47 protein-coding genes and 1 pseudogene are annotated in these 57,671 nt (G+C 56.9%); 27 read left to right on the forward strand and 21 right to left on the reverse strand.

Translation table 11 applies throughout. The features are described from left to right. Positions 1 to 173 precede the first annotated feature (173 nt). Positions 174 to 905, reverse strand: coding sequence for an aquaporin Z (aqpZ, locus tag VN577_00005; protein HWR13179.1), 732 nt, complete (start codon positions 903 to 905; stop codon positions 174 to 176). A gap of 600 nt (positions 906 to 1,505) precedes the next feature. On the opposite strand from aqpZ, the gene VN577_00010 reads away from it, so the two are divergent. Further along, the gene (locus VN577_00010; GenBank protein ID HWR13180.1) at positions 1,506 to 4,961 is read left to right on the forward strand and encodes a carboxypeptidase regulatory-like domain-containing protein; all 3,456 of its coding nucleotides are present in this window, start codon (positions 1,506 to 1,508) and stop codon (positions 4,959 to 4,961) included. Between the two features lie 88 nt (positions 4,962 to 5,049). Here VN577_00010 and tsaA read toward each other — a convergent pair whose 3' ends face one another. After that, on the reverse strand, positions 5,050 to 5,445 hold the full coding sequence (gene tsaA / locus VN577_00015) for a tRNA (N6-threonylcarbamoyladenosine(37)-N6)-methyltransferase TrmO (protein HWR13181.1): 396 nt from the start codon (positions 5,443 to 5,445) through the stop codon (positions 5,050 to 5,052). Positions 5,446 to 5,478: 33 nt separating this feature from the next. On the opposite strand from tsaA, the gene VN577_00020 reads away from it, so the two are divergent. Together VN577_00020 and VN577_00025 are read left to right on the forward strand one after the other, a co-directional pair. Continuing rightward, on the forward strand, positions 5,479 to 6,069 hold the full coding sequence (locus VN577_00020) for a dCMP deaminase family protein (protein ID HWR13182.1): 591 nt from the start codon (positions 5,479 to 5,481) through the stop codon (positions 6,067 to 6,069). A 19-nt stretch (positions 6,070 to 6,088) separates the two neighbouring features. After that, a complete protein-coding gene (locus VN577_00025) occupies positions 6,089 to 7,006 on the forward strand; it encodes a hypothetical protein (GenBank protein ID HWR13183.1) in 918 nt (305 codons plus the stop codon). Between the two features lie 23 nt (positions 7,007 to 7,029). Here the strand turns inward: VN577_00025 and VN577_00030 are convergent, their stop codons facing one another. Together VN577_00030 and VN577_00035 are read right to left on the reverse strand one after the other, a co-directional pair. Then, complete coding sequence (locus tag VN577_00030) at positions 7,030 to 7,326, reverse strand: DUF4242 domain-containing protein (protein HWR13184.1); 297 nt, start codon at positions 7,324 to 7,326, stop codon at positions 7,030 to 7,032. Between the two features lie 107 nt (positions 7,327 to 7,433). Next, on the reverse strand, positions 7,434 to 9,701 hold the full coding sequence (locus VN577_00035) for a hypothetical protein (protein HWR13185.1): 2,268 nt from the start codon (positions 9,699 to 9,701) through the stop codon (positions 7,434 to 7,436). A gap of 227 nt (positions 9,702 to 9,928) precedes the next feature. Here VN577_00035 and VN577_00040 point away from each other — a divergent pair, with 227 nt between their 5' ends. Together VN577_00040 and VN577_00045 are read left to right on the forward strand one after the other, a co-directional pair. Further along, positions 9,929 to 11,137: an ATP-dependent 6-phosphofructokinase gene (locus VN577_00040; protein HWR13186.1), complete on the forward strand. Its 1,209-nt coding sequence runs from the start codon at positions 9,929 to 9,931 to the stop codon at positions 11,135 to 11,137. A 54-nt stretch (positions 11,138 to 11,191) separates the two neighbouring features. Beyond that, positions 11,192 to 12,619, forward strand: coding sequence for a glycosyltransferase family 39 protein (locus VN577_00045; GenBank protein ID HWR13187.1), 1,428 nt, complete (start codon positions 11,192 to 11,194; stop codon positions 12,617 to 12,619). A gap of 3 nt (positions 12,620 to 12,622) precedes the next feature. Here VN577_00045 and VN577_00050 read toward each other — a convergent pair whose 3' ends face one another. Beyond that, a complete protein-coding gene (locus VN577_00050; protein ID HWR13188.1) occupies positions 12,623 to 14,308 on the reverse strand; it encodes a M28 family peptidase in 1,686 nt (561 codons plus the stop codon). 182 nt (positions 14,309 to 14,490) lie between these two features. Between VN577_00050 and VN577_00055 the strand changes: the two genes are divergently transcribed. Both VN577_00055 and VN577_00060 read left to right on the forward strand, forming a co-directional pair. Next, the gene (locus VN577_00055; GenBank protein ID HWR13189.1) at positions 14,491 to 15,351 is read left to right on the forward strand and encodes a YihY/virulence factor BrkB family protein; all 861 of its coding nucleotides are present in this window, start codon (positions 14,491 to 14,493) and stop codon (positions 15,349 to 15,351) included. A gap of 1,784 nt (positions 15,352 to 17,135) precedes the next feature. Next, positions 17,136 to 17,600, forward strand: a pseudogene (locus VN577_00060) (IPT/TIG domain-containing protein). Positions 17,601 to 19,143: 1,543 nt separating this feature from the next. Here VN577_00060 and VN577_00065 read toward each other — a convergent pair. After that, positions 19,144 to 21,189, reverse strand: coding sequence for a S9 family peptidase (locus VN577_00065; protein ID HWR13190.1), 2,046 nt, complete (start codon positions 21,187 to 21,189; stop codon positions 19,144 to 19,146). Between the two features lie 81 nt (positions 21,190 to 21,270). Further along, positions 21,271 to 23,304 carry an ATP-binding protein gene (locus VN577_00070; protein ID HWR13191.1) on the reverse strand — a complete coding sequence of 678 codons (2,034 nt, stop codon included), beginning with the start codon at positions 23,302 to 23,304 and terminating at the stop codon, positions 21,271 to 21,273. A 135-nt stretch (positions 23,305 to 23,439) separates the two neighbouring features. On the opposite strand from VN577_00070, the gene VN577_00075 reads away from it, so the two are divergent. Continuing rightward, positions 23,440 to 24,312, forward strand: a complete 873-nt coding sequence (locus VN577_00075) for a hypothetical protein (protein HWR13192.1) — start codon at positions 23,440 to 23,442, stop codon at positions 24,310 to 24,312. Between the two features lie 108 nt (positions 24,313 to 24,420). Here VN577_00075 and VN577_00080 read toward each other — a convergent pair whose 3' ends face one another. Next, the gene (locus VN577_00080) at positions 24,421 to 25,422 is read right to left on the reverse strand and encodes a hypothetical protein (GenBank protein ID HWR13193.1); all 1,002 of its coding nucleotides are present in this window, start codon (positions 25,420 to 25,422) and stop codon (positions 24,421 to 24,423) included. 380 nt (positions 25,423 to 25,802) lie between these two features. Between VN577_00080 and VN577_00085 the strand changes: the two genes are divergently transcribed. Continuing rightward, positions 25,803 to 26,525 (forward strand): FAD-dependent oxidoreductase, encoded by a 723-nt coding sequence (locus VN577_00085; protein HWR13194.1) that lies wholly within the window; start codon positions 25,803 to 25,805, stop codon positions 26,523 to 26,525. A 301-nt stretch (positions 26,526 to 26,826) separates the two neighbouring features. On the opposite strand, the gene VN577_00090 is transcribed toward VN577_00085, so the two are convergent. The 7 genes from VN577_00090 to VN577_00120 all read right to left on the reverse strand — a co-directional run bounded on the left by VN577_00090 (position 26,827) and on the right by VN577_00120 (position 33,698). Next, positions 26,827 to 27,774 (reverse strand): UDP-glucuronic acid decarboxylase family protein, encoded by a 948-nt coding sequence (locus VN577_00090; protein ID HWR13195.1) that lies wholly within the window; start codon positions 27,772 to 27,774, stop codon positions 26,827 to 26,829. Beyond that, positions 27,774 to 29,201 (reverse strand): UDP-glucose/GDP-mannose dehydrogenase family protein, encoded by a 1,428-nt coding sequence (locus VN577_00095; protein HWR13196.1) that lies wholly within the window; start codon positions 29,199 to 29,201, stop codon positions 27,774 to 27,776. Before VN577_00095 ends, VN577_00090 begins: the two co-directional genes overlap by 1 nt. A 28-nt stretch (positions 29,202 to 29,229) precedes the next feature. Continuing rightward, complete coding sequence (locus tag VN577_00100) at positions 29,230 to 30,714, reverse strand: glycosyltransferase (GenBank protein HWR13197.1); 1,485 nt, start codon at positions 30,712 to 30,714, stop codon at positions 29,230 to 29,232. Positions 30,715 to 30,837: 123 nt separating this feature from the next. Further along, positions 30,838 to 32,397: an MraY family glycosyltransferase gene (locus VN577_00105; GenBank protein HWR13198.1), complete on the reverse strand. Its 1,560-nt coding sequence runs from the start codon at positions 32,395 to 32,397 to the stop codon at positions 30,838 to 30,840. A 213-nt stretch (positions 32,398 to 32,610) separates the two neighbouring features. Further along, positions 32,611 to 32,889, reverse strand: a complete 279-nt coding sequence (locus VN577_00110) for a DUF507 family protein (protein HWR13199.1) — start codon at positions 32,887 to 32,889, stop codon at positions 32,611 to 32,613. Beyond that, on the reverse strand, positions 32,886 to 33,164 hold the full coding sequence (locus VN577_00115) for a DUF507 family protein (protein ID HWR13200.1): 279 nt from the start codon (positions 33,162 to 33,164) through the stop codon (positions 32,886 to 32,888). Before VN577_00115 ends, VN577_00110 begins: the two co-directional genes overlap by 4 nt. Positions 33,165 to 33,227: 63 nt before the next feature. After that, positions 33,228 to 33,698, reverse strand: a complete 471-nt coding sequence (locus VN577_00120; GenBank protein HWR13201.1) for a DUF4442 domain-containing protein — start codon at positions 33,696 to 33,698, stop codon at positions 33,228 to 33,230. A gap of 104 nt (positions 33,699 to 33,802) precedes the next feature. Here VN577_00120 and VN577_00125 point away from each other — a divergent pair, with 104 nt between their 5' ends. The 3 genes from VN577_00125 (at position 33,803) to recJ (ending at position 36,907) form a co-directional block, all read left to right on the forward strand. Next, entirely contained in the window at positions 33,803 to 34,267 is a 465-nt protein-coding gene (locus VN577_00125) for a hypothetical protein (protein HWR13202.1), read from the forward strand. An 18-nt stretch (positions 34,268 to 34,285) separates the two neighbouring features. Further along, the gene (locus VN577_00130) at positions 34,286 to 35,020 is read left to right on the forward strand and encodes a sulfite exporter TauE/SafE family protein (protein ID HWR13203.1); all 735 of its coding nucleotides are present in this window, start codon (positions 34,286 to 34,288) and stop codon (positions 35,018 to 35,020) included. A gap of 150 nt (positions 35,021 to 35,170) precedes the next feature. Beyond that, complete coding sequence (gene recJ / locus VN577_00135; GenBank protein ID HWR13204.1) at positions 35,171 to 36,907, forward strand: single-stranded-DNA-specific exonuclease RecJ; 1,737 nt, start codon at positions 35,171 to 35,173, stop codon at positions 36,905 to 36,907. Between the two features lie 3 nt (positions 36,908 to 36,910). Here the strand turns inward: recJ and VN577_00140 are convergent, their stop codons facing one another. Continuing rightward, positions 36,911 to 37,759, reverse strand: a complete 849-nt coding sequence (locus VN577_00140; GenBank protein HWR13205.1) for an aldo/keto reductase — start codon at positions 37,757 to 37,759, stop codon at positions 36,911 to 36,913. 195 nt (positions 37,760 to 37,954) lie between these two features. On the opposite strand from VN577_00140, the gene VN577_00145 reads away from it, so the two are divergent. Beyond that, positions 37,955 to 38,113, forward strand: a complete 159-nt coding sequence (locus VN577_00145; protein HWR13206.1) for a lmo0937 family membrane protein — start codon at positions 37,955 to 37,957, stop codon at positions 38,111 to 38,113. Here the strand turns inward: VN577_00145 and VN577_00150 are convergent. Together VN577_00150 and VN577_00155 are read right to left on the reverse strand one after the other, a co-directional pair. Next, the gene (locus tag VN577_00150; protein ID HWR13207.1) at positions 38,110 to 38,985 is read right to left on the reverse strand and encodes a phytanoyl-CoA dioxygenase family protein; all 876 of its coding nucleotides are present in this window, start codon (positions 38,983 to 38,985) and stop codon (positions 38,110 to 38,112) included. The genes VN577_00145 and VN577_00150 overlap by 4 nt on opposite strands. Before the next feature lie 27 nt (positions 38,986 to 39,012). Beyond that, entirely contained in the window at positions 39,013 to 39,207 is a 195-nt protein-coding gene (locus tag VN577_00155) for a hypothetical protein (GenBank protein ID HWR13208.1), read from the reverse strand. A 750-nt stretch (positions 39,208 to 39,957) separates the two neighbouring features. Between VN577_00155 and VN577_00160 the strand changes: the two genes are divergently transcribed. After that, positions 39,958 to 40,320, forward strand: a complete 363-nt coding sequence (locus VN577_00160) for a hypothetical protein (GenBank protein ID HWR13209.1) — start codon at positions 39,958 to 39,960, stop codon at positions 40,318 to 40,320. Between the two features lie 18 nt (positions 40,321 to 40,338). Here the strand turns inward: VN577_00160 and VN577_00165 are convergent, their stop codons facing one another. The 3 genes from VN577_00165 to VN577_00175 form a co-directional block, all read right to left on the reverse strand. Further along, positions 40,339 to 40,695: a hypothetical protein gene (locus tag VN577_00165; GenBank protein HWR13210.1), complete on the reverse strand. Its 357-nt coding sequence runs from the start codon at positions 40,693 to 40,695 to the stop codon at positions 40,339 to 40,341. Positions 40,696 to 41,199: 504 nt separating this feature from the next. Further along, on the reverse strand, positions 41,200 to 41,577 hold the full coding sequence (locus VN577_00170) for a hypothetical protein (GenBank protein HWR13211.1): 378 nt from the start codon (positions 41,575 to 41,577) through the stop codon (positions 41,200 to 41,202). 231 nt (positions 41,578 to 41,808) lie between these two features. Further along, positions 41,809 to 42,255: a hypothetical protein gene (locus VN577_00175; GenBank protein ID HWR13212.1), complete on the reverse strand. Its 447-nt coding sequence runs from the start codon at positions 42,253 to 42,255 to the stop codon at positions 41,809 to 41,811. A 691-nt stretch (positions 42,256 to 42,946) separates the two neighbouring features. Here VN577_00175 and VN577_00180 point away from each other — a divergent pair. From VN577_00180 to VN577_00240, 13 genes are all read left to right on the forward strand, one after another. Then, positions 42,947 to 43,630 carry a histidine kinase dimerization/phospho-acceptor domain-containing protein gene (locus tag VN577_00180; protein ID HWR13213.1) on the forward strand — a complete coding sequence of 228 codons (684 nt, stop codon included), beginning with the start codon at positions 42,947 to 42,949 and terminating at the stop codon, positions 43,628 to 43,630. A 118-nt stretch (positions 43,631 to 43,748) separates the two neighbouring features. After that, positions 43,749 to 44,114, forward strand: coding sequence for a response regulator (locus VN577_00185; protein ID HWR13214.1), 366 nt, complete (start codon positions 43,749 to 43,751; stop codon positions 44,112 to 44,114). Between the two features lie 3 nt (positions 44,115 to 44,117). Beyond that, positions 44,118 to 44,624 (forward strand): chemotaxis protein CheW, encoded by a 507-nt coding sequence (locus VN577_00190; protein ID HWR13215.1) that lies wholly within the window; start codon positions 44,118 to 44,120, stop codon positions 44,622 to 44,624. Between the two features lie 75 nt (positions 44,625 to 44,699). Continuing rightward, on the forward strand, positions 44,700 to 46,142 hold the full coding sequence (locus VN577_00195) for a methyl-accepting chemotaxis protein (protein ID HWR13216.1): 1,443 nt from the start codon (positions 44,700 to 44,702) through the stop codon (positions 46,140 to 46,142). 22 nt (positions 46,143 to 46,164) lie between these two features. Continuing rightward, entirely contained in the window at positions 46,165 to 47,055 is an 891-nt protein-coding gene (locus VN577_00200; GenBank protein ID HWR13217.1) for a protein-glutamate O-methyltransferase CheR, read from the forward strand. Then, positions 47,052 to 50,255 (forward strand): response regulator, encoded by a 3,204-nt coding sequence (locus VN577_00205; GenBank protein HWR13218.1) that lies wholly within the window; start codon positions 47,052 to 47,054, stop codon positions 50,253 to 50,255. The genes VN577_00200 and VN577_00205 overlap by 4 nt, the downstream gene beginning before the upstream one ends. Further along, complete coding sequence (locus VN577_00210) at positions 50,256 to 51,401, forward strand: chemotaxis response regulator protein-glutamate methylesterase (GenBank protein ID HWR13219.1); 1,146 nt, start codon at positions 50,256 to 50,258, stop codon at positions 51,399 to 51,401. 26 nt (positions 51,402 to 51,427) lie between these two features. After that, a complete protein-coding gene (locus VN577_00215; GenBank protein HWR13220.1) occupies positions 51,428 to 51,913 on the forward strand; it encodes a chemotaxis protein CheW in 486 nt (161 codons plus the stop codon). Further along, on the forward strand, positions 51,910 to 52,332 hold the full coding sequence (locus VN577_00220; GenBank protein HWR13221.1) for a chemotaxis protein CheW: 423 nt from the start codon (positions 51,910 to 51,912) through the stop codon (positions 52,330 to 52,332). The genes VN577_00215 and VN577_00220 overlap by 4 nt, the downstream gene beginning before the upstream one ends. Next, positions 52,329 to 53,102: a DUF4388 domain-containing protein gene (locus VN577_00225; protein ID HWR13222.1), complete on the forward strand. Its 774-nt coding sequence runs from the start codon at positions 52,329 to 52,331 to the stop codon at positions 53,100 to 53,102. Before VN577_00220 ends, VN577_00225 begins: the two co-directional genes overlap by 4 nt. Beyond that, positions 53,099 to 53,875: a response regulator gene (locus VN577_00230; GenBank protein ID HWR13223.1), complete on the forward strand. Its 777-nt coding sequence runs from the start codon at positions 53,099 to 53,101 to the stop codon at positions 53,873 to 53,875. The genes VN577_00225 and VN577_00230 overlap by 4 nt, the downstream gene beginning before the upstream one ends. Before the next feature lie 290 nt (positions 53,876 to 54,165). Further along, complete coding sequence (locus tag VN577_00235) at positions 54,166 to 55,326, forward strand: alpha/beta fold hydrolase (GenBank protein ID HWR13224.1); 1,161 nt, start codon at positions 54,166 to 54,168, stop codon at positions 55,324 to 55,326. 422 nt (positions 55,327 to 55,748) lie between these two features. After that, on the forward strand, positions 55,749 to 56,900 hold the full coding sequence (locus VN577_00240; protein ID HWR13225.1) for an RHS repeat-associated core domain-containing protein: 1,152 nt from the start codon (positions 55,749 to 55,751) through the stop codon (positions 56,898 to 56,900). Positions 56,901 to 57,671 lie beyond the last annotated feature (771 nt).

Genomic DNA, 57,671 nt, shown 5'->3' on the forward strand with positions numbered 1-57,671 from the left:
TTTGTTTTCATAGTCCGTCTTGCAAGTCGTTTGTTTTCTAACTGGGGAGGGGGGTGGGGGTACCCCTGCAGTGCAATTCGGGCAGATACAACAGCTTGTGGTTTCGGGTGGGGTAGGCGGAGCACCAAACACACTTCGCCACCAAATACCAACGACAACTAAGAACTAGCGGATCACTTTCCTGCCACCGCACGAAGTGGTTTGGCTGCCTCCTTTTCCGCGAAGACCGATGAGTAGACCACGCCCGCGAGAGCTGCGCCGACGATCGGAGCAAGCCAGAACATCCACAGTTGGGCCAGTGCCCACCCACCCACGAAAACGGCCGGTCCGGTGCTGCGCGCCGGGTTAACCGACAGGTTAGTCACGGGGATTCCAATCAAATGGATCAGCGTGAGTGCCAGTCCGATCGGAATACCGGCGAAACCCTGGGGCGCGCGGCGGTCCGTGGCGCCAAGGATCACCAGCAGGAAGAAGAAGGTCAGCACGACTTCGGCGGTGATACATGCTGGAAGCGAGTATCCGCCCGGCGAATGAGCACCGTAGCCGTTGGACGCGAATCCAGCCGCGGTGGAGAAGCCCTCTTTTCCGGAAGCGATGATGTAAAGCACCCCGGCACCCACGATACCCCCGGCGACCTGCGCAACAATGTAAGGCAAGAGTTCCGAAGAGGGAAAGCGCTTGCCCACGAAGAGACCGACGGAAACGGCGGGATTGAGATGGCATCCGGAGATGTGCCCGATCGCGAAAGCCATGGTTAGAACAGTGAGCCCGAAGGCGAGTGCGACGCCAGCGAAGCCGATGCCGAGTTGAGGAAAGCCGGCGGCGAGGACAGCTGCCCCACAACCACCAAAGACCAGCCAGAAAGTACCGAAGAATTCAGCGAAAGCACGCTTCGAAAGCGGCATGATGAGCCTCCCGAAATGAAAGTACGAGTGAGGGCCCGTCTGACGCGCCGGATTATAGACCGGGCAAGGGAAGTGTCAAGCGTCGAGAATGGTGGTTGGATTTCTCGGGGGGCGGCGGGAGACTTACCGCTATCGTTAGCAATTCTGATTTACAACTTCTTTATACTTCGCCGCAAAACACCGCGTGTTTATGTTGATGCACGTCGTCGCGCCAAGTTGCCGTTGGGTACTCCAGAATTCTGAAGGCTCACGAACTCATACGTCCCGAATTCTGTATGTCATCGATGATGACAACGGCTAATTCGCTTTAGAATGAACACCCGACAAATGGCTAAGAACGTGCACCGCTCTTTGTGGGGTCGCGAACGTTCGTTTCGCGCTGGGGACAAAGTAGCTCGCAGTTGTTGACCATCCACTCACCGTCTTCCTCCTCCTGAAAACCTTCAGCAGGCAAAAGCCAGGCCTTCATCGTCAGCAGTTCTCTTCGGAGCACTCTCTCGATGGAACTACTCACCGGGCCGCCGCTCTTCGTCTGCAGGGTGTGGGACTGCTGCGGACGACGGCAGCTCACTTCGAACCAGACATCTGGTGGAGGAACTCATGAAAGCTAGATTTACACTCGCCGTCGCGTTGGCGTTCGGCGTAGTGTTCTTCCTCGTATCACAACCAGCACAGGGCCAAAGCCTTACACAAGGAGAGATCCGAGGCGCCGTCACCGATCCAAGCGGCGCGGTCGTCACCGGAGCAACGGTGACCCTGCAAAGCAACACCGGGCAAACGTTCACCCGGACCAGCAATGCGACAGGACTGTACAATTTCCCGCTGCTCGCGCCTGGAACGTACACCCTTACAGTGTCGGCGCCCAACTATAAGAAGACATCGCGCACTGTCGCAGTCAGCGTAGGCCAATCGTCAACCATCAATGTCCAGCTTCCCGTGGAAACTGCTACCCAGGAAGTGACGGTGACGGCCGAGAGCGGAGTCATCCAGACCGTGACTCCTTCACTGACCACCACAATGTCGAATGAGCAGATCCAGTTGGTTCCCAACGGCGGCGGAGATCTGAGCTACATCGCGCAGACGGCCCCTGGTTCCGTGATGAACAGTCAGGGCGGATACGGCAACTTCTCCAGCAACGGCCTTCCGGCGAACTCGAATAACTTCACCGTGAATAGCATGCCGGAGAACGATCCCTTCCTGAACCTGAACAACTCCGGAGCCACCAACATCCTGCTCGGCCAGAATGATGTGGACGAGGCGTCCGTGGTGACCAACGGCTACTCGGGTGCGTACTCGATGGCCGGAGCGAACGTGAACTACGTCAGCAAGCAGGGCACGAATACGTTCCACGGAAATGCAAGCTGGCGCTGGAACGGTCGCAAGGTAAACGCCAACAGCTACTTCAACAAGCAGAATGATCCGCCAACTCAACGCGGCTTCGTCAACGACAACATGTGGGCGGCATCGTTCGGCGGTCCGATCCGGAAGGACAAGACCTTCTTCTTCGCGAACACCGAAGGGCTGTATGTGATTGTGCCCGTGTCGAGGAATGTCAACGTTCCTACTCAGCAATTCCAGCAGGCGACGTTGGCGAACCTGGCCGGGACAAATCCGTCGGAGGTGCCGCTATACCAGAGCATGTTCAATATCTATAACAATGCTCCAGGTTCGAGTTCCGCTCGCAACATCCTGTCGCACGGTGGGTGCGCCGATTTCAACGGCACTGCCGGGTTCGGAGACGGTGGCACACCTTGCGCATTGCGTTACAACTCCACGGTAGCCGGCAAGACGCACGAGTGGCTCGTCACCGGCCGGGTTGATCACAACTTCACGGATTCCGACAAGGCATTCGTCCACTTCCGTATGGATCGCGGCGTCCAAGCCACCTACACAGATCCGTTGAATCCCATCTTCAACCTGGAGAGCTTTCAGCCGCAGTACGAAGGACAACTCCAGGAAGTACACTCGTTCGGAACCAACACGGTGAATTCGTTCAGCCTGAACGGATCGTATTATCGCGCGATCTTCCAGCAGGCGGATCCCAAAGCAACCCTGGCATTCCAGCCAGTAGAAGTTGCCTTTTCCTCAGGTGCGCTGTTCCCGATTGGCCGGAACTACTCGGCTCCAAGCGGTACACCGCAGGGCCGAAACGTTACGCAGTACGGCTTTGTGGATGACTTGAGCCACACGATGGGAAATCACACGTTCAAGTTAGGCGCAAATTTCTCGCGTTACGACGTGACGACTTACGGACCGGGCATCGGTTCGTTGCCGCTCGTCTCCGGCGAGGGTTTGACCGACTTCTTCAACGGTTTGGCAACAAACTTCACGCAGGCTTATCCAACTCGTTTAACGCAGCCGGTTACCCTGTACAACCTCGGCTTCTACGGCGAGGACGTTTGGCATGCGGCGTCACGCTTGAGCCTTACGTTCGCGCTGCGGTTCGACCGCAACTCGAACCCGGCATGCAACACCGATTGCTTCAACCGGTTTACTTCGCCGTTCACGTCTGTTGATCACAGCGTAGCGACGCCTTACAACCAGACAATCCTTTCGAACCAGCACCTTGCGTTGCCGGATTCGTATCATCCGTGGACGATTGAGCCGAGGTTCGGCTTCAACTTCAGTCCGTTTGGGGTTGACCGGGGATTGGTAATCAGCGGCGGATTCGGCATCTTCAACAGCACGTTGCCCGCTGGATTCGTGGACAGCCTCATCAATAACCTGCCGGGCGATCCATCGTTCACAGTAGGCGGACTGCCGTTCGGTCCGACGACGCCGGGTAACGGCCAGTCGGCGACCGCGGCAGCAGCGGCGGCGTTGCGGACAGGATTTGCCGACGGATCGAACTTTAATGACCTCAACAACGCCGTAATGGCAGCGACGGGCGGTCTGACGGGCTTCTCGAGTCCCAACTTCTTCAACGTGGGGAGTGACATCCATACGCCTCGTTTCCAGGAATGGGATTTGCAGGTCCAGAAGCAATTGGGAGCCAAGATGTCTTTGAGCCTGAAGTATGTAGGCAATCACGGCATTTGGCAGCAGATCAACAACACCGGCCAGAACGCCTACTGCGGGCTTACGAACCCGGTGACGATGCCGGCGGATTCGACGACGTGTTTGAGTCCGGCGAGCGATCCCACGTCAGGAGCATTGCCGTTCTCGTCGTTCTCGGGACTGCCGACTTCGCCGATGGATGCAAGATTCCTGAACGTGACCGAAATCTCGTCGGGTTATAACTCGAATTACAACGGCTTTACCGCTTCGTTCATGCGGCGGATTTCAGCGTTGCAGTTCCAGTTCAACTACACGTGGAGTCACGCGCTGGACTTCGTTTCCAACGGAGGTCAGGGCATTACGCCTTACAACTTCGACACGAACACGAGTATTACGGCTCCGCAGAACCCGTTCAACGTTCGGCAGAACATGTACGGAAATGCGGACTACGATATTCGCCACTACTTCAGCGCAAACTACGTTTACACGACTCCACGAAATGCGTTCAACGGAAATTTCCTGGGACACCTGCTGGGAGATTGGACAATCGCGGGAACGCTGTTTGCGAGGACGGGTATGCCGTTCACGGTCATCGACACCAGCATTGGAGGTGCGCTGACCAGTTTCGGTTACGACCCGTCGGGCGTGGTTTTTGCCGATCAGACCGGTGCTAGCGGCAGCATGCAGTGCGGTTCGCAGTACGCGAACGCCTGGAACGGCCAGTGTCCGGCGTTGAAGAACAACTTCGCGGAGAGCACAACCGGTTTCGGAAACCAGCGGCGTAACCAGGTTTACGGGCCGCATTTCTTCGATACCGATTTGACCCTGACGAAGGGCATCCCGATTCCAAAATGGGAGCACGCTCGCCTGCAACTCGGCGTAACCGCTTATAACCTGTTCAACCATCCGAACTTCGACCAGCCAGTGGCTGACGTGACCGATCCCAGTTTCGGCACGAGCGTGGTCACGGTGAACGCTCCGACTTCGATTTACGGATCGTTCCTTGGCGCGGATGCTTCGCCGAGGTTGATACAGACCCAGTTGAAACTTACGTTCTGACGCACCAGGGCAGAACGATTGGGCAGGCTGAGGGGGCCTGCCCTTTTTTATTCTTTGAGAGAGGCGATCAATCGCCTAGCAACTGAGTTCAGCAGATGACCGGCTTGATATCGACAACGGGCGTCCCGTCCACCGCTTCCAAGCCTGAAAGGCGGATGCGACCGCCATCGACTTCAAGGACGGTCGCGGGGTGAATGCCAATCGGATTCGGCCGATCTGGAGAGCGCGTGGCAAAGACGCCGGTCAGTGGCCCCGTCCCTCGCGGATGTACTTTCATCGTTTCGCGTCTGCCGAGGTGAAGCCACGTCAGCAGCAGGACTTCCGCGCCCGCTTCCACTCCCTCGAGTCCCGGATGAAATTCCGGCAGGATCTCGATCCAGGCTTCCGGCGCGCCTTCGGACCCTTGTCGCGGAGCATTTTTCCGATCGGCCAGCGCCGACCTCACGACTCCGATGGGCTTCAGCAAAAATGTGCTCTCAGTCATTTATCTATTTTGCCGTACAATTTACCGATTCTTATGGATAAGAGTGGAAACACTGCTGGAACCCTGCCATCATCCCGCCGCCCGGGACGTCATGAGTACCTGATGGGAATTGCGATCGCGGTGCGGAAGCGTGCCGATTGTCGTGGACAGAAAGTCGGTGCGGCCATCGTTGTGGATGATCGAATCGTCTCGACCGGATACAACGGCACGCCGACGAAGATGGTGAACTGCTCCGATGGCGGATGTATCCGCTGCTTGAACCGCGACAAGCAGTACCAGTCGGGCACCGGATACGACCTTTGCATCTGCGTGCATGCGGAACAGAATGCGATCATTTCCGCCGCACGCTTTGGGATCAGTATCCAAGGTTCCACTATCTACACCACCACGCAACCATGCTTCGGCTGTCTGAAGGAGATGCTGCAGGCACGGGTGAAGAGTATCTACTACATCCATCCGTGGACTTCGCCGCGCGACGACGACCAGGAGCGGCAGTACCGAATTCTCATGGGCCAGTTTCCGGAAGGTGTTCACCAGCTTGAGATGGAGGATCCTGAGGCTGACTGGGCTCTTCCGCCTAAATCGGCTTCCGTGGTTGTGGACCAACACGGGATGGAATCGTAGATCGAAAGAAAGCTTTTGCATGCTTGTTAGAAAGCTGCTCTGTGCTCTTGTGCTGACGCTGTCTTTGTCGGCCTGCGCCGCGGGTCAACTGCTGAAAGTTATTCCGGGCACGGACGGTTCCGGGCGTGCCACGCAACAATGGCGCGAGATGATGGCGCGCCGATTGCCGGAAGGGAAGTTCCGGGAAATCGAGCCGCTCGTCAAACCGTACAACGCTCAGGAGCAAAAGTGGCTTGAGCTGATCGAGTCGAAAGCGGCCAATTGGGAAACGGAAATCCCGAGGCTAGCCGCGCCGTTTCGGCCAGTCGCCGCGCCGGAAGCCCAAATCGTGGTAGGGAATCGGGGTGCAGACGACGCATTTACTCACGATCCGCACACGATCGGGTTCGACGTCGAACGGCTGAACGCCTTGTACGGCAACGCGCAATCGCCTGAGAACGTTGCGCGGATAGATCGCTTCTTCCGGCACGAGTACACTCACCTGCTCCAGAAGGCGTGGTTTGCGAAACATCCCAGTCCCCTAAATACGCCGCTGCGGCTCGCACTCACTGAAATGTGGACGGAAGGAATGGGAAACTTTTATTCATTGTCTGAGACCTGGCGTTCTCAGAATGGGAGACCTGCTCCGAAAACCGTGGAGACGCTTCGAGTGCTCGAACCCAGGATGCTGGCTCGACTCTCGGCCGTTAGCTGCGCGTCATCGGAACAAGCGCAACGGCTGACCCGCGATCTTTCTAACGGGCACTTCGACGAAAAATGGGGAGCACTTCCAGTCGCACTCTGGTTGGAGCGGGAGTCGACGAACCCGGAGACATTGCGGAATTACGTGCTTGCGGGACCGGACGGTTTCTGGGACCTTGCGAGACGGAACCTGTCACCTGAACTGAAGTTAATTCTGCAGGAGATCCGAGCCGTCGATGACAAATGCAAAGAATAAGGCCGGAATCGTCCGGCCTTGACTCATTGCGCTTTGGCCTTCGCGTCCGGTGTAGCGGTAGTGGGGTCGATAGTCTTCGGAATTTCCGTGATTTTGTTAGCCGGAAAACCGCTAATCTCGGCGTGCTTGCGAATGATGGATTCGTCCTTCGCGTAGTAAACACAGAAGGTTTTATCGGCAGCGACGAACGAATAGGCCCACTGAATGTCCGGGCCGAGTTGGCGCAGGGCTTCGTTCGACTTTTGTGCGGCTTCGCGGTACTGCTCGCGTTCCAGACTCCCTACTTTTGGAATTTCCCGTTCGATCATGAAACGGCGCATGACATCTCCTTTGCCGGCGGCTGGCCGGCTCCTCACCAAGTCGAAACAGCATAGGATGATTCAGGGGAAAAGGGAAGCCGCGCCAATTTGTAGAGGAGCGAGTTTCGTTATTGCCCGGTGGCGTGCGTCTTCTTCAGTTCGCCGAGGCTATAGACGCCGCTCCGGTCCTGTAGTTGGCGGGCTTTCAGGCGAATCTCGAGGTTCTCGTAAAGGGATTCGTTCGTGCAAACCTCGTAGTAAAGGCGGTCGGTCCAGTTGGTGATCTTAAAGTCCGCCCCGACGCGGGCGACTTTTGATTCGCGGACGATGATGCGGTGGAAGACCTCGGGAGCGACTGGGACCAGTCCGCTGTAGAGTCTGACTCTCTCTTTACCCCAGTATGTCGGCAATTCGATTTCAAAGAGTTCCAGAGAGATCTCGGTCCCGAGTTTCTGGAAAGCTTCTTCGCTCATGTGGACGCCGCCGACGTTGTAGCGCATCAGGAATTCGTCCGGGTTGCCGCCTGTGTCTTTGTCGTCCACGGTTTGGACGCAGTAGACGTTGAAGGTGCTGTCGGGGATATCGAACGTTTTGCGCGCTCCTTTGTTACACGAGGCGAGGCGGTCGCTCTCGTTGAGCGCCTTGGAGATCATGATGCGGTGTTCGCCGTCCATCAGGTACATCGGAGGAGTGTCCTGATAACAGATACCGATACCGAGTTCCAGCGTCGGCAGACCCGATTTCTCCGACAATTCGTTGTAGGCACGGACGATGGAGATCATCTCGCGTGCCAGCACGCAGGTCTTCGCCACGCCGACACCGCGTTCGCCTTCGTGCTCAAAGAGCGCAAGTATGACGGCATCGCCTTCAATGAAGACCTTGGTGGCCTGGTATTTCGGCAACAGCTTGTTCACGGGATCGTAGAAGTTCAATGAAAAGTACGACGCCGGGTTCAAGCCGCGCTCGAACAACGTGCGGGTAAGGGTAGTGCTGTCGCGGATGTCCGCCTTAAGAATGATGTGGTGGCTGACCTGCTCTTCCGCAGGTTTCACCTCCTCCGGAAGCAGGAACTCGTAAAGAGTGCGATTAATCTCGGAGAGGTTCCGCAACTTGTCGGAGCTGACCACGGAGACCATGTCCATTGCGGACGAAAGCACATCCAGGCGCTTCAGGTCGCGATGATAGCGCATGAAGTCGCGCATGAATCGCCCGGAGATTTTGGCTTTATCGGGAATACGATAGGAAGCCACCCGGCTTAACGCCGTCTGGAACGCGCTTTGGGAAAGCCTGCTCTGTTCGGAAAGCAGTGTTTCCACGCGGGTACGTTCCGTCCGCGAGATCAAGGCGTTCTTGAGTTGCTGCGCGTTGACCTGCGGGGTGTACTCGGACAAAAGCGGTACGGCCTCGTACGCCCCGATGATGTGATCCAAAACGCCTTCGCGGACCAGGAGCTGTCCCCACGAATCCAGCAGGACTTTCTGTGCTTTGCCGGCTCCGGTGGATTCATCCGGCGTGCCGTTGGCGAACAGTTCGTGCGCGTTTTCCGGAGCAGCAAGAATCGCGTCGAACTCATCTGCGCTGGTGCCGAGATTCAGCGACTTGAGATAGCCTCGCGCAATCTCAAGCATGCGGGGATACCGGTCGGGATCGCGCTCAAAGTTGCCGAGCATCACGTAATGCTCGGCGTTGAGGTGATCGTCGCGTCCGTTCTCGGTGAAAAGCAGTGCATTGATGAAGAGGTCGTAACCGGGCAGATCTCCGGTGCCCAGCAGGGAGCGACGCATTCGAAGCAGCGTTTCTTTCTCCACCTCGCGAATGGTGTGGAAGAGTTCTTCTCCAGCCTTGCGAAGAATCGTCTTTTTAGCCATCTGGAAACCCACGCAACGCTCACGCAACTCGACGCCCTTTTGGATGCTCATCTGGCGCGGGCCTTCGTAGGCTTTTACGCGCGTGCGCAGGCGTTCAAGAGTGGAGTTGTACTGGTCAAGCAACTCGGCGCGAAGCAGTTTGATGATGGCAATCCGGCAGAGAAAATCGAGTGAGATGTTGCCTTCGGTCTTGGCGCGAGTGAGCGAGCCGACCTGCAGGTCCGTAAGGCGCCGCTTGAATTCCGTGACGTCGACCGGTGCAGGATTCGATGGTTTCGGGTGCCCCATGCGCAGCGTGGCTTCGGCGGGACGGGCAAGTATGTCTTCAACCTGTCCGGCCTTGGCTACGAGGCGGGCAACGTGCTGTCGCAAGGTTTCAACGAACAGTGGCGAGAGCCAAACGTCATAGCGAACGTTATCCACGCCGGCCACGAGTCCCTGCAGTTCAATACTGGGAATGTACGTGTTGATCTCAAACTGTTGGGCCAGTTCGGCAAGATTCTCGCGTTGGAAGAATGGAAACGCCATGGGCCTTGAAAAGGCACACCCGTACGGGTGAAGGCTACCACGGCTTCAAGGTGGAACCAAACATTACGTTGGTTTACGAAACAGGTAAGCGCCTGGATATGAACACGAACACGCCGGGAACTCACAGTATCAGTTCTGATTATGCTTCTATCACTTTTGAAAGTGAGTTTCATCACACGGGTTTGAAACGTCTCCATAGAAGATAGAATTGGAGGCAAACAGAGGACATGGCATTGGTGAATTCGAAAAAAGGTGTTATTGGCATTTTGACTGGTGGTGGCGACGTGCCGGGACTGAATCCAGCGATCCGGGCGGTCACGATTCGCGCACTGCGTGAGGGATACCAGGTCGTCGGAATCCGGCGTGGCTGGGGTGGTTTGGTGGACATGGTCCGCGACAAGGACGTGGACAATGGAGAGCACTACCAGGTATTGAGCGAAGAGATCGTCAACCGCGCAGGTCGCACCGGCGGCACATTCCTGCATTCATCCCGTACGAATCCGAGCAAAGTAAGCAAGGGAAGTGTTCCCGAGCACCTGAAAGCCACGTACAACGCCGAGAAGAACGATCTCACTCCCGAGGTTCTGAAGAACCTGGAATGGCTCGGCATTGACCACCTCATCCCGATCGGCGGCGACGATACGCTCAGCTACGGCGTGCGCCTCGACCAGGAAGGCGTGAAGGTTGTCGCCATTCCGAAGACGATGGACAACGACGTCCCCGGAACCGACTACTGCATCGGCTTTTCGACCTGCGTGACGCGTACGATCCAGATGGCGAACATACTCCGCACCTCGGCCGGATCGCATGAGCGCTTTCTCGTGTTGGAAGTTTTTGGTCGCTACGCAGGCTTCACGGCGATGCTTCCGACCATGGCGGGATCGGCAAACCGCTGCGTGATTCCCGAACACAAGTTCAACATCGAACGCCTGACGGAATTGCTGATTGAAGATCGCTACAAGAACCCGAGCCGTTACTCGGTGGTGCTGATCTCGGAAGGCGCCATGTTCGAAGGTGGCGAAATGGTCTTCGCAAAACACGAGGAAGACGCATTCGGTCACAAGAAACTGGGCGGGATCGGCGACATGGTAGCCGACCAGCTAACGGCGCTTTCTCCGAAGTTCAACAAGGGCAAGAAGATCGAGTGCATCACCCAGAAACTGGGATACATGGTGCGCGGCGGCGATCCCGACGCTATCGACTCGATTGCTCCCATGGCGTACGGAAACCTGGCGCTCGACCTGATTCTCAACAAGGTCCATGGACGATTAGTGGTGCTGAAGAACGGCCGTTATGACAACACGCCGATCGAGGTGGTGACGGCGTCGAAGAAGATCGTCAATGTGAAAGAGCACTACAACACGGACAGGCTTCGTCCGCACTACAAGAGCTTCGAAATGAAGCCGTTGTTCATTATGACCAGCGAATACGTGTAGACTGCGAGTGTTTTTCCACCGGGCGGCCTTCGGGTCGCCCGTTTCATTTCGGGCATGTGTTATAAGGTCGCTGTGGAGAGTGCTTCGCCGAATCCGCGCAATGAAAAACTGCTGGTCGGCACCCTCGCCTTGCTCGCGCTGGTGTGGCGCTTTCTCTACATCGGGCACGAAAGCCTCTGGATCGACGAGGCTGCAAGCGTAGGTATCGTGCGGCTACCGTGGATCGACTTCTTCAAAGTCCTGTGGCGGCGCGAAGGCAACATGACGCTCTACTACCTGCTCCTGCGTCCATGGGTATTCTTTGGTTCAAGCGAGGCGTGGATCCGTGCAGTGTCGGCCGTGTTCTCTGCGGGAACGGTCCCATTCGTTTACTTGATCGGAAGGGAACTGCGCGACCGGAGGACGGGACTGATCGCTTCATTGTTATTTGCGCTGAGTCCGTTCGCCGTCGAGTATGCGCAGGAGGCCCGAGGCTACAGCCTGGCCTGCCTTCTGGTTACGGCCGGATCATGGTTCTTGTTGCGCGGGTTGAAGTCATCTGATGTGCGTGCTTGGAAGTGGTGGGGCGTCAGCATGGTGCTGGCCGTGTACGCGCACTTCTTCGCTGCGCTCGTGTTATTGGTGCACCTGTTGTATTCGGCGAAAAATCTTCCCAAACACCGAGCACTGCTGGGGAAAATGGCGCTTGCCTTGATGCCGATAGCGGCATTCATCACGCTGAAGCGGCTGGGCCAATTGAATTGGGTGCCGCCACTGTCGTGGTCGGGGCTGACCTCCGCATTCAGTGAACTGGCAGGCGGTGCGGATCTTGCGCTCGTTCTGCTGCCAATGGCGGCGCTGGCAGCCATCATCTATTGGGGAAAGCAAGCGAATACATTATTTCTCTGGATGTGGCTGCTTGTTCCCGTCGGCCTGATCCTGCTCGGCTCGTTCGCACAGCCCATGTTGGCGCCGAGATTTCTGATCATCTGTCTGCCGCCTTTTCTCTTGTTGGCAGCGACCGCTCTGGTTTCGCTTCCGCGGTCACTCGTCTTAGCGATACTCGCGGTGATTCTTTTCTTTAGCGTGCGAACGCAGTTTCTGAACTGGAAGACCGACACCAAGGATGACTGGAGGTCGGCGACAAGTTACGTTCTGGACAATTCGAAGCCGAGTGACGGAATCCTGTTTCACCAGGCGCTCGGGCGTCAGGCGTTCACCTATTATGAAGGCCGTGAGAAGGCGAATAACGCACCGATGGTGATCACACCTGCGCGAGGAGATCGGATGACGTACCGCGACTTCGAAGCTGAAATGGAAGATCGTGTCGCGGCCAAACTGGAGCAAGCCCCGAGCAGACTTTGGATCGTGCTGAACCGCAATACTCCTCGTGGCACGCCAGACGAATACACGCGATTCCTCTTGGGACTTGTCGAGCGTCGCTACGATTGCCGCCCACAGGAATTCCGAGGTATCGAAGTTTTTAGCTGCACCGTTAAGTAGCGATTATTTGCTCGCCGGTTGCTGAGCTTGCTGGCTCTGTTTTCGCGCTGCCTCGAATTCGTCTCCGGGGACCCACTGAGCCAAGCTGTCCTGATCGGCAATTTTCCAACCGAGCTCAATGCCAAACTTCGACAACTCGGCCAATCCGGCGAAATCCCACGTCGGGTCGAATTCGTCGGTGGGCTGGTGATACCGCTTCTCGTTGTAATCCATTTCGCGCTGCACACCCCATTCCAAGGGATGGCCCTTGTACTTCAGGCCCTCCTGAACTGAGAACGCAGGAATTCCAACGCGAGCGAAACTGAAGTGGTCGGAACGGTAGTAGTGTCCGGCACCCGGATTGGAGTCGCCGCGGATATCCAGACCGTACTCTTTTGCCGTATCCGCAACTAAAGGGAAGAGGGAGGTTCGTTCGGACCCGGAGACCTGGATCTGTTCAGGAATTCCGTCCGGACGGATACCGTCGAAGTTGAGCGCCACGGAAATCTTCCCGGCAGGCACGGGAGGATTCTGTCCGAGGTACTGCGATCCGAGGAGCCCCTGCTCTTCTCCGGTTACCGCGGCAAACAGAATTGAGCGTTTTGGCGATGGTTGGGTCGAGTACGCCCGCGCCATTTCAAGGAGCATCCCGCAACCGGTGGCGTTATCGACTGCGCCGTTATAGATGTTGTCTCCGGGGACGCCGACGCGGAAGCCCAGGTGGTCATAATGCGCGCTGTACATCACCACTTCGCCGCCAACGTTCGGGTCCGATCCACTGATGAGAGCCAAAACGTTGTTCGAATCGAAAGGACGAATCTTCGAAATCATGTGAGCCCTGATTTGGACCGGCATGGGAATGGGCTTGAAGTCCTTCGACTGTGCCATCTTGATCAGGTCGTCGGCTTTGCGGTTGATGGACTTCGCAAGTTGCTGAGCGACTTCGTACTGGATCCACGACGCCAGCTTGAGCTTCGGTGTGTTTTCCGTGCGGATGTAGGCGCGTTCTCCGCCCCAGGAGTTACGGACTACATCCCATCCGTAGCTGGCCATTTCCGGTTGGTGGATGAGCATCACACCTGCGGCGCCACGCCGGGCGGCCTCTTCGTACTTGTACGTCCAGCGTCCGTAGTAGGTGAGCGCAGGGCCCTTGAAGAATTTCTCGTCCTTCGATGGAGGCTCGTTCACCAGCATCAGTAGGATTTTGCCCTTTACGTCGATGCCCTTGTAGTCATTCCAGTCGTATTCGGGCGCGTCGATACCGTATCCGACATAGACAAGCATGCCTTCCAGGTCGCTGATCGCACTTTGACTTTCGTCCATGGCGACAATGTCGTCTAACATGCGCAGCGGTGTCGGCTTGCCGCCGTTATAGGACAGTGAAATGGTACTTCCCGGGTCGGTGGCGATACCGATCATCGGCACACGCTGCATGTAAGTACCGTTGTCGCCGGCTGGCTTCAGTCCGTACAGGGCAAACTGCGACGCGATGTACTCGGCAGCGATATCGCCTCCGCGCTGGCCGGTACCGCGTCCCTCCAGCAGGTCAGACGACAAGAACTTCACATGGGTGCGAATGTTTGCCGGGCTGACCGCGGCCATGGCGTTGCGCATGGGCGAGGGAGCGGGAGCTTCAGGCGACGCGGGTTTTTGCTGTTGCGCCGCAAATGAGGACGCAAGAAGGCTAAGCAGGAGTACAAGGGCTTTCATCAGGTCTCCGGAACCCTCTATTGTAAACAGTGAACCTCAATTCGCGACCGAAACTAACACCGAAAGCTGCAATACCTTCGGATTACAGCTAGGGCATCCTGCGGAGCGCATCCGAAAGCGCAGTTTGGTACGATTTCAATGTGAGTTCCTCCTCGGCACCGGTCACCGCACGAGAGCCGCATATGGGCCAACAATTGGCGTGGGCGAACGCCACTGTCCGGAAGCTCCGGCAGCAGGCCTGGCCCACGATCAAATACCTGACGCGTACGGATGTGCACACGTTCGCGTTTTCGGTGGCCGCCAACGCGATTCTGTCGTTTTTCCCTTTCGTGGTACTGCTGCTGACATTGTCGCGGACGGTGTTCCACTCCCAGGCAATGTTCGACGTGATCGTAAGCCTACTTCGTGATTACCTCCCCACCGGACAGGACTTCATTGTTCGCAACCTGCGGGAGATGGTCTACGCACGGCACAAGGCCCAGGTGATTTCGGTCTTTATCCTGCTGTTCACTTCGACTGGGGTATTTCTGCCGCTGGAAGTGGCTTTAAATGAAGTCTGGGGATTCAAGAAGAACCGTTCGTATCTCGGGAATCAGATCATCGCTCTAGCACTTGCGATCGCCTGCGGTGTGCTGGCCATGATCTCGATCGCATTGGCAGCCGGTAACCAGTTGCTGCTCGGACACATCCTTGGCGACAACATCGTTTCCGATGTGATCTCGTTTGTCGTGATGAAGGTGTTCGCTATCGCGTGCACCGTGTCGATCTTCTTCCTGATTTACTGGATACTGCCACACGGCAAGGTGTCAGCGAAGGCGGTGTTCCCGTCAGCGTTCGTGATGGGCGTGATCATGGAAGTAGCGAAATATGTATATATCCTTAGCCTGCCGTGGCTTAACTTTAAGGAAGTCTACGGACCGTTCAACATTTCTGTGACGCTGATTTTCTGGGCGTTCCTCTCGGGGATGATGCTGCTGGCCGGTGCTCACCTTTCCGCACTGGGTGCCGAGAATGGCGCAACAGCAGAGACGAACGGTCATTGAAGTGCAAGCTGTTCCTTTCTGAAACTTCTCTCCGCGAAAAAACTGCAGCGTTAGTGACCGGATACCTTGTGGCAACCCTGAATCGTTCGTATTCTCCACGCGCGGTTCGAGGTTTCCATGAGGTTCCCGTTGGACAGGCTCTTTGTTGCGGCAAAGCCCCCTGTTGCTGTCGAGAAGGCTCAACAGCAACAGTCACGCCTTCAACACCGAGCTGTTTCCTCCAAGTGCTTCAGCGGGATTGCGGATTCCTGGATCGCAGGGCCCCAGGGTTTGTGGCGTACACCCGCGCCGCAAACCCAACTCCTCGCTTCGCAGAGCAAGGCAAGTTCGCAGTCTGGCGCGCGTTCCACCCACGGCGAATCTCAAATAACGTGTGCCAGGCTGCGGAGTAATTCACTGCGCGGACTGCGAGGATGAAGAGGCTCTTCTTCATCCTTATTCTGCTATCCCAGTATGCGCTTGCGGGTGGCCCGCTTTATGTTGCGGGCAAGGGAACGTTTCAGGACGGACTAGCAGGCACTCCGATTACCTGGCTCAACGGCAAGGTCGAGTACTACACGGATCAGGGTGATCTCAGTCTGCTGCTTCCGAATCAACTGGCAGATCAATTCGTAGCCGACGCGTTTTCCCGCTGGACATCTATTCCCACGGCCGCCCTGACGGCAGTGCGTGCCGGTACCCTCAACGAGAACGTCGACGGCACTAACTTCTATTTGGTAAACGACACCTTCACCAAGCCGTCCGATCTGGATCCTGCCTCCGGAAAGCCGCTGGCCATCGTGTACGACGCCGATGGAAGCGTGATTGACGCATTAATGGGAGCGGGTTCGGCCGAAATGTGCTCCACCAGTTCCATCTACACGCAAATTGATCAAATTAACGCGGATGGGCATTTCGGACACGCACTGATCGTCATCAACGGAAACTGCGCCCAAACGGCGTCGGAGATCTCGATTCTTCGCTATCGACTGGTACGAGCTTTCGGGCGAGTACTTGGGCTCGATTACGCACAGTTGAACGACAGCGTGATCTGGGGAACACCTCCGCCGATGTTCGACGATTACGCCGGGTTCCCTGTCATGCATGCTGTGGGTTCGCTGTGCAACGAGAGCGGCTGCCGCGGCGATGCAGATCGGCCACGGAGTGACGACCGCGCAGCCTTGTCGCGGCTGTATCCGGTGACGGAGCAGAATGCTTCTGATTTTTCGGGAAAGAAGGTTTTTGCCCAGACGACCGCACGCATCACAGGCAACGTTCGATTCTCACCATGGCGCGGGATTCCCGGACAGGGGATGCAGGGTGTCAATGTCATCGGGCGGCTCGTTGATCCGATGACAAACCGTGTGTCGCGCCAGTATTCCGTCGCAAGCGTTTCGGGATTCCTCTTTCGCGGCAATGCCGGAAATATGATCAGTGCCAACACTAAGTTGCTGGATCGATTCGGCTCTGACAATCCTGAACTGGAGGGCTTCTTCGACCTGGCGGGGATCGAGATCCCAGAGGGATTTAACGAAGCGTACTTCGAACTCAGCGTTGAGCCCGTGGATAGTCTGTACGTTGATTCCGCGTCGGTCGGCCCTTATAAAAAAGCACAGGTTATGCCATCAGGTTCGTTCACGCCGGTTCGAGTGCAAGTCCGGCGTGGCGAACACGTGACGCGCGACATCGTAATGCAGGATTCCGACACGGAGCCTGAAGATGATCTAGAGCCCAACACATTTGCCTCATCGGTTCCGCTCCCGGTTGGAGGAACTTGGTTTGGAACCATCAGTGGCTATGGCGATATGGATTTCGTCCACTTCCCCTGTCGAGGCAATCGCACCTTGTCTTTCAACACCGTGGCACTGGACTCAAACGGTGCTCCCACAACCTCAAAACTCCAGCCAGTGCTTGGCGCCTGGAGGGAAGGCGACGCTGAGAACAACGAAAGCGCCTGGGCACATACGTCGCTGAACGGCACTACCCACTTGGAACTTATTGTTCCCTGGGACGCCGAGTGCAAGTTGGGAATCGCCGACTTGCGGGGTGATGGCCGCCCAGACTTTCGCTACGGAGCGCACGTATTCTATGCCCACGACATCGTTCCCGAGCGCGCGCCAGTCACAGGCGGCGCCCTGATACATCTCACCGGGATCGGATTCACGGCTGGAACGCAGGTCTTCGTAGAAACGAAACAGGTACCGGCGAGTATTCAGGGTCCGGACAGCATCGTGTTCACTACTCCCGCGTTTCCAGACGGGTACTACTCAGTGTATGTCAGCGATCCGGCAACGGGTGAGACGGCGAAAATGGACAGTGTGCTTCGCATCGGCGCCGCGAATACAAGGCTAGTTCTCGTCAGTGGCAGTAATCCGCAGGTTCCCGTCGGGACGCAGGCGCCCAATCCGATTCGCGTGCGCGTTATCGATGCTCACGACGGAACGCCCGTCATGGGAGCGACTGTCCTGTTCACTGCTCCCTCGTCGGCGGCGATCGTCGGATGCACTTCAAATCCCTGTGCTTTCGTTACCGACCAGAGCGGAGGTGTTGATGCCTACATACAGGTCAAGGCGGCAGGTCCGAGCGTAATCAATTTTTCGATGCCGAGAGCCAGCGCTCTTCAGACAACCGTGAACGGAGTAGCCTCGGCACTGGAAATCTCACTGCCGAGGCCGGTGATAAACGTGAGTTCCGGCGCGAGCGCATCGCTGAGGGTTTCGGCGGTCGTGGTCGAAAATGGATTGCCGAGCCAGGGCCGCACGGTCAATTTCCTGCTCAACAGCGGTTCCGCAACATTCACATACCCATCGGTGGTCACCGATGCTAGCGGAACCGCAAGCACGACCATTCTCGTTTCTCAGATCGCCTCGGATGCGAACATCAGCGCCTGCGTAGCACCTTCGAATGCCCCTTGCCGGACATTGCTGATTCGTCCCGTGTTGCCCTCCAACATGGTTGTTCAACGTGTATCGGGCGATCAACAGACAGTCGGCGTTGGAGGCACATTCAATCCGGCAGTCGTGCGCGTGGTGGATGCCGCCGGCCTGCCTGTGATCGGAGCACCAGTTTTCTTTCGAAGCGACGTGTATCGGGCGCAAACGCGTCAGCAACAGATCGTGCGTGGCGACCTTGTGATTACCGTCAAGGAACAACCGGTGGTGCTCGCGAGTTCAAGCAGTACGGTCGTAACCGATGCAGAGGGCATCGCGCGTACCCAGGTCACGGGAGACCCCTACCAACCTGTAGATATCCTGATGCGCGCAATCGCTGGAGTGTCCGGAATCGACCTGAGCATGCATACCATCTGGATCGATAGTATGCCCCCGCCGGTGATCTCGGCCGCGGTGAGTGAGGCGCAATCCATTGCATCCGTCCCGACCGCCGCAGCCTCACCGCGTTCGCTGTCACCACGCAGTCTTGCCGTGACAACCGCTTCACGCAACTCAACTTCTTCCAGCCCCGCTGTGGCAAATCGTGTGCGAATTGAGCGTGCCCCAAGTTCCGGGAATGACTTCGCAATCAAGCTTACCGACTCACAAGGCCAACCTGTTGCCGGTGCCAGTGTTTCCTTCTTCGTAGACGTGTATTCTCCCGCGAAAGAAACGAACGAATCGGAACTGTCGGATTCTTTTTCATTCCATACGCAGTCAGATTCTTCAGGATTGGCAGAGATGAAGTTCGATGCTCAGGATGAACGTCGAAGCCGCCTTGTGGTTCGGGCCATTGCCGCAGATGCAGAGCTCACTTTCACTCAGGAATCGCGGAGGGCACAGCGTCAGAAGGCTGTCGCTTCCGGCGCTGTGCCCTCTCCGGCTACTTCTTCAAATGCGAATCCACCCACTCGTTCACAGTCTTGTACCAAAGCTGACTGTTCTGAGGCTTCAGAACCCAGTGCCCTTCGTCAGGGAAGTACAGCATCTTCGACGGCACCTTCAACCGCTGAAGGTAAGTAAATAACTGGAATCCTTCTGAGACGTCGAGGCGGTAGTCGAGTTGTCCGTGAACCACCAATGTGGGTGTTTTGAAGTTGGTGGCATAGTTGTTGGGCGACCATTTTTCGTAGGTTGCACGATTCGTCCACGGAGTACCCTGGAATTCCCATTCGGGAAACCATAGTTCTTCCGTAGTCCCATATGCGGAGATCGTATTGAACTGTCCGTCGTGGGAGACGAAGCACTTGAACCGGTTCGTATGGCCGAGCATCCAGTTCACCATGTAACCGCCGTAGCTTGCTCCCATGGCGCACACCCGCTGACCATCGATAAATGGATACGTCTTCGCCACGTAGTCCAGACCGGCCATCAAGTCTTCGTAAGGCTTGCCTCCCCAGTCACCGTTAATCTCATCGATGAACTTCTGACCATAGCCGGTAGACCCTCGCGGATTGATCATCACTACCACGTAACCGTCGGCGGCAAATAGCTGAGCGTTCCACCGGTATGTCCAGGAATCTCCCCATGCACCCTGCGGGCCGCCGTGGATCAGGAACTTCACCGGATACTTCTTGCCCGGTTCGAATTGTGGCGGCTTCAGAAGGAAGCCGTGGACCTTCGTCTTCAGTGCGCCATTGAACCAGAAGGGCTCCAGTTGTGACATGGCGACTTGCGACAGAACTGGGGTATTGATGTGAGTCAACTGTGTCTTCATCGCCGTACCACGCCCGTCATGGATGGCGAAGATCTCGTTCGGCATGGCGATGCTCTGGCCCGTCACGAAGATCGTTGCTCCATCGGGAGACACGGCCGGCGAATCGACGTGGCCACCCTGCACCAGCGTAGGCTTGCCACCGTTGATGCCGATCCGGTACAGCGGCGCTTCGCCCTGATATTCCGACACGAAATACAGTGCGTCCGATTTCGGAGCCCACGCAAAGGCTTCCACCCATTGGTCGAAAGATTCGGTCAGGTTCTTGATTTGCCCTTTCAGGCGGTTGTAGAGCACCAGGCGGAAGCGGTCGCTTTCGTAGCCGTTGCGCATCTGCATGCGCCAAGCGATCCATTTGCCGTCGGGCGAATAGAGGGGAGTGGAATCGCTGCCTGGGGCCGTGCTGATCTTCTTCGGTGTGCCGCCGGAGATGGGCACTATGAAAACTTCGTTGTTTGTGCTGACGGATTCTAGTTCGTCGATGTTGCTTGTGAAGGCTACTTCTTTACCGTCAGGCGAGATCGCATAAAGCGCCTGTCCCCCCAGGCTGAATGGAGGCACGTCGTGGTCACCCGGCGTGATGTCACGGGCGGTACCACCCTCCGCCGGGACCACAAATAGGTGCGTGCGCTTTCCGTACGTGTAAGTCGACCAATGCCGGTAAAACAGGCGCGTAAAGATCTGAGCCTTCACCTTCGACTTGTTGCGCTCGTCATTGCGCTGTTGGTTGCAAGCATCGCTGGGGCAGTCCGGATACACGGAAGACGTGAACAAGATGTTCTTGCCGTCGGGCGACCAGATCGCTCCATCAGCTCCTGTTGAAATCGAACTGACTTTTCGGGGATCGGTGACGAAGATTCCGCGGGCAGAATCGAAATCCGAAACCCACACCTGTGATTCGCCGTCGCGCGCGGAGATGTACAGCACCGACTTGCCGTCGGGCGACCAGCGCGGCCCATCTTCGCCCGGTCCCTGGCTGATCTGGCGTGCTTCTCCGCCACCAGCCGGCATGATCCAAAGATGCGTCGCCTTGGTATTTTTTTCGAGATCAACATCCTGAACAGGGAAGACCACCCACTTGCCGTCGGGTGAGGGCGTCGGGTCTCCCACGCGTTTCAACGCCATCATGTCCACGAACGTGAATGGACGCTTGGTCTGGGCGAGAGCGATTGGCGCAAGCAGCAATATGAAAGCAACAAGGCGGCGCAGCAGCATGAATAAGCCTCCGGAAAGCAAACGGGAAAGTGTAAACGAAAAGCGGATCGGAGTCTGCGTCTTAGGAACTCGCTTCGAGGATCAAACCGTCGTGGTGAGCGCCAGTTCCTGCTGTGCAGCTGGCATTTCGATTGTGATGCCAGCTCCACGCGGTTCAGCATTGAAGGCGCGGATCTCCCCGCCATGCTGCTTCACAATGCCGTAGCAGACGCTCAAACCCAAGCCCGGCCCCTTCCCAACGCCCTTCGTCGTGAAGAACGGATCGAAGACGCGCTCTGGATCGGCGAAGCCTAGACCGCTGTCCACGACGGTCACGCTCACAATGCCGTGATTGAGCCCGGCGCGGACGGTAATCTTCCGATGCTCCAGCCCGTCCACTGCTTCGAGCGCATTTCCCAGTACGTTGAGAAACACCTGTTTTAGTTGTGCTTCATCGAACCGTACCATGGGGAGGTCTTTTTCCACTTCCATCTCAAGATCGATGTTGCGGCTCTTTGCCTGGTATCCACAGAGTTTTAACGCCTCTTCAAGCGACTGATTGATCGAGAGAAGCTTCCGTTCCGCTTTGTCTTGTTTCGCGAAACGGACAAGGTTCTCAATAATCTTCTTCATCCGCAAACTTTCGCGCTGGATGATACCCGCCTGCTGCCGGACCTGCGGGTCTTCCGAGAAGTCGGAAAGCATTTCGGAGTATCCCAAAACTGCGGTCAGCGGGTTATTCAACTCGTGGGCCATGCCGGCAACCAACTGGCCGATGCCGGCCAGTTTTTCCGTACGGACAAGCTCACGTTGCAGGTAAGCCCGCTCAATGGCCACGCCGAGATCATCGGCCAGCAACTCCAATTTCGACATCTCAGTTTCGTTGACTCGCGCAAGTTCGCGAGGTTCGTCGAGCGAGAAGAACCCGGCGTACGTGCCTCGCGGAGACCGGATTGGCACTATCAGTTCATCGCCGCGCTGCCAGAAGGGATTGCTGCCGAAATCTGTTTTCCCCGGCACCGACCCGTATGGTTCCATTTCCTTTTGCGACAGCACGTACGTAGTTCGGCCAATCAGCCTACCGGTCGTCGCCAAGTCTGCGAGCTGCTGCGGGGACAACTGGCGTACAGAAATTTCCAGCTTCGCTAATACGTCCGGCTCAACTCCTGATGAGCCGGCGATATGTAACCTTTGCTGCTCGTCAACGAGCAAAACAGTTACACGACGGAAAGTCGTCACGGTGGTAATGATGCGTGCAATGTCCCCGCAGAGCGACCGCACATCCTGTCCGCTCAGCAATCGGGAAGTAACTTCGGCAAAGCTTTCAAGTTGCTGGTTAAGTCCGCGCTCTCGCTGGCGCATTTCATCGGAAATGTTCTTTTCTTCTTCCAGCAGAACCAGGATCATGCCGAATGCAAGGATGTATTTAGGGACATTCCAGAACTCACTGAACTCGCCCAGCATCTTCTCGAATTCCGGGTGGAACGCGGCGATCGCCCATACCAATGCCCAGCCGGCAAATCCGAGGAAAGTCGTGATCACTCCGGGAGTGCGCCGTCGGTAGTGCTGAACGAAAAGGATGCCGGAAAGCAGGAACATCCACATCAGCGCCAGCAGCGCTGGAAATTCGGTGTTTCCGCGGGCCGCTTGCACAACGGACGCTATTCCGCTGGCCGCCAGTGCGCCATAGAGTGCCAGCACCCCCGGAGACCATCGCCAGTCGCATGTCGCGAAGAACGCAATGGGGCCGAAGTACATGATCATTGCCGCCAGGGCGGAGAGTATCCACCACGTTGCTCCGGTTGCCGCTACGCAACTAAGGACTACTGCCGGTGTTCCTACGAGCAGTAGGAATTTGCGGCGGTATTCCGGGAATTCTGCTATCGGTGATGACGAGACTACGAAAACGATGCCTGCAAACGACACCAGCGTAAGGTCCGCAGCGATAATGAATGTGCGCGGCAGGCGGGAAGCTTCTTCGAGCAGGCGGATGGCAAAATGCGAGAGAACCAGGCCCCATCCCCAGACCCACAACCGGACTCGTACCGACGAGTGTTTCCGGCACGTGACAAGGAACACCGCTGCCAGTATCCCGAGTACCAGGGTCGCCGGAAGTTTCTGTATAAGTCCAGTCATGTATAAATGAGGACCCAGGTGTTCTGTATTAGTTTCAGCCCGCCAGGTTACGTTTGGGAGTCGCCAACCGGGTACTCCGGTTCGAAGCTTCCGGGTAACCTGCGGCATCTAAAGAAGTAACCCGAGTTACGCACTATGACAACCCAATTGTCGGTCCGCCGACTTACTTACGTATTAATACCTCTACTGTTGGCTATTCTGACCCTGCCGATGCTGGCAGAAGACCGTGGCGAAGGCCCGCTTGAGAAGGCTGAGCCCAAAAACATCACGGTAGACGAAATCATCCAGCGCTTCGCCGCTAAGGAAAAACAATTCAAATTGGCCCGCGAGCAGTACACCTGGCGACAGGACGTCCGCGTCAACGACATGGATGGCAATACTGCACTGGGTGAGTACCGCATGGTCACCGACATTCTTTTCGACGACAAGGGTAAGCGTGTCGAGAATGTTGTGTTTGCGCCGCAGTCGACGCTGCGGCAGATCTCGATGACGAGAGAAGATTTGGACGACATCGAAAAGCGCCTGCCATTCGTCCTCACGACCGATGAGATACCCGACTACAACATCCTCTACGTCGGCCAGCAGCAGCAGGACGAAATCCATACCTACGTGTTCGACATCGCACCCAAGAAGATCGAAAAGAACCGCCGCTACTTCCAGGGTCGCATCTGGGTCGACGATCAGGATTTCCAGATCGTGAAAACGCGCGGCAAGAACGTGCCCGACATCACGAGCAAAAGCGGAGAAAATCTCTTTCCGGAATTCACCACGTGGCGCGAACAGATTGATGGCAAGTACTGGTTCCCCACTTACACCATGATCGACGACACGCTCCACTTCAAGACCGGTGACGTTCGCGTGAAGCAGATCGTGAAATACACGAACTACAAGCGGTTCGGCTCTCAGATCAAGATTACCTACGAAGGGCAGGACATCGGCGCAGCCGAGCAGAACCAGCAGACTCAGCAACCTCAGCAGGGAACCGCCCCTCCGGAACAGAAGAAATAATCTGGTCGAAGTGAAAAGGCCGGAGCCTGAAGGCTTTGGCCTTTTTGCTTGGGGCAAGCAAAAGGCCGACCCAACCGGATCGGCCTTTGATTCGCCTCTAATGATCTTTTACGCTGCGGGTGCCAACGACCGTTGCGCTGAGTTTTGAATGAAGCGCTTCATCACCGTGGCCCACATAACTTTCTTCCGTACAGCACTTTCCTTCACATTGCGTCCTTGCGCGAACATTCCCAGCAACGCCTTCATCTTTAGGACGCGGAGTATCTCTGCTTCGCTTTCACTTACGCCGTAAGCTTCCACAAACTCGTCTTGCACCTGCGCGGTGATATTGCGGTTGCAGAACGGGTACTTCTCCAGCGCTTCCACGCAGGCCTGGAACTGGGCGACGTCGTTGAATGAACTGCCGTTCATCGTCATGTTGGCGTAATCGCAGATTCCTACCCCGTCTCCGACCACAACGTTGAGCGGAGTGAAGTCGTTCAGTACGGCCGAACCCGGAACGGTTTTGCTCGCCCGATTCAGGATTCCTTTTGCCCCATTCAGAATGGTTCTAACCGAATGGTCATCGAGTCCTGAGCCTTTGCAGTTATCACAGAGCTTTTCGAGTTCCTTCATGAGTCCGGCGGCGTCGAAAGGTATTGGGGAACCGCCGGTCGCGCGATGGAAATTCCGCAGCCATAGCCCCGTTTGGCGTGCGGCGCCGGCGAGGTGACCGTTGTCGGCGTATCCCGGCAGCAGGGCGGCTTTCATGATGATGGACTGCAGCGGCAGTCCATTGAACTTTTCCGATACGACGGCGCCAACATCCGTAAAGTCGCCGACCGGGCGGGGCACGCCTGATAGGTTGCGCTCCCGAAATAACTCGTAAACGGTCGCCAGGTTTTTGCCTTCGGTTTGGGCCATCGTTCGAGCCCCTTGCTGGCCACATTTGCTGGCGCGGTACACCTTTGCTGCCAGCCGCTCACTTCCGTCTGCAAAATCGATCACGATGTCGTAGATGTAATGGTCGCTTTTTGGCGTGTGACCCACCACGCGAACGTTGCGTAGTTCGCCGCGGCCGGGATAGTAGCTCTGCCCGGTTCGCTTGAGTTCTGAAACAATATGATCCATTACGGTTTCCGGCATTCGTTCTCCCAATGATCTGTTCGGTATAGGTGCTTTTCGGAGGGGCCAAGGTCGGATTTGCGGCGACGGCCCTAATCAAGCGAACAACTTAAGTGCAGTTATGGTTCCAGCCGCCACTTCGGCGAGGATGCCTGTAAGTGACTGATAATTCGTAGGGTTTACCACACGTCGACTGCTTTTCGAACCAGATAGGGTATCCGCATTCCCACACTTGGCAGTTATCAACCAGCAAACAGAAACAACGGTCAGGGGCGCCGAAAAGAAAAATATTCCCGTTTCAGACACAAGGATGAATTTCGTACACGCCAGGTGGCCTCACATGACGTGAATCGAAATAGCTTGTTGAGTATTCCAATAAAGTAGAAATGAGCCAGAGATCCACTTTTACAGCCCGGCTACGCCAGTCGGTGCCGCTTTCCGATGCCACCCGACATCTGCAGTTTGAGGTAGAGGACCTGCCGAGCTTCGACTTTGAACCTGGGCAGTTCATCTCCATGCAGGCGGAACATGACGGTCGCGAAATAACTCGTGCCTACTCTATAGCTTCGTCACCAAAGCATGAAAGCGTGTTTGACGTTTGCCTGAACCGGGTTAGGGAAGGCTTCTTCTCGAACCTGTTGTGCGACCTTCCCGAAGGCTCGCGGGTGAAATTCCATGGGCCGCATGGATATTTCATCCTGAAGAATCCTGTCCGCGATTCCATCTTCATTGGCACCGGTACCGGCATTGCCCCACTGCGTGGCATGTTGCACTGGTTGTACGAGGAGCCGGGCCGCAACCAGGGCCGCGAGTTCTGGCTTGTGTTTGGTGTTCGTTCCAGCGAGGACCTGTATTACCACGACGAATTCAAGCAGATGGAAGCGCAACATTCGAACTTCCATTACGTTCCTACGTTAAGCCGACCCGATGAAAACTGGACGGGTGCCCGCGGTTACGTGCAGGAGCACGTGCGGGAAATTGTGGGCGACCGAAAGGACATGGACGCGTATATCTGCGGCCTGAAGGACATGGTGAAAGCGAACCGTGACCTTCTGGTCAAAGATCTGGGATGGGACCGCAAATCGGTTCTATATGAGCGATTTGACTAAGTTCCAGCTCGCTTCCCACGGCGACAAGATATGCGTAGGGTGACGAAGTGGATTACCACGGTTACCTAAGGTCCATAACCTCCGTTAAGTTGTCAGAGGGCTCCGTGCGGGCGCAGTATCACGGCTGCAGTATGGGGGTGATATGAGTTTGAGAACGAAAGTCAGAGCGCAAAGCTGGGAAACGCGGGCATGGGATTTCATTACGGTTGCCGTAATGTTGGTGACTGCGTTTAGCTGCGCGATTTGGATGGTCAGAAGCTAATAGGATTGGGCGCACCCCTGTGCGCCCACGAAACGCCGTTTACCGGGCTGCCGCAGTCTGTGCCGTTGCACTCCTGAAGTACTCCAGGGACATCTTCAATCCCTGCTCGAGTTGTATCTTTGGTTCCCACCCGAACAGGCGCTTTGCCTTGGAAATATCCGGACGCCGCTGCTTCGGGTCGTCCTGTGGCAATGGCTCGAATCGGATGCGGCTCTTTGACCCCGTCACCTGAATCACTCGCTTTGCGCATTCCAGGATCGTGAACTCATTGGGATTGCCGATGTTCGTAGGCAGGTGCTCATCTGACTTCGCCAGACGGAGAATCCCTTCGACCTCGTCCGACACATAGCAGAAACTGCGCGTCTGGGAACCATCGCCGTAAACGGTGAGGTCTTCCCCCGTCAAAGCCTGCTTCATGAAGTTCGGAATTACACGACCGTCATTGATCTGCATCTTCGGTCCGTACGTGTTGAAAATACGGACGATGTGGGTATCAACTTTGTGATATCGCAAGTACGCCATCGTCAGGGCTTCGGAAAACCGTTTTGCTTCGTCATAAACAGAACGTGGGCCGATCGGATTGACGTGACCCCAGTACGTCTCCGTCTGTGGATGCACTTCCGGATCGCCATAGCATTCTGAGGTGGATGCCATGAAGTACTTCGCGCCGTGCCGTTTTGCGTACTCCAGTGAGTGGAAGGTGCCAAACGATCCAACCTGAAGCGTTTCGATTCCATGCTCCATGTAATCGACCGGGCTCGCGGGTGAGGCGAAGTTGAACACGTAATCCACCGGGCCGAACTCAAACGGAGTCGAAATGTCGTGGTTCCTGAACTCGAATCGCGGCTCGTTCGCAAGATGCGCGATATTTTCTTTGCGGCCCGTAATCAGGTTGTCGATGCAAAGGACCGAGTGTCCTTCCGCTAGCAGGGCATCGCAAAGGTGAGATCCCAGGAATCCGGCACCGCCGGTGACAAGAGTTCGCATTATTCTGCCTTTCCGCGAGTGGCCGCGAGTTTGCCGTCTTTTTGCGGCGGACGTGTCAGCGAAGGCTGCACGTCGGCCCGGCCAACACTGGAATAGATGAATCCATTGGCCGCCATGTGGGCTGGGTCGTGCAGATTACGCCCATCCACCACGATTGGATAGGTCAGGCTCGCCTTCAGACGTGGCAAATCGAGTTTCGCGAATTCAGGCCAATCCGTGAGAATCAAGAGTGCATCCGCGCCGTTGGCTGCCTCGTAGGCGGATTCGCAGTAAACCATGTTCTCGCTGGGTAATGTCTCTTTTGCACGCTCCGCTGCTGCCGGGTCGAAAGCACGGATCTCGCAGCCCTCCTTGAGCAGTGCCTTCACGATTTCAATTGCCGGGGATTCCCGGATATCGTCGGTCCCGCCTTTGAACGCCAGTCCCAGCACCGCCAGGCGCTTGCCTTTTAAGGTCCACAGTGCGTTCCGGACTTTCCGCAGGAATCGCGCTCGCTGTTCGGCGTTAATATTCATGACCTCCTGGAGCATGCGGAAGTCGTATCCCGTCTCACGCGCAACGGATGAAAATGCCTTCAGATCCTTCGGGAAGCAGGATCCGCCGTAGCCGACTCCAGGGTTCAGGAAGCGTCGCCCAATCCGCGAATCGCTGCCGATGCCGTCGCATACTTCTTTGATATCGGCGCCGACTGCTTCACAAATGTTTGCCACGGCGTTAATAAATGAAATCTTCGTGGCAAGGAAAGCATTTGAGGCGTGCTTGATCAACTCGGCGCTCTTCGTGCTGGTAATGATAATCGGAGGAGGAATCGGAGCGCCCGTCGTATTAGGAATCAGATTTTTCGATTTATAGTAGGCGCCTGACGTTAGCGGCTCGTAGATGTCCTTCAAAACTGACGCGCAGCGTTCGGTGTCAGCCCCGACAACAATGCGGTCGGGATAGAGGAAGTCGCCGACGGCAGTTCCTTCGCGCAGAAATTCCGGGTTCGATGCCACGTCGAAATGGTCGGGGTCGGCTCCATCGAGCAGCATCACCCGCCGCACCCAATTGCTGGTGAAAACAGGAACCGTGCTCTTCTCAACCACGATCTTATAGTCATCGATTGCGCCGGCAACTTCGCGGGAAACCTGTTCCACGTAAGAAAGGTCCGCATCTCCCTGCTCGGTCGAAGGTGTACCAACGGCGATGAAGATCGCCTGGCTCTGTTTGACCGCGCCGGGAAGATCAGTCGAAAACGTCAGGTTCTTTCCACGATGTCGCTCCAGCAACTCCGGCAGGAACTCTTCATGGATGGGGACACCCCCATCCTGCAACATCGCAATTTTCTCGGCATCGTTATCGATCGAGATCACCTGGTGCCCGATCTCGGCAAAGCACGCAGCCGCAACAAGACCTACATAACCGGAACCAATGACAGCAATTCGCATAAGAAGACCAGTTCTTAGATTTCGGGGTTTACTTTACACCTACGGCTATTAAGCTCAGACCCTTCCATGGCCAGACCCGATCGATCGGACGCATCAACGGCAACAGCATGTCCAAAGTTTTAAGTTGGAGTCGTGAAAAGCGTTTGCGCCTTAGGAACTTGGAATTAAGGTTCCAGCCGGGAACCGACATCCGGTTGAAGTCATCCATGTGCTCAAGCTTGAATCCCACCGATTCAAGCAAGGTGCGCAGTTCACCGGCCTCGAAGCGCATGCGCCGTCCGCGCTCCGTATCCAAAGTGCCGAATCGCTTCTTGCCCTGCGGTACCTGTATGATGACCCGCCCACCTTCGCGCAGGCTGCTGTACGCCGCAGCCAGAGACGCCGCGGGATTATCGAGCCCTTCCAACACATTGAGCAGCAAAACTGTGTCGAACTGCGACTCCAGACCGCGGAATTGTTCGGGCTGCCCCGGATCGAGTTCCATCACGTGCAGGTACGGCTTCCCAAGCGCGTACGAGCGCAGGTACGTCAGGTAATTCGGATTGACCTCGGCCGCCACATATAGGTCGCGCGGAATAAATTGGTTCGTAATACTTCCGACACCGGCTCCAATTTCAAGAATCTGGTTGCCGACAAAGGGACGAATAACCTCACCTAGCCACAGTGTGAACCGCCGCGCTTTATCCAGTTCCGAGATCAGCCGCGTGCCGTACTGGTCGTTCTCATAGAGATCGTCGATCAGCGTCCAATGCGCCATCGCCGCAAGCGCTAGCATTCCGTCGCGTGGACGAATCTTCTTGCCCTCCGCGTACGTCCGTGGCAGATATCGGATCGGCACCTCGAACACTCGCGCGCTTCGCTTCGCCAGCTTGAACGTCAACTCGATCTCGAATCGAAAATCGTTACTGCGGATTGGGATTGATTTCAGCAGTGTCGTGTTGATCGCTTTGTAGCAGGTCTCGACATCGGTGACGTGCAGGTCTGTCAACCAATTGCACATCGTCGTGATGCCCTTGTTCATCAGCGTGTGGCGGTACATCAGTGCCCGACGATAACTTGCCGACAGGTACCGCGACCCAAACACCGCGTCGGCGCCCTCTTCGGCGAACGGCACCAGTAGGGAAGGGATGTCCGCCGGGTTGTACTCGAAATCCGCGTCATGTACGACGCATACATCGCCGGAAGCCTGCGCAATCGCCGTCCTCAGGGCTCCGCCTTTTCCTTTGTTCGTCTCATGCCGGATGAGCGTGATCCGCGAATCCTCGGCTGCCAGCCGCCGCAGCACATCGCTGGTTCCGTCCTTGCTGCAATCATCCACAATGATCACTTCCAGTTCGCTGATCAGCGGATGCTGAAGCGCCAGCACTCTTCGAACGCTGGCTTCCACCACGTGGCGCTCGTTGTACACAGGAATAAGGACGCTGAGCCGAAAGGCACTCCGGGGCGTCTGCGTTTGCGTGTACGCTGGCTGGTGTTCCACGGTTTCGTCTGTGTTGGATGGAGTGCTGGCCAAACTCGCCTCGGTATCGGACTGCCCAAATCAGGCCATCGGCACCGCCCCATATGCAGCACGAAAGTCGGGCGATCCTCACGAAAGTATAAACCAGCAGCTGTCACAGACAGGAACAGTTAAGGCTTATTGCGGAGAGATCGCGGCGACCGTCCTGACCGTGTCGTTCACCTTCGGGAGGACGACGAAGGTTGCTTTCTCGTGCGCAGCCCGTAGTGCCCGCTCCACCGCATCTGCCAGCACCGTCTGGAATTGTCCGGTCAGCAGGTTGATGTCCAGCATCAGGTTGCGGTCGCTGTGTCTGCGGTGCACGGTGAATGTTGCCTGCTGCCCGTGCTTGGCAATGAGGGCCAGCGCAAGCTGCCAGTGGGCGTCGTCGTTCAGGGGCGCCGAGCCTTTGCGCCACTCGAAGCTGTATTGGCCGTTGTAGCTTTTCTTCAGGGCTTCGGGAATTTCAGCATGCTCCGTCGGACGAAAGGAGAGCTCAAACCCATCGAACTCATTTCCTTCGAAGGCCGACTGCAGCGTCAAGCAGATTGAGTTCAAGTCGTTTGCCGAACTCAGGTCCTCAGTCGCTCGCCGGATTGCGAGGTTATTCACGATCACCTGTTTTTGTTCGACAGTCCGCTTGGCCGTGCGACCCAACTCCGCGAATTCGTGGTAGCCGAGATGCTGCACTCCAAACACCATCAGCACCCCTACCACCACCAGCACAACACCCAGCGAACTGCCCGCCGGATACAACAGCAGGCTCAGCAGTCCTAGCAGTGCCGAAACTCCGTACAGCATCACCACGGCCTGCTTGTGCGAGAATCCGCGCTTGATCAGCTTATGGTGGATGTGCTCACGGTCGGCCGTAAACAGCGGTTGCCCGCTGAGGAACCGCCGCGTCACCGATAGAAATGTATCCAGCAGCGGCAATCCAAACGCCAGCACTGGGATGGCCACCGCCACTACCGTCGTACCTTTTTGCGCTCCGGCCAGCGAAACGGCGCTGAGCATGAATCCCAGGAACAGGGAACCCGAGTCGCCAAGGAAAATCGTCGCTGGGTTGAAGTTGTAGCGGAGAAATCCCAGGATCGCCCCGGCCAGCGTAACCGTCATCACCGAGATGAAGGCGTTGCCGGCGAACATCGACACCACAAAGACCACCAGCGTGGAAAAAAGCGCCGACCCCGCCGACAGCCCATCCAACCCATCGATCAAATTAAAAGCATTCGAGATCAGCAGCACCCACAGTACAGTCAGGACCGCCGATATCACGCCGCTCAACTCCTGATAGCCCGAGACGATCGGGAAGAAGTAGATCCTTATGCCGCCGTAGTAGAGCAGAAGTCCGGCGATTACCTGAACCCCGAACTTCACCCTCGGCGGTAGGGATTTCAGGTCGTCATAAAGCCCGAGCACAAACATCAGGCACGCCGGCGCCAGCACCGCGAAAGTCGTGTACAGTCCGAAGCCAGTCACGTGACCGCGCAGTCGCCAAAAGGCTACGTAGCTCACCGCCACCACGAGAAACGAAATGCAGATCGCTACGCCGCCCAGGCGCGGAATCGGGCTGGAGTGCATGTCACGATTGCGCGGGGTCGTGCACGTCCAGCCAAAGCGCATCGCCGTGTTGCGCACGTAGTGCGTAAGCACTGAGGACAGCAGCAACGCAGTGATGAAAAGTCCCAGTAGGTACACGAAGCTGTTCCTGCCGGCCTATTTGGTTCCCCAACCGCGACCGACGTTGATTTACTCAGCTTCTTTCGTGAGTGACTGAACTATAGTCATCACCTTAGAAGAGGAGCAATCTGTATTAAGCATGACGAATCAGGCTAGCTAACGCATGTGATGTATAGGTGGAATGGCAGGAAAAAATGAGGTCAGAAATGTCAAAAAGGGAAACTTAGCAATTCAGATGCCGAGCTTTTTCACTTCTTCGTTATAGTACTTGCGGTAGAGAATATCCCACTCTACGCTGCCCTCGGTGATGGTTCGCCGTTGGCTCTCGATCTTCTGGCGCGCGGCCGCGTCGATCTTCTCTTCTTCCTTCAGCAACTCTTCAAGCAGACGGCGGACTTCCAGCCGGATGGTGTTCTTGTCCTCAATGAACTCGATGTCGTCCATTTGCGCCAGGCCCTCGGCCACAGCTCGAGCCACCACATTTACTTTGTCTCGGGAAAGCCTGCTCATAGCACCGCCTTGTACTTGCGCACGAGTTCGTTTTTTACCTTCTTGAACATCTCCTGGTAATTTGCGCCTGATTTTTGCATTTCGTTCGAATAGGCTTCCAGGATTGCTCGAACTTCGTCGTTGATGCGGTCTTCGACGGTCAGTTCATCGAATATCGACTGGTTAATTTTCTCAACCACGGGCGCCTGGTTCGGCGCCTCGATGAACTCGCCTTCGATCAATTTCTTTGTTAGCTGACGGGCCAAGTACCCGACATATTCTTTCGAGAAGAGCATGAGTGATCGGAACCACGTACCAAACCGTTTAGTTTAGCATACCGAACTTCGCTACCGGGTGCCTCACAGATTAGCCACTCTCCGTGCGCTTTTTCGTATGTGTAGCACCTTCGCTGCCTTGGCCACCACGTCGCCGGTTGAGTCTACGATCTCCACCCGAAACGTCGGTTCAGCCTTCTCAGCCGATTCCAGCGAACCTCGAATCTCATCAAGTTGCTCCTCGGTTATTCGGAAACTCGCCTTTACCGTCCCTCGTCCCGGACGCTTGAAGTCGATCGTCGCAGATTTGTCCCACACCACGTACCCACCGCCGAGATTCTCAATCAGCATCAGCATGTAGAAGGGATCCACCATCGAATACAGCGACCCGCCGTAGTGCGTCCCCACGTAGTTCCGGTTCCACCAGTGCGACCTCAGTTCCACATCAACTGCCCTCCAATCCGGGTCAAGTCGAGTGACTCGTATTCCCGAACCTAAGAATGGAGGCCACAGGTTCAACCAGCGCCGGATGTGGCGCTTCATAACGATGTGCATGATGCCATCATGGCACCGAACGATTGTTTCCCCAATCCCTGCTCCACCGGCGTTTCCAAGGGGAGTATCATAAGAACACAGTACCCGGGGTGGGACGGAACGCAATGCAGGACGACCTGACTACAGTTCGCGACGATATGACGGCCTTTATCGAAGGCCACGGCATGCAGCGTTACCACGGCTACGTGAACGAAGACGTGCAGTCCGTCATGTGGGACTTCCACGAGAACAATGACACGTGGAAGGACTTCGTTGAACTTGCGAAGCACAGCGGCGCGCCATTCCTAACCATGAATTACGTCACACTTGACCGGGAAGATGTCGATTTTCTCGTCGAGCGCCTTCGCGGTGCGCCCTATGCCAGCGAAGAAGATGTAGAAGAAGCCCGCTGGCTGCGCGCCTACATCGACAAGACCGGGTTCGTCCAACTGGGTTTTCCGTTCCAGGGAACCATGTTCATCTGCGAACTTTCCACCGAGTGGTACGACCGGTACCAGCGGCTGCTCGACATGGCGGAAGATCTCGGCGGCATCACCTACGAAACCGACGATCAGGACGACGAGCACTAACCCCAAACTTTCAGCCTGATGAGTGCCTTCGACACATTTGTGTTTATGGCCGCCGTAATCAGCGGCGCTATCGCCTCCCTGGCTGGCTTTGGTATCGGTAGCGTCCTGACGCCACTGATCGCAGTTCAACTCGGAACTAAACTCGCAGTTGCTGTAGTTTCTTTTCCTCACTTTGCGGCCACTCTTCTTCGATTCCTGATGATTCGTCAGCATCTCGACAGCCGGGTTTTCGTCACGTTTGGCGTCGCCAGTGCCGCCGGAGGCCTGACCGGTGCTTTGCTGAATGCACGTTTCGCGAGCGCAGTTCTCGGATATGTGCTGGCATCCTTGCTTGTGTTTGCCGGAATTTCGGGACTTTTCGGGATAAGTCAACGCATGCGCTTCGAGAAAACAACGGGCATTGTTGCCGGCGCGCTCTCCGGACTTTTCGGCGGACTCGTCGGCAACCAGGGTGGCATTCGTTCCGCCGCCTTGATGGGTTTCAATCTTGAGAAGCAGGCCTTCGTTGCCACGGCAACTGCAGTCGGCCTTGTGGTTGACCTCTTCCGGATGCCTGTGTACATCGGCACCCAATCGACGGAGATCAAAGCACACGCATTCTTGATCGCCGTGGCATCCGCAGGCGTCCTAATCGGAACCATCTTCGGCAAGCGCCTGTTGCAGCGGATCCCCGACCGAACCTTCCGCATCGTGGTCTATCTTCTCGTGCTTGCCCTCGGTGTTTCCATGTTCGTGAACCCTGCGGGAAAGTAAGGAGCTATCTGGCTGCTCCGACCACGTACTCCTCCCATCTCCAGCCCGCCGTCCGAACGCCGCGACAATTTTTCGTAATCCATGTATTGCGTGGCTGTTGATTTAGGCGACGATTGCGTTCCAGGCACCCAACGAATAATGTAGCTGTTGATGCGTTGGGCCCTTCGTAATGCCGATGAAGCCGTTGTCCGGACACTTACCACCGAGCTGAAACTGTCCCCCATTGTGGCAAGGCTACTCGCGGCCCGCGACATCACCGCTCCGGAAAAGGCGCAGAAATTCCTTCTGCCTATCCTCTCGGATTTGCACTCGCCTTACCTGATGCTCGGCATGAAAACCGCCGTCGAACGCTTGCAGAGTGCCATCGAAAACCGCGAGCCAGTCCTGATCTATGGGGACTACGACGTGGATGGGACGACTGCCGTCGTCATCCTCAAGACGACAATCGAAATCCTCGGCGGAATTACGCACTTTCATGTGCCTCATCGCATCCGCGACGGCTACGGCATGAAAGAAGACGTCATCGAACGCGCCGCCGCCGAAGGTGTCAGGCTCATTATTTCCGTCGACACCGGCATTCGAGCTTTCGCTGCCGCTGAAACTGCCCGGCGTGTTGGCGTTGATCTGATCGTTACCGATCACCATCTTCCAGAAACGCATGAAGGCGTTCCGCATGCCCTCGCTGTCCTTAACCCGAATCAACCGGGATGTGAATATCCGTGCAAGGAACTCTGCGGTGCTGGCGTCGCGTTCAAGGTTGCGCAGGCCCTGCTGGAGGCTGCCGGACGCGACCGTCTTCTCCCGTCGTTTATCAAGTTGGTGGCAATCGCCACCATCGCCGATGCGGTTCCGCTGATCGGCGAGAACCGCATTCTCGCCAAGATCGGTCTCAAAGGACTTCAGGATCCGCGCAACATCGGACTGAAGACAATTCTCGAGATAGCTGGTGTCGACATCTCCCGGCCGGTTGGAACCGGCGAAATCGCCTTCCGCGTCGCACCCCGTCTCAACGCCGCCGGACGAATGGATGTCGCAGAAGATGTCATTAAGCTCTTCAGTGTGAAGGACCCAGCAGAGGCTCGCGCTATCGCGCAGAAGTTGCATGACCTCAACGGCGACCGGCAGGCCGAAGAAGCTCGGATTCTCGAGGAGATTCACGCCGCTCTCGCCGCGAATCCCGAAATGCGCGACGCCTATTGCATTGTCGTCGACGGTGATGGATGGCATCGTGGCGTAATCGGGATCACGGCAACGCGAGTTGTCGAAAGATATTGCCGTCCTGCCATCGTTCTTTCCCGCGATGGCGAAGACGCCCACGGCTCAGGTCGCTCGATTCGCGGCTTCCATTTGCTCGACGCTCTCGAATCGTGCCGCGAAGTGTTTACCCGCTTCGGGGGACACGCCCACGCCGTCGGCCTTGGCCTGCCCTGCGAACGCATCGCGGAACTCCGCAGTCGTCTCGATGCCTATGCTCGTGGACGGCTCACGCCCGAAGACTTCATTCCTGTGCTCGATTACGACGCTGACGTAAATCTCAACGAAGTCTCCGAAACTCTGTACGACTCGATCCAGCAACTTCAGCCATTCGGCATGGGGAATCCCGAGCCGGTTTTCGGAGCGCATGGCATCAATGTTGTGGTTCCGCCGAAGGTTTTAAAAGAGAAGCACCTGAAGCTCAGGCTTGCTCAGCAGAATGGAGGCGGCCGCCAGAAGTCCTGGCAGGCGATGGCTTGGAGGATGGCGGAAAGATTGGCGACAGACCCTATCGTTGTCGGGGACTCAATCGATATCGCCTTCACGCTCGAGCACAACGATCATCCGGATTTTGGCGGACTCGAATTTCGGCTTTGCGACTTCCGCCGGACCGCCGTCGCCACCGCTCAATAACCGCTACGCGGCAGCCTGGATCCGCCGCATCAGGTCCATCTGTTCGTCTTTGTTTTCCGCGCCGATCGTGAACGCGTCCAGCAGTCCAAGACTGAGCGCGTACTTGATGGCTTCATCCTGACGCTTTCGCAGTGCACCGGCGCCCAGGATTTTCATCCCCACCAGAGCCTTGCCATTCTTTTTGAATTCGCGCATCACGCTGACTACCGTGTCCGGGTCGGCGTCCATCTGCGCGCCAGCCGGATTGATGCGCACCAGATCGAGGTCAACCCACTCCGATCTTGCCGCTGTGCGTAGCGCTGCAATCGAGTGGCAGGATACCCCATGCGCCCGAATAATGCCCTTCTGCTTTGCCTCGGAGAGCACATCCATGATGCCGCGATAGCGAGTCGTCCAGTCGCCGTCGGTGACGAGGTGGATCAGCATCACGTCGATGTAGTCCGTCCCCAGCTCCCGCCGGAACCGGTCCAGGTCGGCGCGCATGCCTTTCGGGTCGCGTGACATCGATTTGGTCAGCACCGTCACCTTGTCGCGCTTCACGTGCTTCAGGGTCTCGGCTACTCCCGGGTGGCTGCCGTAGGCGTCGGCGGTATCGAAGAAGCGAAGCCCGTTCTCGTAGCCGTTCAGCAACAATCGTGAGAGAGTCTGCACGCCCTGGTCGGTCTGGTGCGAGTGATTGCCAAACCCGAAGGTTCCGGTTCCCATGGCCAGGCGGCTGGTCTGGATGCCGGTTTTGCCGAGCGTGACCGTGTCGGATCCGTTGAACCTGCTGGGCAGGGACATTGCTTTGGAGGCGAGAAACGTGGCGGCAACAGCCTTTGCAGAGTGGGCGAGGAATTCACGACGTCGCATGTCTTCTCCCGGGTCCGACCAGTATAAGCCGCATTCAGAGCGCACTTGGCCCGGACGAGTAGTTAGACGGGACGAACTTCGCCTGGTCAACTTGCCCGGCATGTCGGGTTGCCCAGCAGATTCCAGCAGGTGCGGCCAACTCCATGGAGGGGACCGTAGCTCAAACCTCGTAACACGGTTGTTTAGGAGCGAGGCATGAGTATCTTCACCATTCTGTTCATCGTTCTGCTGATCGCCTGGATTCTGGGATGGGGCGTGTTCCACGTTGCCAGCGGGCTTATTCACCTGCTGATCATCGCGGCCGTCGTGTTCCTGATCCTGCACTTCGTGCGCGGCGCCAGTAGGGCGGTCTAGCGAATCACGTCAGGCCGATACAGAAGAGGGAAGAACTGTCCCTCGAGGTTTTGGCCCTTGGGGATCGCCGGCACGCCTTCGAGCAAGGGCTCGTCGGAGTCGGAGCGAACCCCATCGAGCACGACGTTAATGACTGCGGCACGGCGCGGACGGTCGGTACTGTTCGCGCCGGACCCGTGCATCGTTCGTGCGTGATGGAACGAGCTGTGTCCCTTCTTTAGCTCGGCGCAGACCGGGTTGAACTTCTCCCGAATCTCCTCGGGAAGTACCTGCTTAATCGCATCAAGTTCGCCGGTTAGAACCGGCTTGGGCAAGTCAGGCCATTCGTGACTTCCGGGAACATACTGCACGCAGCCGTTGTCGGGCGTCGAGTCGTCGAGGCCAATCCAGCAGGTGAGGTGCGCGAGCGGCCTGGTGCGCGTCCAGTAGGAATAGTCCTGATGCCAGGCGACAACGCCGCCGTGATGTGGCGGCTTTACGAATAGCTGGTCGTGCCAGAAGCGAACTGCGCCTCCGAGCAGTTGCGACGCGGGAACCAGGAACGCCGGATTCCAGAGCAGGTCGTGGAACGCGGGGCCGACGCGCCATGCGCCGAGCGCATGGAAGAGGATGCGGTCGGGATCGGCAGATTCGTTGGAGTGGTATTCGTAGAAGAGCTCGCGCGGAGAAGTTGGGTCCATCATGAGGGCGAGCTCGGAGCGGAGAGCTTCGATCTGCTCGTCGGTGAGCATGCGAACGCCGGTGAGGAATCCGTTTTCGCGGAAGGAGCGAACCTGCTCGTCGGCGAGCCGATATTGCTGCCAAGCGTCGGCAGTTGCGGGCTGCGGGAAGAGCGAAGTTATGGGGCGATGGTAAAGAGACAGATCCTGCACGAGATCAGTATCTCAGACAGGTGAGCGTTAATCGGCGGCCATTTCGGTTGGAGGCTCGGCGTCGAGCCACGGAGTTTCGGCATTGCTCTCGCGGGCGCTCGCGTTGAGCGAGGCGAGCTCTTGCTCAAGCGCGAGATAAAGCATCTCGACTTGTCTGCGGGTATTCTCCGACGTGACGCTGCTTTCCATTAGTTCGAGCAAGGCCAGACGAACCCTGTGCATCTCCCTTAAAGCACGACTTACTGACACTGCGAAAACCCCAAGCAGGATTGCTTTTTGTGAGAATTGAATTACAGGTAAAAGGTTGCTGTGAGTATTCAAAAAACGAATTGAAGAACACCCCCACCCCCACCCCCTCCGTGATTAGAAAACAAAGCACTTGCACGACAGACCATGAAAACAAAGGACTTATAAGTTGATGATTCTACATCGCTTGCGGGACGGATTTGAAAACAAAGGACTTAGGTGTCAGCCTATAGTCCCAGAGCCTTCAACAACTCCATTTTCAGGATAGCAATTCGGGTGGGGGGAACATGCCAAGGTTTTGAAGTTTATATTTGCCGTTGAATCAGCAACTTACATGAAAACCAGGGCGGGGACCCCCTTGACAACGGATTTTCCAAAACGGGCCGCGGGTGGCGCGGATTGGGCGGATGTGCGCGGATAAACCCGACCGGCGGATGGGGCGGATGGGGCGGATGGGGCGGATAAAGGCGAGGGATTAACGAGTTTTGGGGCCAGACGGCGGATGATCGTTTTGACGACGCGGGGGCGACAAGGCGGTTGCGGCAGCGCCGCGACGGCGAGCGGCGTATGCCCTGACTCTGAGCAGGAAGGACCTTCGGCGCAGGTTACGGGAGGCGTCCCGGAGAGCGCTTGAGGCCGACTTGAAATGGCCGACAAGCGGTTTCATGGGCGTAATTATAGGACGAATCCGAGCCGCAGGCGGCGGAAACGAGCATCCAACCAGAAATGCCAAGGCCGACGATACTAGTTGCGGAGCGGGAGCCCTTCCAGGCGCTGTCGGCGAGGAAACTGGTGCTGGAGACGGCAAAGTTCAACGTGATTACGGCGCACAGCACGCAAGAGGGTCTGGACCTGTTCGCGCAGTTTCCGAAGGTTTCGATGGTGGTGATGGTACAGGACGAGAAGATCGATTGTGAGCGAATCGCGCGGACGATCCGGGAGGCGTCGCCGAAGGCGCCGATCGTGGCGCTGAGCCCCTCAGTGGGAGCAAGGTGCGACTGGGCGGATACGACGCTCTCAAGCCACGATCCGGAGGCGCTGGTGAACTTCGCGCGCTCGCTGCTGGGTGACCCGAGGAACCTGGAATAACCGAGTCCTGAAATTGCGCTACCGCAAGATACTCGACACAGTATGGATGAACTGCGCCGGATCGGAGGATTCCACGGCGTAGTTTGCTTCCGGCAGTTTGTCCTGACCGGTTGTGATCAGGCTCAGCACGGGAGCGTTGGAGTGCTCGCGAAAACACCTGATTACGGCACGCTTCTCGTCGGCGGGGACCGAATGGCCGATGACGAGTAAATCCGCGGTCTCGCGACAGGACTGCAATGCCTCAGAGCGTCCAAGGGCGGAAACCACACGACATCCCAGATGCCCGAGAAGTATCTGACGGGTCAGTGAAAGGGAAGGGTTCCAAGAGACACAGATAACCCGTTTGCCGAGGTTGTCGCCTTTTAAACGCTCCATGGTTGGCACATTGTAACGCGGCAGTTTGCGCTCTGGATGGGCATTTTCGTTATCACCCGGATAAATTTCACCTTGGCTGGGTTGGGCCGACGAATTCTTCCCGAAGGCGGCAGCCGATGTCTCCAGCGAACTTACTGGTTCGGCTTGGCCGCGCGCCAGGTCTCAAGGTCTTGGATATCAGTTACGGAAATGCGGCGCATATAGCCGCACGGGCACTCGGAGACTATCTCCTGCGCGATGCGGGGGGGTGGATCGGACGAGCGAAGGACCGCGACTCTTTTGTGACAAAGAGGGCACGTGTAACCGACGAAAACGAGTTCGGGAGGCATTGGGGACCAGCTTGGGCCTAGGAGTTTCAAGCAGAGTATCACGTTATTGAGGTGGGTAGAGGCGCTATTCCATGCCAACCGGGCAGTTATGAAGGGTTATGGAACCCTTATAAATGCCGGAGCCGGCCGGCCAGTCGCGGAATTTCGAGGTTAACTGATAACTCCAAGGGTCGAACTATTTCCGATGGAGATCGATTTTGCGATAGAGCAGGCGTTCCTGGCGGATGTGCAGCTCGCCGGTTAAGCGGTCGCCGTTGAGCACGAACGTCCAGTCGTCGTCGGCGCGATAGTTGCAGGAGAGAACGTTCTTCGCGTCGTCGAAGGTGCAGCCGAGGGCACCCATGAATTGCTTCTCGCCATTCACGATCTTGTAGGCGTCGATCTTGAGTTTGCCGCCGGCGTTCGGGTCGGGAGCGATCTCGTATATAACGTGCTCGTTATGGCAGGGTGAATCGGGCACGGTGCATAACGACTCGCCTTCCCACGTACCGGTTACGGGCGAAGGCTTGTTGGCGGCGACGAGAGAAAGCGACCAGAAGAGGAGCAGAAGCAAGCGGAGTCTCATGGCGTGAGAGTATGCAGGATCGATTGCGATGAGGGAAGACGCGTGGGTGAGGGTGAATCGACCCTGCCGGGTTTCGGATTCAGTGGACTCCCAGGTTAGCGTCCAAAAACGGACGCGAACCTGGGGCACGGGAACGGTTGTGGTTGCACCGGTACGTGGGTTAACTGTCCAGTGGTAAACCCGCATGACGAGAACACGTTCGTTACTGACGTCAATTCCTCACCCAATGTTCATGCCGATCTTGCACGCCTTAAAGATGTTTCCAGAGAACAGATTAGAACGAATGTTTGAACCCTTTGGACCGAGGTCGAGCAGTTCTCCATTGGGCAGATAGGTTCGCAACGAGATGTCGATCTCCGCTTCTGCTTCCAAACGTTTGCGGATGTCGAGAATTGTTATACCCGAATCCTTATCCGTGAGGGTAAATGAGTCTGCTGTTCCCTTAACCTCGTATAGGTCTTTGTCTTGCCCGTAGAGATTGTTCTTGCGAACAGAAGCGATACGTTGGCCAGTACTGTCATGTATGTCGAGGTCAACAGCTAGATATCCATCCTCTTGTCTGAATACGTTGATCAGAGGACGATTTTGATATGCGATTATGGTCGGAGTATCAATAAAAGTATTACCGCCAAGCCTGATGGTGAACTGTTTTTCCTTTAGCCACATAGCGCATGGAATTGTAGTACGTGAGTTGCTACCGTAGGCGATTGTAACTACTTCGTTGTCAGACGTAAGGTATGACGCGAGGGAGTATCCATAATTTGGGTACATCACATCGCTCGACGAATTGGTTGGCGACATTCCTGACACGAGGAGAGAACTCAGATTTGCCCCTTTCAGCTGAGTACCCTAAAATAGAGGTATGAGTTCCCGCCTAAGTGTTATTGCCCAACCTTGTCCAGTGTGTCGTGGTCGTCGTACGGATTCGAATGGCCGGTTGTGTCCGGCGTGCCACGGAGCGGGCGAGGTAACGGCAGAGTCGAAGGGATCGCTGCAGTTCAGACAGAAGTAGCGGACAAGAGTGACTGGTCCACAGGACTGTTCAGGCCCATAGATAAAGGTAGAGGCTGGAGTGTCTGTTTTACACAGGCACAAAGGCGGCGGACAAGAGTGTCCGCCCTAGACGAGACATCCCCCCACACAAGCTGAATTTGTCTCTGGCTGATATTGCGATTCGGCGAATGTCATTTCACTCTGAGACAAAGCGCTGATCTTCTTTTTATCTCCCTTTCCTCTAAGTCTCGATAATTCAGCAACTTAAGTCATCTGGCAAAGCCTGGCGGATTTTGGTCGGGCGCTTGCACCTTTATGTTTCGCCTCTTTGCGTCCGTATGGGCGAAGCGGCCGGAGACCGAAGGTGAGCCAGTTAACAGTATTGATCTTCACGGACGACCCGGAATTCGCGCACATGATCGTGGCGCGGTGGCAGACGGAGCGTACGGTACCGAGCTTCCTGATCAGCAGCGAAGCCACGTGGGAGAAGGACAAGGGAATCGACGTCGACCTGGCGATTGTGGGTCCACTGGAAAGCGACAACCCGGTGGAAGCGCTGAAGCGGATCGAGTATGGGTTCCGTCCGACGCTGTACGTGGCGTCGCGGGTGGCGAATGCGGTGAGCGTGAAGGCCGCGCATCCGCGGGTGCTGGTGCTGAACGACTACGAAGGCTGGGTGAACGCCGTGGTGCTTCTTGCGGGAGAAGCGCTGCGCCGGGTGGATGCAACGATTCGGGCGAAGAAGGCGGAGCAGAGCGTGTCGGCGGCACAAAGGCACGCGATGCTGGGCCGGTACATGCTCGACATGCGGCACAGCCTGAACAATGCGTTGACGTCGATTATGGGGAATTCCGAACTGCTGCTGCTGGAGCCGGGGAAGGTGTCGGCGGACGTGCGGGAGCAGATCGAGACGATCCATAGCATGTCGATGCGGGTGCACGAGATCATCCAGAGATTCACGTCGCTGGAGACGGAGATGAGCTTTGCGGACAGGCAGTCTCAGCATGAGATGCCGGTAGGGATGCACAGCTTCGTGAGTGGCGACTGAAACTGAGACGAATAACGTAAACGTTTGAAAACAAAGTGGATTTAGTTGAGACAAAAGACAGGGCGAGGCTGTGGATTGGTGGGGTGATTGCACCTTGTCTCAGGTTTGAGGTTAAACGGTGTCGCTGAAGAAGGTATTGATCGTCGATGACTCGCTGGCCGAGACCCGGTTGATGCAATCGGTGCTCGAGCAGGCCGGCTACTGGCCGGTGGCATTGAACGATCCAACGCGACTGGAACAGATGTTGGAGATGGAGCATCCGGGATTGATTCTGCTGGATGTGGTGATGCCGAACCGAAACGGCTTCCAGGCGTGCCGCGATCTGAAAAACCACGAAGAGTTCAGCAGGATTCCGATTGTGTTCGTTACGTCGAAGAACACACCAAGCGACAAATTCTGGGCAGAGCGCCAGGGTGGCGATGGATTCATCGGCAAGCCATTCACGGCGCAGGAACTGATTTCTGAAGTACGCAAGTTTTTGTAAGCGATGACGCAGGATCCACAACTCGAAGCGAACGCGCCGGACGGAGGAGAAGTTGCCGTCGCAGAACAACTGCCGGAACGGCAGTACTGCGTGTTTCGGTCGGGAAGAGAACGCTATTGCCTGGCGGTGCTGGACACGGAAGAAGTGGTGGAGTGGCCGTTGGTGACGAGGATCCCGCTGGCTCCGGCGTTCCTGATGGGAGTGTTCAACCTGCGCGGGAAGATTGTGCCGGTGATTGATATCGCGTTCACGGAAGGGCATCGGGCGGACCTGACGCCGAAGCACGTGGTGGTGGCGCAGCTTCCGGCGAATGACGAACGTGACGAGATCAGGATTGGGATTGCGTCCGATGAAGTGATTGGGACGTATACGACGACGGAGCCGTTGTTGGTGGATGAGGCTCCGCAGGAAGTTCCGCACTGCTGCGGGATGTTGAGATTTGAAGATCGGTTGGCGCTGGCGCTGGATCTGAAGCTGGTGGTTGAGAGCTTTCCGGTGCCGACAATTTAGTAGTGAGTGGTTGGGAGTCAGTAGTCAGGAATTTTGGGGCTGGCGAGTTGGTTGGGCCAGCTACCGGAGGAAGTCATGAAAGGTCGGTTGAGTTCGACCGTATGGGTTGTGCTGGCGTTGAGCCTGGGCGTGATGGCCCTGGCGTACAGCGCGGGCGCGAAATCAGGTGGCGTTGGCTTGCTGGAAGGCTTCGGCACGGCGGGTGGTCCGATGTTGGTATTCGCCGGGCTGCTGGCGATTGGGGCGGGCCTTTGCGCGATGTTCGTGGGCGGCGGGGGATCGAATTCGCACCTGGAATCGTTTGCCGAAAAGCTGGCGGCGGGACAGTTCGATTCGCGGCTCGAGAGCTCGGGTCCGCTGTCGGAGAGCCTGAACCGCGTAGCCGAAAGGCTGCAGCGGTCGACCCGCGACCAGGCGGCACAGGAGTCGTTGCAGAGGAGCGTGACGGAGTTCCTGACGATTGTGAGCCAGATCGCCCGCGGTGACCTGACGCTGCGCGGGAAGGTGACGAACGACGCGCTGGGCAACGTGGTGGACTCGGTCAACTACATGCTCGACAACTTCACGAAGGTGCTGGAGCGCGTGCGGAAGGCGGCTATCGACGTCCAGACGAGCGCGAGCGACATTCTGATTTCGTCGGAAGAGATGGCGAGCGGTGCGAACCAGCAGGACCAGGAAATTACGAATACGTCTTCGGCGGTGGAAGAGCTGACGGTGTCGATGAAGCAGGTGTCGAACAACGCGGAAGCCAGTGCCGAGGCGGCACGGCGCGCGTTGGATGCGGCGGAGCAGGGCAACCGCTCGGTGCGCGACACGCTGGAAGGCATGCAGAGGATTCGCGCGTCGGTGCAGGCGACGGCGAAGAAGATCAAGTCGCTGGGCGACCGGTCGCTGGAGATTTCCGACATCGTGAAAGTGATCAACGACATTACAGAGCAAACGAACCTGTTGGCTCTGAACGCCGCAATCGAAGCCGCGCGAGCCGGTGAAGCCGGCCGCGGTTTCGCGGTGGTCGCGGATGAAGTCCGTAAGCTGGCGGAACACTCGCGGACGGCGACGAAGGATATTTCGGCGTTGATCAAGTCCATCCAGGCGGAAACGAATGAGGCCGTCGTGGTGATGGAAGAAGGCACGAAGGAAGTGGAAGTCGGAGCAAGGCTGGCGGATCAGGCCGGTAAGGCGCTGGAAGCGATTTCGAGCGTGGTACGGCAGTCGGCAGAACTGGTGCAGGAGATTTCGTTGGCGTCGAAGCAGCAGGTGCGTGGCACGGAAGGCGTCGCAAACGCGATGCAGATTATCTCGGCCATCACGCGGCAGACGTCGCAGGGAACAAGGCAGACGGCCCGCACGGTGGAGCAGATGGTGAAGCTCTCCGAGCAACTGAACGAAGCGCTGTCGCAGTTCAAGGTCTCGACCAACGGCGCGACTCCCGCGGCGGCAGCAGTGGCCGTAGGCGGGCGCGAGTTGGTTGCAGCCGGAGCTGTGAAGCAAGGAAATGGAAACGGAAGCCGCTATTAACTTGCAGTGACGTTGGATGGCCATGAGTGTTGTGACCAATTTCGATATGGGTTCGAACCTGACCGAGCATGAGTTGGGTGAGATCGCCGCGCTGGTGGAGAAGAGGTCGGGAATCCTGTTTGACGAATCGCGCGAGCGGTTCTTCTCGACACGGGTTAAGGAACACTTTCTTTCGAAGCGCCTGGCGCGGGGCAGCGACCTGGTGCGGGTAATCAAGAGTTCCAACGTGGAATACGAGTCGCTGCTGGAGCGGTTGCTCACGCAGGAGACGTCGTTCTTCCGGTATCCGGATGTATTCGACGCGATGGAAAAGAAGGTCTTGCCGGAACTTCACGTGAAGAAGTTCTGGGAGAACCCCCGAAACCTGCGCCTGTGGTGCGCGGGATGTTCGACGGGGGAAGAGGCGTATTCGATCGCGATCACGGTGGCGGAGTCGCTGGACTTCGCGGAAGCGTGGAATATCCAGCTTCTCGCCAGCGATATCAGCCGGAAGGCGTTGCAACATGCGGAGCGTGGCGTTTATTCGCGACGCGCATTAGGCGAGTTGCAGCCAAAGCAGATCGAAACATGTTTCGCGAAAGTCGGCGACCAGTTCATGGTGAAGCCGCGCCTGCGGAACCTGGTGACGTTCCAGCAGATGAACCTGGTGGAGACAACCTATATAGGTCGATTCGACGCGATCTTCTGCATGAACGTGCTGATTTATTTCTCGGAAGAGAAGCGGCGCGAGGTGATCCAAAGGCTGTATGAAGCGCTGGATCCGGGCGGGTACCTGTTCCTGGGCCACGCCGATTACCTCGGCAATGCGGGAGTAAAGCTGGAAACAATCGTTCACAAAGACGTGCGACTGTACCGCAAACCGATACAGAGTTCGAGGTACAGCAGCGCGAGTTCAGGAGAAGAGCAACAGTGAGTTCGGCCGGACCGGACATGAGCGAAGTCTTCCTGCTGGAAGCATCGGAACACCTGCAATTTTTGCGCGAGTACTCGAGCATCTTGCAGGATCCGTACCCAGCGGCGGAAGACCTGGAGCGTCTGTACGTCGCTGCCCACACACTGGTGGGCTCGTCCGGACTGTATGGATTTCCACGACTGGCGGAAGTCGCGGGCAAACTGGCGCACATCTTCCAATACGTACTGAACGCGGGCATCAGCCAGGAATCGGCCAGCCCGCTGGTTGAATTTATCTACGAAGCGATCGCGACGCTCGAGTCCGACCTGCTGATGATCAGCGCGAACGGGATCGAGGCGGAAGAAGAGATCGCCGCATTCAAGCAGAAGTATCCGTTTGCGTTCTCCACCGAACCAGCGCTCGACGAGAACGCTGCGCAAGACGCGGCGTCCGCACAGGCGACCTCCGATCAACAAAGTGCGGAGGACGGAACGGTTCCAAGTCGCACCCCCGACGAAACTCGCGTCGAGCATGAAGCGCCCGCAAGCATTCCGGACCTTGAGCCGGATATGGAAGTTCCGGCGGAGGTGCTGGAGTTCTTCGTTCCGGAGGCGGAAGAACATTTACAGATCATCACCGAGTGCCTGCTGGCGCTTGAGGCAAACCCAGACCAAGAAAATATCCATCGCTTGTTCCGCGCGATGCACACGATCAAGGGATCGGCAGCACAAGTCGGGTTACAGCGAATTTCGCGGGTTGCGCACCGGGCAGAAGACCTGATTGGAAGACTGCGTGATGGCGAGTTGCAGCCGAGCGCTTCGATCATCGATATCTGCCTCGAGTCGGTGGATACGCTCAAAAAGTTCCTTTACTCGCAGTGGAACGACGAAGCGACGATGCAAACGACAGTTAAGTCGTTGCTGACGCGCATTGCGAAACTCGCGCCCGAAGAGCAGGAAGAGGGCGCAGCGCCGAAAGCGATTCCGATGGCGGCGCAAGCCGAACAGAGTGTTTCGGCTGCAGAAGAACAAGTTGCGGGGGTTTCTGGCGATTCTCCCGATCTCTCGACCACTCCCAGCCTCGATGAAAGGACCATTGAGGAAGGGGCAGCATCCACCCAACTCGAATCCGAACCGGCCGAGACACCGGAAACGGTGGTGGCCAAGAAGGCACCCACGGCAACGCCGCAGTCGAAGTCGGTTCGTATTTCCCTGGAACGCCTGGACCGCATGATGAACGCGGTGGGCGAGTTAGTCATCAACCGCACCCGCATGCTGGGCCGTGTGGCAGAACTGGAACGACTGGCCGACGTGCTGAACTTCTCCAAGGCACGCATGAGCGACAAGATCGGCGAGTTCCAGGAGAAGTACGAGTTCAACCAGATCCCGAGTCCGCGGCAATCGCGCGGACCACAGCCGTTTACGCCTTCGTTTGGAAGCCCGTTTGGGTCGCCTGAGAGCAGCTTCGGTGGTACACGTGACCCCTTCCCATTCCGCGGGGGTTATTCGAGCTACTCGCATGGGTTCGATCCGTCGCTGGCGGAGTTCAGCGAACTGGAGATGGACCGTTACGACGAGTTCAACATCCTGTCGCGGTCGCTCACGGAGATTTCGGCTGATATCACCGAAGTCCTGAGCCAGCTTGACGGATTCGTCCGCAAGGTGGACGGAGACATCGATGAGTTCACGAAGCTTGCGCATCGTTTGCAGGATGAAATCACCCAATCGCGCATGGTGCCTATCGGCAACCTGTACACGCGAATTGCGAGAACAGCACGCGATGCGGCCAAGGCTTCGAACAAGCTGATCGAGTTGCAACTGGAAGGCGCCGAGACCGAACTCGACAACAACATCATCCAGCAGATCGGCGATCCGCTGCTGCACCTGGTGCGGAACGCGGTTGCGCACGGCTTGGAACGTGCCGACGAGCGCTACGAAAACGGGAAGCCGGATCACGGCAACCTGTTTGTGCGCGCGTACCACCGCGGCAACCATATCTATATAGAAGTAGAAGACGACGGCCGCGGCATGGATTACGAAAAGATCCGCGCGACCGGAATCGAACTGGGCTTAATTACGGCGGACCAGGCAGCGCAGATGGACGAGCACTCGCTGCTTGAGTTGATTTTCCACCCGGGATTCTCGACGGCTCCCCGCAAGACGGAACTTGCCGGACGGGGTGTTGGCCTCGACGTGGTGCGTGCCAATGTGGCTGCCCTCAACGGCGAGATCGAGATCGATACGCAGAAAGGCCTCGGAACCCGCTTCACGCTGAAGGTTCCGCTGACGCTGATCATTTCGCAAGCGCTGTTCGTGCGCTGCGGCGATGCGCAGTTTGCATTCCCGCTGTCGTTCGTGGAAGAGATCCGGCGGATCAGCGATGCGGAGATCGAAGAAGTTGGCGGCAAGCTGCTGACGAAGGTTCGCGATGTCGTCACCGAAGTGGTGCGACTGGATAAAGAGCTTGGGCTGCCCACGATCCAGGCGACGAATGGGTTCTATCGCCTGGTGCTGGTGAACGTCGGCGCGCGGCAGGTTGGCATCGTGGTGGAAGAGGTCCTGCGTAAGGACGAAATTGTTATCAAGAACCTCGGCGAGTATCTGCGGAACGTGAAGCTGTTCCCGGGAGCGACGATTGCGCCAGATGGCAAGCTGATCATGCTGGTCGATGTAAACCGGCTGGTTGCGGGCGAAGCGGTAGAGAAACGTCCATTGCTGCTTTCGAACGCGATTTCACGAATGTTTGCGCCAGGAGCTTTGGCGGTTGCGGCAGGCACCATACCGCCGGCTGCAATCGTGGATGTGGCACCGGAGAAAGTCATCGTGCTGGCCGACGACTCCATCAGCGTACGCAAGTTCGTGGGACGCATGTTGGAGAAAGCCGGTTATCGCGTGAAGCTGGCCTCCGACGGATTGGAAGCGCTGGAGATTGTTTCGCAGGGCGGTTGCGACCTGATTATCACCGACCTGGAAATGCCGCGGACGAATGGTTACGAGTTGATGATGCACCTGCGCCAGAACCCGGCGGTGGCGGCAATTCCAGTAATGGTTGTGACGTCGCGAGCGGGCGAGAAACATCGCGACCGTGCCTTCGCGGAAGGCGCGCGCGGATTCCTGGTGAAACCGGTGCAGGAAGATCAGTTGCTTGAGGCAGTAGGAAAGTTGATTGGCGGAGCGTCGCGACGCGCAGAGATTGCGGTAGCGGCGAATGTGAACGCGTAGATGATGCAAGCCGGACAACGCGTGCGAGTGCTGATCGTGGACGATTCCACGTTCATGCGCAAGGTGCTGCAAAGCATTCTAGCGACGGACCCGCAGATCGAGGTGATCGGCGAAGCTCGCGATGGCAGGGAAGCGATTGCGATGAACGAATCGCTGCGTCCGGATGTGATCAGCATGGACATCATGATGCCGCACGTAGATGGGTTGCAGGCGACAGAACAGATCATGGCGCATAACCCGCGCCCGATCGTGATTGTGAGTTCCGAAGCGAAGGAAGGCGCCGAAGCGACATTACGCTCGCTGGAGTTGGGCGCGATCGATTTTGTTCCGAAGCCGAGCAGCGGTATCGACCTGGACATGAACAGCATTCGTGATGAGATCTGCCGGAAGCTGAAAGTAGCAGCGCGAGTGCGAGTTGTGCGAAATGCGAGGAATGCAGGCGTGGAGAAAGCACGCGGAACGTTGGCGAACAGTCCGTATGTGAAGGCAGCGCCGTCGAACGGAAACGGAAATGGCACGCAGGCGAGCACCTCGTCGGGCGGAAACGGGTCGAGGCATCCGCTGGTGGTGATGGCGGCTTCGACGGGCGGTCCGCAGACATTGATGCAACTGGTGCCGGCGATTCCGAGAGAGTTCCCCGGATCGTTGATCCTGGTACAACACATGCCCGGCACGTTTACTACACAGTTCAGCAAGCAACTGGCCGAAGCTGCGCAGGTGCGCGTGAAGGAAGCGGAACACGGCGAAGAGTTGCAGCCGGGAACGATATATGTGTGTCCGGGATCACATCATCTGCGCGTGACCGGAAGCGGACGGATCGACTTGCATGAAGGCGAGCGGATCGATGGATATCGTCCGTGCGCGAACGTGACGATGGAATCGGCGGCGGCATTTGCCGGCCCGATGTGCGTGGGCGTTGTGCTGACCGGAATGGGCGGGGACGGCGCGAAAGGCGTACAGGCGGTGAAGGCAAACGGCGGATACGTGATCGCACAGGATGAGAGTACTTCGGTGATCTTTGGCATGCCGGCCGAGGCCATTAAAACTGGGGCCGTAGACCAGGTGCTGGCGATGGAGGCCATCCCGGCGGCGATTGAGAAACGGTCGATGTACCTGATGGGCGCGTCGAAAGTAGGGGCAGTGTGAGATTGCATCGTCCCAATCGAAAGAGAGTGAAGACCACACCTGGGCAGCAGGTGATCCTGTTCAAGGTGGATGGCACGACCTTTGCGATTGCTGCATCGTCGGTAAATGAGATCCAGAGTTTAGAGGACCTGAAGTCGCTGGGAACGGCGGGCCGGCGATTCGGCAAAGTACATCACACGGTGGAGCGCGATGGCCGCAAATACTGGGTGGTGGATGCGAACATCCACTTTGGCCTGTTGCCGACCCACAGTTCGCGTGTGTTGCTGCTGGCGGAGTATCCGGTGGCGGTGAAGGTCGACGGTATCGATCGCATGACGGAGATTGCGCGAGTGCTGCCGTTGCCGCAGGCGTTTAAAGGCGATGAGTGCAGTTGGTACCTGGGGCTGACGCTGATTGAAGGACAGGTCATTCCCGTGGTGAATCCGGCGGCGTTCCTGTCGAATTTCGAACTGGGAGCGCTGGAATCCATGGTGCCAACCGGGGCGAATGAGTTTTCGGGAGCGATGGCATGAGTGCGGCGCAAGATCAGTTCGTGCTGTTTCCGCTGGGGAAGAAGCGCTTCGCGCTTCCAGCGGAGCGAGTCACGGAACTGGCGCGCATGGATCTGCTGCATGAGTTTCCGAGCAATACGCCGCTGGTGAATGGAGTACTGGTGCGAAGGGGAGAACTGATTCCGGTATGCGATGTGGCGCAGGTGCTGGTTGGCGCCGACGCACCGGTGCGGAAGTTCTACCTGATCGCAAAGAGAAAGTTCGAGAAGGCGGAAGAGAGATCGGCGATTCCGGTGAGCGGCGATTGCGAATTGACGTCGAGCAAACTGCTGCCGCCGACCGGGAAACTGGCTACGTATGTGGCGGGATTGCTGTCGTTGCAGGAAGAGATCGTTGAGGTTATCGACCTGGAGAAGGTGATGTCGGAGGTGGCGCAATGAACACGGCCGCGGCAGCCATCGGGAAGCTCCTGGTGATCGACAGCAACGTTCTGTTTGCGAAGCGATTGTCGACGGCGTTGCGCGACCAGGGGTTTGATGTTGTGCATGCGATGGATGCGCCGTTCGCGCTGACGATGCTGGAATGGGACACGCCGAACCTGATTCTATGCGCTACGAACCTGCGCGAGATGAATGCGTTCGACATCGTGCCGATCCTGCACCAGGACCAGAAGACGGCGCAGATTCCGGTGATCGCGATTGGTGACGATGGCGAGCAGGGATTGATGGCGGCGTATCGGGCCGGTTGCGACGATTGCGTCAGCCGCCAGCAAGGCGCCGAGGCGATCGCGAACCAGGTAAGGCAGTTCCTGCGGAGCCGGGAAGAAGGATTCCATCCGACGCAGATGCTGGAGAGTTCGTTGACAGCACTGGAAGGGAATTTGTCGCACCTGGACTTGCCGGGGGTGATCCAGATGCTGAGTCATTCGCGACAGTCGGGATCGCTGCATATTAACTCTGGCGATACGGATGGAGTAATCGTCTTCGACAATGGGCAAGTTACGCATGCGGAGGCGAATGATCAGGTAGGCGACGATGCGGTGATCAAGATCGTGAAGAACTGCAATCGTGCCGAGACGGGTGTGTACAAGTTTGTTCATGGGTTTACTCCGGCGACGAGGACCGTGATGTGTTCGGCGACCGAGCTGATGTTGCAGGCGCTGCGGGAGATCGACGAGGACGGCCGGGGAACGGATGAGGTGCTGTTATGACCGCGCCGATCGTGTATTTCATCGACGACAGCGCAACGATGCGCGAGGTAATCAAGATTGCTTTCCGGCGCGAGAACATCGACGTGGTGGCTTGTCATGATGGTGACAGCGCGCTGGCGCAGATGTCGCAACAGCGTCCGGACGTGGTGATCACGGACGTGATCATGCCGGGCAAGGATGGCTACGAAGTCTGCCAGAGCATCAAGCAGAGTCCGGCACTGGGTGCGACGCCGGTGGTGCTGATGTCCGGCGTGGTGAACAAGCAGGTGGCGGAGAAGGCGTTTGCGGTGAAGGCGGATGAACTCATCCGGAAGCCGTTCCAGCCGGGAGATCTGATTGGCCGGGTCAAGCAACTGCTTAGCAACAAAGGGATCAAACAGGCTCCGGCGGCTCCAGTGGCGCCGATCAGCCAGCCAGTGCCGCAGGTCGCTCCGACACCGGCAGCGCATGCACCGATTCCGGCGAATACGGCGGCGACACTGAGCAGCATCTTTGCGTCGGCGTCGAAGCCGAATGGGAATGGCGGGAATGGACATTCGTCGCCGATGAGGTTTGGGAATGCAGCTCCGGCGGCGACGGCTGTCGCAGCGCCTGTCTCAAATCAGGCGTCGGCGTCTCGAATCGCAACAGGCGGGGCGGATGTGGCGAAGCTAAAGATAGAGATCTTAAGGCTTGAGCATCTGGTCAAGAAATTGCAGTCAGAATTAGCAGCCGAACGCGAATATGCGCGGGCTCTTGAAGAGCACATCAAGACGCTGCAAGAGAGCGAGTAGGCGAAGAGTTTGGGCCGAACACGAGGGTGAGTTGCAGTCAGGGCCGAACCAAGGGAGAGTAGTGGGTCGAACCTAAGGGGATCTCGAGCACGACGGCGAGTGCGCGCGCACCCGCCGTAAACTATCTAGCACGTTTGTGCCGCGGCAGTATTGCATAGGCGGCACCTGAAAGGCGTCTAGCAGTTGGAGACGCCTTTTGTGTTGTTTACATCAGAATTCCTGTTTTTCATCCCTGATACATAGTGACGTTCGAGCCGGATGGTAGTCCAATATCCGCGAGGAGCCAGACGATGATTCGACGTGTGCTTTCTTCCTTGTTTGTTGCCGTATTCATTTCAACCGTATTTGCCGCGACGCCGGCGCCTCAGAATGTGGATCTGACGGCACCCGATGGCGTGAAACTAAAAGCTACTTATTATCCAGCGGGCAAGGCGGGCCCCGGTGTTTTGCTGATGCACCAGTGCAACCGGGACCGGAAGATGTGGGCCGATATCGCTCCGAAGATGGCTGAGGCCGGCATGAACGTGCTGGCGCTCGACTTCCGCGGATTCGGTGAAAGCGGAGGCACGAAGTTCGACCAGATGCCGCCCCAGGAGAGAGGGCAAGCGGTAACGCAGGTGTGGCCGAAGGATGTGGACGTTGCGTTCCAGTACCTGATCTCGCAGAAGGGCGTAACGAAGACGGTCATCGGTGCGGCGGGCGCGAGCTGCGGTGTGAACCAGTCGATCCAGTTGGCGAGCCGGCATCCGGAGGTGAAGTCGCTGGTGCTGCTGTCGGGAAATACCGATGCCGATGGGCGGCGTTTTCTGCGTAATGCCAAGGACCTGCCGTTGTTCGGGTCGGCGGCGGATGACGACGGTGGTGCGGTGGAAATGATGCAGTGGATCCTGAGCTTGTCGCCGAATCCGGCCAATACGTTCCAGCGGTATGCGACAGGCGGGCACGGCATCGAGATGTTTGCGCCGCATCCGGACCTGACGGATCACGTGCTGAACTGGTTCAAGACAACACTGATCAAGACCCCGGGCAAAGCCCCGGAGAACAAGAATGCCAGCTTCCGCGGCGCGAGTATCCTGGAGGCGATTGATTCGGCGGGAGGCCCGGCGAAGGCGGCAGAGATGCTGGCGAAGGCGAGAGAGAAAGATCCAAAGGCCAAGCCATTTCCGGAAGCGGTCGTCAACCTGCTGGGGTACGAGCATCTTCAGTCGGGAGACGGCAAAGGCGCCATTGAGATATTCAAGCTGAACCAGCAGGCGTATCCGGATTCGGCGAACGTCTACGACAGCTTGTCTGACGGATACCTCGCTGACGGGCAGACAGACCTGGCGTTGCGCAATGCCAAGACCGCTCTGAACATGCTGGAAAAAGATACGACTACTCCGGAAGCAACAAAGCAAGCCATCCGGCAGAGCGCAGAGCAGAAGATCAAACAGATCAGCAGCGGGCAATAGAGCTTAGAGAGCGCTGTAAAGTCTGCGATCCCAAACCAAAACGAAAGGGGTGCTGCGGCACCCCTCTTGTTTCCTTGTTGAGTCTGCGATATTGAAATCAGCCGCTTTTTTGCAAACCTTAATGTTGGCTTTAGAGCCGCAAAAAGCTGATTTGTTCCATTTTCGTAACAAGTTTCAGATTATCTGCCGTTCCAGAAAGCGCGGCCGATCTACGGAAGCGGATAAAGAGTTCCGCTTCCGCAGATCGCATCTCTCCTTCTTTTAGCTCACACCGTAAGTGCTGGTGTCGGACAAGTGTTCTTCCGTGAGTGGAAGTAACTGATCCGATAGGCAAAGGTATTGGTTGCGAGCACTGCCGGGAGTACTATCGGGGCGATGCTGGACTCGAAAACACTCCGTTCGCCTACTGTCGGAGTTACCGCATGAACGAGAACCGCAGCAGCAACGAGGTCTGGACTCGAACTAAATACGTGTACGACGGCGACGGCAACCGCGTGAAGAAGAACGCCGGCGTGCTCTACTGGGGAACAGGGCCACTTGCCGAAAGCGACCTCGCAGGTACCATCACTTCCGATTACATCTACTTCAACGGAAAGCGTATAGCTCGGGTTGACCCCAGTTGCTGCGGAGGCCAACCTGCCTACCGCTACTACTTCTCCGACCACCTCGGCTCCGCCAGCGTCGTCACCAACGAGACGGTCTGGACGATCCTAGAAGAGTCCGACTACTACCCCTATGGCGGCGAACGAGTTATCGTCGACAACGACCCCAACCACTTCAAGTTCACCGGCAAAGAACGCGATACCGAGACCGGCCTCGACTATTTCGGGGCCAGGTACCATGTAAGTACGGTGGGACGATTTCTCAGTCCCGACCCCGGAAATGCGAGTGCTGAACAAGGTGACCCGCAGAGCTGGAATGGATATGCCTATGCTGGAAACAACCCACTTACCTTCACCGATCCGGATGGAATGAACTACAAGGTCTGCGACAATGAAGGAAAGAACTGTGCAGACCTAAAGGACGAGCAATTTCAGCAGTATTTGAAGGATAACGACAAAGTTAGCATAACCGCTTCAGGAAAACTTGAGATTACTCTTCCCGATGGTGCTAAGCAGACAATTGGCACCGCTACATACTACAACGAGAAAATACCGCAGATGTTCGACTCAGTTGAGCGCATGGCGGGCTTGCCCGTGCGGGCAACTGCTGCGGCCACAATGACTTTCGTGCAAATGGCTGGACCGGGAATATTGAATGCATCCCGAGCAGGCTTGGAATTCGGCAGTATCGGGATCTCGAGAGCGGGAGAAGTGCTTAACATACTTCAAAAAGCTCGGAGTGTAGTCGGAAATCAAGGTATCACAGTAAGTAGCCGGGAGGCAGCAGAGCAAGCTGCAAAAGAATGGGTTGGGCAAGGGGCACGCCCGATTACTGATCGAGTCACCGGAAAGGTAGTCGGTCAAATCAGCGCTGACGGCACAAAAGTCGCTCGATACACAAGCGCGCATACGAAAGGCTATATCAACCTCGTAAACAAAGCCACTGGCGGCAATCTTCATGTGAGGTGGTAAAGATGACCCAGCAAGAACTGGAATGTCTTAAGTCCAACGTCGGGCAACTTGTCGAGATCAGAACTCGGCAAGGGGAGCACCTTCTCATTAAGCCGATCTCTATTTTTGATAGCGAATCCGACCCGGACCTTTTTTTTTGGGATGTAACTGCGGACGCGGATAAACCGGATTCGGAGCGAACTGAAGCGTGTGCTCTTCCCTTGTCAGAAATCGTATCCGTGAAGTCTCTGCGTTGATCGGACTGATTAGATAATCGTGTCGGCTCCCGGGCCTCTGAGTAGACTTGGATCGCTCAAGAACCAAGGCTTGGAGAAAGCGAGCCGAGCACATGAAGATTGTAGGTTGTGACTTACACACTCGCTATCGTGTCCCATGTAACACGGGAGTTATATAAGTACCGTGCCCCACCGCAATCCCATCAGGAAGGTTCTTGTCACCACGCCGAAGACGCCTGACCGGTGACACAAACGACCTGACTACCGTCCGCGTCCACATCGAGTTCTTTCCCATTCAACTCTCTGTGTCTCTGCGTCTCGTGGTCATCTTTTCGTTCCATTTCGGCACAACCCGCTCCGGAGTATGTCAAGGGGGTCACCGAGCCCTTTTCCCCGCATCCCGCTGAAAGCACTCGCCAAATAAATTTCAAAACCGTGGCGCGATGCCCCCACCCAAATTGCTATCCTGAAAATATAGGTGGTGAAGACAAATTTTCCGTCTCACCACCTTTCGCTTTTATCCGATAACCGACAACCATTCACAAGGTGAATGGAA

The sequence above is a fragment of the Terriglobales bacterium genome, from assembly GCA_035561515.1.
GTDB lineage: Bacteria > Acidobacteriota > Terriglobia > Terriglobales > Acidobacteriaceae > DATMXP01.

Coding starts and splice junctions, on each gene's coding strand:
- VN577_00160 (HWR13209.1), top strand. CDS start 39,958: ATGCCAAGGCCGACGATACTAGTTGCGGAGCGGGAGCCCTTCCAGGCG.
- VN577_00080 (HWR13193.1), bottom strand. CDS start 25,422: ATGGATCATATTGTTTCAGAACTCAAGCGAACCGGGCAGAGCTACTAT.
- VN577_00050 (HWR13188.1), bottom strand. CDS start 14,308: ATGAAAGCCCTTGTACTCCTGCTTAGCCTTCTTGCGTCCTCATTTGCG.
- VN577_00090 (HWR13195.1), bottom strand. CDS start 27,774: ATGCGAACTCTTGTCACCGGCGGTGCCGGATTCCTGGGATCTCACCTT.
- VN577_00115 (HWR13200.1), bottom strand. CDS start 33,164: ATGCTCTTCTCGAAAGAATATGTCGGGTACTTGGCCCGTCAGCTAACA.
- VN577_00175 (HWR13212.1), bottom strand. CDS start 42,255: ATGTGGCTAAAGGAAAAACAGTTCACCATCAGGCTTGGCGGTAATACT.
- VN577_00230 (HWR13223.1), top strand. CDS start 53,099: ATGACCGCGCCGATCGTGTATTTCATCGACGACAGCGCAACGATGCGC.
- VN577_00225 (HWR13222.1), top strand. CDS start 52,329: ATGAACACGGCCGCGGCAGCCATCGGGAAGCTCCTGGTGATCGACAGC.
- VN577_00155 (HWR13208.1), bottom strand. CDS start 39,207: ATGCACAGGGTTCGTCTGGCCTTGCTCGAACTAATGGAAAGCAGCGTC.
- VN577_00040 (HWR13186.1), top strand. CDS start 9,929: ATGGCATTGGTGAATTCGAAAAAAGGTGTTATTGGCATTTTGACTGGT.
- VN577_00120 (HWR13201.1), bottom strand. CDS start 33,698: ATGCACATCGTTATGAAGCGCCACATCCGGCGCTGGTTGAACCTGTGG.
- VN577_00145 (HWR13206.1), top strand. CDS start 37,955: ATGAGTATCTTCACCATTCTGTTCATCGTTCTGCTGATCGCCTGGATT.
- VN577_00020 (HWR13182.1), top strand. CDS start 5,479: ATGGATAAGAGTGGAAACACTGCTGGAACCCTGCCATCATCCCGCCGC.
- recJ (HWR13204.1), top strand. CDS start 35,171: ATGCGTTGGGCCCTTCGTAATGCCGATGAAGCCGTTGTCCGGACACTT.
- VN577_00130 (HWR13203.1), top strand. CDS start 34,286: ATGAGTGCCTTCGACACATTTGTGTTTATGGCCGCCGTAATCAGCGGC.
- VN577_00045 (HWR13187.1), top strand. CDS start 11,192: ATGTGTTATAAGGTCGCTGTGGAGAGTGCTTCGCCGAATCCGCGCAAT.
- VN577_00095 (HWR13196.1), bottom strand. CDS start 29,201: ATGCGAATTGCTGTCATTGGTTCCGGTTATGTAGGTCTTGTTGCGGCT.
- VN577_00240 (HWR13225.1), top strand. CDS start 55,749: ATGAACGAGAACCGCAGCAGCAACGAGGTCTGGACTCGAACTAAATAC.
- VN577_00235 (HWR13224.1), top strand. CDS start 54,166: ATGATTCGACGTGTGCTTTCTTCCTTGTTTGTTGCCGTATTCATTTCA.
- VN577_00075 (HWR13192.1), top strand. CDS start 23,440: ATGACAACCCAATTGTCGGTCCGCCGACTTACTTACGTATTAATACCT.
- VN577_00140 (HWR13205.1), bottom strand. CDS start 37,759: ATGCGACGTCGTGAATTCCTCGCCCACTCTGCAAAGGCTGTTGCCGCC.
- VN577_00010 (HWR13180.1), top strand. CDS start 1,506: ATGAAAGCTAGATTTACACTCGCCGTCGCGTTGGCGTTCGGCGTAGTG.
- tsaA (HWR13181.1), bottom strand. CDS start 5,445: ATGACTGAGAGCACATTTTTGCTGAAGCCCATCGGAGTCGTGAGGTCG.
- VN577_00125 (HWR13202.1), top strand. CDS start 33,803: ATGCAGGACGACCTGACTACAGTTCGCGACGATATGACGGCCTTTATC.
- VN577_00065 (HWR13190.1), bottom strand. CDS start 21,189: ATGCTGCTGCGCCGCCTTGTTGCTTTCATATTGCTGCTTGCGCCAATC.
- aqpZ (HWR13179.1), bottom strand. CDS start 905: ATGCCGCTTTCGAAGCGTGCTTTCGCTGAATTCTTCGGTACTTTCTGG.
- VN577_00030 (HWR13184.1), bottom strand. CDS start 7,326: ATGCGCCGTTTCATGATCGAACGGGAAATTCCAAAAGTAGGGAGTCTG.
- VN577_00195 (HWR13216.1), top strand. CDS start 44,700: ATGAAAGGTCGGTTGAGTTCGACCGTATGGGTTGTGCTGGCGTTGAGC.
- VN577_00070 (HWR13191.1), bottom strand. CDS start 23,304: ATGACTGGACTTATACAGAAACTTCCGGCGACCCTGGTACTCGGGATA.
- VN577_00055 (HWR13189.1), top strand. CDS start 14,491: ATGGGCCAACAATTGGCGTGGGCGAACGCCACTGTCCGGAAGCTCCGG.
- VN577_00210 (HWR13219.1), top strand. CDS start 50,256: ATGATGCAAGCCGGACAACGCGTGCGAGTGCTGATCGTGGACGATTCC.
- VN577_00110 (HWR13199.1), bottom strand. CDS start 32,889: ATGAGCAGGCTTTCCCGAGACAAAGTAAATGTGGTGGCTCGAGCTGTG.
- VN577_00165 (HWR13210.1), bottom strand. CDS start 40,695: ATGGAGCGTTTAAAAGGCGACAACCTCGGCAAACGGGTTATCTGTGTC.
- VN577_00025 (HWR13183.1), top strand. CDS start 6,089: ATGCTTGTTAGAAAGCTGCTCTGTGCTCTTGTGCTGACGCTGTCTTTG.
- VN577_00035 (HWR13185.1), bottom strand. CDS start 9,701: ATGGCGTTTCCATTCTTCCAACGCGAGAATCTTGCCGAACTGGCCCAA.
- VN577_00085 (HWR13194.1), top strand. CDS start 25,803: ATGAGCCAGAGATCCACTTTTACAGCCCGGCTACGCCAGTCGGTGCCG.
- VN577_00200 (HWR13217.1), top strand. CDS start 46,165: ATGAGTGTTGTGACCAATTTCGATATGGGTTCGAACCTGACCGAGCAT.
- VN577_00190 (HWR13215.1), top strand. CDS start 44,118: ATGACGCAGGATCCACAACTCGAAGCGAACGCGCCGGACGGAGGAGAA.
- VN577_00220 (HWR13221.1), top strand. CDS start 51,910: ATGAGTGCGGCGCAAGATCAGTTCGTGCTGTTTCCGCTGGGGAAGAAG.